General features: G+C 66.0%; 42 protein-coding genes (1 of these 42 running past the window's edge). 16 read left to right on the top strand and 26 right to left on the bottom strand.

Going from position 1 to position 57,671, the window contains the following annotated elements; all coding sequences use genetic code 11:
- Positions 1 to 268 carry the 5' portion of a hypothetical protein gene (locus tag BV453_RS07430; RefSeq protein ID WP_249521261.1) on the bottom strand. It extends 203 nt beyond the left edge of the window, so the window shows 268 of its 471 coding nt (coding positions 1-268); it begins with the start codon at positions 266 to 268; its stop codon lies off the left edge, out of view.
- A 328-nt stretch (positions 269 to 596) separates the two neighbouring features.
- Here BV453_RS07430 and BV453_RS07425 point away from each other — a divergent pair, with 328 nt between their 5' ends.
- Positions 597 to 1,835 carry a type IIL restriction-modification enzyme MmeI gene (locus tag BV453_RS07425; protein ID WP_249521260.1) on the top strand — a complete coding sequence of 413 codons (1,239 nt, stop codon included), beginning with the start codon at positions 597 to 599 and terminating at the stop codon, positions 1,833 to 1,835.
- Positions 1,836 to 2,545: 710 nt separating this feature from the next.
- On the opposite strand, the gene BV453_RS07420 is transcribed toward BV453_RS07425, so the two are convergent.
- The 7 genes from BV453_RS07420 to BV453_RS07390 form a co-directional block, all read right to left on the bottom strand.
- Positions 2,546 to 3,724 (bottom strand): AAA family ATPase, encoded by a 1,179-nt coding sequence (locus tag BV453_RS07420; protein ID WP_249521259.1) that lies wholly within the window; start codon positions 3,722 to 3,724, stop codon positions 2,546 to 2,548.
- A gap of 109 nt (positions 3,725 to 3,833) precedes the next feature.
- Complete coding sequence (locus tag BV453_RS07415; protein WP_249521258.1) at positions 3,834 to 7,229, bottom strand: DUF499 domain-containing protein; 3,396 nt, start codon at positions 7,227 to 7,229, stop codon at positions 3,834 to 3,836.
- A 5-nt stretch (positions 7,230 to 7,234) separates the two neighbouring features.
- Positions 7,235 to 10,024: a DUF1156 domain-containing protein gene (locus BV453_RS07410; RefSeq protein ID WP_249521257.1), complete on the bottom strand. Its 2,790-nt coding sequence runs from the start codon at positions 10,022 to 10,024 to the stop codon at positions 7,235 to 7,237.
- Positions 10,025 to 10,068: 44 nt separating this feature from the next.
- Positions 10,069 to 13,668 carry a helicase-related protein gene (locus tag BV453_RS07405; RefSeq protein ID WP_249521256.1) on the bottom strand — a complete coding sequence of 1,200 codons (3,600 nt, stop codon included), beginning with the start codon at positions 13,666 to 13,668 and terminating at the stop codon, positions 10,069 to 10,071.
- A 73-nt stretch (positions 13,669 to 13,741) separates the two neighbouring features.
- Positions 13,742 to 13,924 carry a helix-turn-helix domain-containing protein gene (locus tag BV453_RS07400; RefSeq protein WP_249521255.1) on the bottom strand — a complete coding sequence of 61 codons (183 nt, stop codon included), beginning with the start codon at positions 13,922 to 13,924 and terminating at the stop codon, positions 13,742 to 13,744.
- A 94-nt stretch (positions 13,925 to 14,018) separates the two neighbouring features.
- On the bottom strand, positions 14,019 to 14,381 hold the full coding sequence (locus tag BV453_RS07395) for a hypothetical protein (protein WP_249521254.1): 363 nt from the start codon (positions 14,379 to 14,381) through the stop codon (positions 14,019 to 14,021).
- A gap of 35 nt (positions 14,382 to 14,416) precedes the next feature.
- Positions 14,417 to 14,983, bottom strand: coding sequence for a hypothetical protein (locus BV453_RS07390; protein WP_249521253.1), 567 nt, complete (start codon positions 14,981 to 14,983; stop codon positions 14,417 to 14,419).
- 128 nt (positions 14,984 to 15,111) lie between these two features.
- Here BV453_RS07390 and BV453_RS07385 point away from each other — a divergent pair, with 128 nt between their 5' ends.
- The 3 genes from BV453_RS07385 (at position 15,112) to BV453_RS07375 (ending at position 18,027) form a co-directional block, all read left to right on the top strand.
- Entirely contained in the window at positions 15,112 to 15,396 is a 285-nt protein-coding gene (locus BV453_RS07385; RefSeq protein ID WP_249521252.1) for a helix-turn-helix transcriptional regulator, read from the top strand.
- 79 nt (positions 15,397 to 15,475) lie between these two features.
- Complete coding sequence (locus BV453_RS07380; protein ID WP_249521251.1) at positions 15,476 to 16,675, top strand: SAVED domain-containing protein; 1,200 nt, start codon at positions 15,476 to 15,478, stop codon at positions 16,673 to 16,675.
- A 2-nt stretch (positions 16,676 to 16,677) separates the two neighbouring features.
- The gene (locus tag BV453_RS07375; RefSeq protein ID WP_249521250.1) at positions 16,678 to 18,027 is read left to right on the top strand and encodes a cyclic GMP-AMP synthase DncV-like nucleotidyltransferase; all 1,350 of its coding nucleotides are present in this window, start codon (positions 16,678 to 16,680) and stop codon (positions 18,025 to 18,027) included.
- 15 nt (positions 18,028 to 18,042) lie between these two features.
- Here the strand turns inward: BV453_RS07375 and BV453_RS07370 are convergent, their stop codons facing one another.
- From BV453_RS07370 to BV453_RS07355, 4 genes are read right to left on the bottom strand one after another with little or no spacing between them, the layout of a single operon-like run.
- Positions 18,043 to 18,453 carry a hypothetical protein gene (locus BV453_RS07370; RefSeq protein ID WP_249521249.1) on the bottom strand — a complete coding sequence of 137 codons (411 nt, stop codon included), beginning with the start codon at positions 18,451 to 18,453 and terminating at the stop codon, positions 18,043 to 18,045.
- Positions 18,446 to 20,545: a site-specific integrase gene (locus tag BV453_RS07365; protein ID WP_249521248.1), complete on the bottom strand. Its 2,100-nt coding sequence runs from the start codon at positions 20,543 to 20,545 to the stop codon at positions 18,446 to 18,448. The genes BV453_RS07370 and BV453_RS07365 overlap by 8 nt, the downstream gene beginning before the upstream one ends.
- The gene (locus BV453_RS07360; protein WP_249521247.1) at positions 20,542 to 22,359 is read right to left on the bottom strand and encodes a hypothetical protein; all 1,818 of its coding nucleotides are present in this window, start codon (positions 22,357 to 22,359) and stop codon (positions 20,542 to 20,544) included. Before BV453_RS07360 ends, BV453_RS07365 begins: the two co-directional genes overlap by 4 nt.
- Positions 22,356 to 23,768, bottom strand: coding sequence for a tyrosine-type recombinase/integrase (locus tag BV453_RS07355; RefSeq protein ID WP_249521246.1), 1,413 nt, complete (start codon positions 23,766 to 23,768; stop codon positions 22,356 to 22,358). Before BV453_RS07355 ends, BV453_RS07360 begins: the two co-directional genes overlap by 4 nt.
- A gap of 29 nt (positions 23,769 to 23,797) precedes the next feature.
- On the opposite strand from BV453_RS07355, the gene BV453_RS07350 reads away from it, so the two are divergent.
- Genes BV453_RS07350 through BV453_RS16735 form a run of 3 tightly spaced genes read left to right on the top strand, consistent with a single transcriptional unit; the run spans position 23,798 to position 28,655 of the window.
- A complete protein-coding gene (locus BV453_RS07350) occupies positions 23,798 to 25,489 on the top strand; it encodes a DNA methyltransferase (protein WP_249521245.1) in 1,692 nt (563 codons plus the stop codon).
- Positions 25,486 to 27,471: a DEAD/DEAH box helicase gene (locus BV453_RS07345; protein WP_249521244.1), complete on the top strand. Its 1,986-nt coding sequence runs from the start codon at positions 25,486 to 25,488 to the stop codon at positions 27,469 to 27,471. Before BV453_RS07350 ends, BV453_RS07345 begins: the two co-directional genes overlap by 4 nt.
- Positions 27,468 to 28,655, top strand: coding sequence for a GIY-YIG nuclease family protein (locus tag BV453_RS16735; protein ID WP_249521243.1), 1,188 nt, complete (start codon positions 27,468 to 27,470; stop codon positions 28,653 to 28,655). Before BV453_RS07345 ends, BV453_RS16735 begins: the two co-directional genes overlap by 4 nt.
- Before the next feature lie 47 nt (positions 28,656 to 28,702).
- Here BV453_RS16735 and BV453_RS07335 read toward each other — a convergent pair whose 3' ends face one another.
- The 6 genes from BV453_RS07335 to BV453_RS07310 form a co-directional block, all read right to left on the bottom strand.
- The gene (locus tag BV453_RS07335; RefSeq protein ID WP_249521242.1) at positions 28,703 to 31,756 is read right to left on the bottom strand and encodes a helicase-related protein; all 3,054 of its coding nucleotides are present in this window, start codon (positions 31,754 to 31,756) and stop codon (positions 28,703 to 28,705) included.
- Positions 31,753 to 33,528, bottom strand: a complete 1,776-nt coding sequence (locus BV453_RS07330) for a phospholipase D family protein (protein ID WP_249521241.1) — start codon at positions 33,526 to 33,528, stop codon at positions 31,753 to 31,755. Before BV453_RS07330 ends, BV453_RS07335 begins: the two co-directional genes overlap by 4 nt.
- Positions 33,521 to 34,696 (bottom strand): DUF6361 family protein, encoded by a 1,176-nt coding sequence (locus tag BV453_RS07325; protein WP_249521240.1) that lies wholly within the window; start codon positions 34,694 to 34,696, stop codon positions 33,521 to 33,523. The genes BV453_RS07330 and BV453_RS07325 overlap by 8 nt, the downstream gene beginning before the upstream one ends.
- Complete coding sequence (locus BV453_RS07320) at positions 34,696 to 35,202, bottom strand: HNH endonuclease (RefSeq protein ID WP_249521239.1); 507 nt, start codon at positions 35,200 to 35,202, stop codon at positions 34,696 to 34,698. The genes BV453_RS07325 and BV453_RS07320 overlap by 1 nt, the downstream gene beginning before the upstream one ends.
- 116 nt (positions 35,203 to 35,318) lie before the next feature.
- A complete protein-coding gene (locus tag BV453_RS07315) occupies positions 35,319 to 36,611 on the bottom strand; it encodes a hypothetical protein (protein ID WP_249521238.1) in 1,293 nt (430 codons plus the stop codon).
- A gap of 114 nt (positions 36,612 to 36,725) precedes the next feature.
- Positions 36,726 to 38,228 carry a SulP family inorganic anion transporter gene (locus BV453_RS07310; RefSeq protein WP_249521237.1) on the bottom strand — a complete coding sequence of 501 codons (1,503 nt, stop codon included), beginning with the start codon at positions 38,226 to 38,228 and terminating at the stop codon, positions 36,726 to 36,728.
- 140 nt (positions 38,229 to 38,368) lie between these two features.
- On the opposite strand from BV453_RS07310, the gene BV453_RS07305 reads away from it, so the two are divergent.
- Positions 38,369 to 38,881: a hypothetical protein gene (locus BV453_RS07305; RefSeq protein ID WP_249521236.1), complete on the top strand. Its 513-nt coding sequence runs from the start codon at positions 38,369 to 38,371 to the stop codon at positions 38,879 to 38,881.
- A gap of 4 nt (positions 38,882 to 38,885) precedes the next feature.
- Here BV453_RS07305 and BV453_RS07300 read toward each other — a convergent pair whose 3' ends face one another.
- From BV453_RS07300 to BV453_RS07280, 5 genes are read right to left on the bottom strand one after another with little or no spacing between them, the layout of a single operon-like run.
- Positions 38,886 to 39,764 (bottom strand): metallophosphoesterase, encoded by an 879-nt coding sequence (locus tag BV453_RS07300; protein WP_249521235.1) that lies wholly within the window; start codon positions 39,762 to 39,764, stop codon positions 38,886 to 38,888.
- A 42-nt stretch (positions 39,765 to 39,806) separates the two neighbouring features.
- Positions 39,807 to 40,829 (bottom strand): LacI family DNA-binding transcriptional regulator, encoded by a 1,023-nt coding sequence (locus BV453_RS07295; protein WP_249521234.1) that lies wholly within the window; start codon positions 40,827 to 40,829, stop codon positions 39,807 to 39,809.
- A complete protein-coding gene (locus BV453_RS07290; RefSeq protein ID WP_308195702.1) occupies positions 40,826 to 42,685 on the bottom strand; it encodes an iron ABC transporter permease in 1,860 nt (619 codons plus the stop codon). The genes BV453_RS07295 and BV453_RS07290 overlap by 4 nt, the downstream gene beginning before the upstream one ends.
- A 1-nt stretch (position 42,686) precedes the next feature.
- Positions 42,687 to 43,706, bottom strand: a complete 1,020-nt coding sequence (locus BV453_RS07285) for an ABC transporter ATP-binding protein (RefSeq protein WP_126893704.1) — start codon at positions 43,704 to 43,706, stop codon at positions 42,687 to 42,689.
- A gap of 35 nt (positions 43,707 to 43,741) precedes the next feature.
- Complete coding sequence (locus BV453_RS07280) at positions 43,742 to 44,815, bottom strand: extracellular solute-binding protein (RefSeq protein WP_249521233.1); 1,074 nt, start codon at positions 44,813 to 44,815, stop codon at positions 43,742 to 43,744.
- A 274-nt stretch (positions 44,816 to 45,089) separates the two neighbouring features.
- On the opposite strand from BV453_RS07280, the gene BV453_RS07275 reads away from it, so the two are divergent.
- Entirely contained in the window at positions 45,090 to 46,424 is a 1,335-nt protein-coding gene (locus BV453_RS07275; protein ID WP_249521232.1) for an HNH endonuclease signature motif containing protein, read from the top strand.
- Between the two features lie 48 nt (positions 46,425 to 46,472).
- Here the strand turns inward: BV453_RS07275 and BV453_RS07270 are convergent, their stop codons facing one another.
- From BV453_RS07270 to BV453_RS07260, 3 genes are all read right to left on the bottom strand, one after another.
- Positions 46,473 to 48,074, bottom strand: a complete 1,602-nt coding sequence (locus tag BV453_RS07270; protein WP_249521231.1) for a glycosyltransferase family A protein — start codon at positions 48,072 to 48,074, stop codon at positions 46,473 to 46,475.
- A gap of 127 nt (positions 48,075 to 48,201) precedes the next feature.
- Entirely contained in the window at positions 48,202 to 49,704 is a 1,503-nt protein-coding gene (locus BV453_RS07265) for a DUF4127 family protein (RefSeq protein WP_249521230.1), read from the bottom strand.
- A gap of 40 nt (positions 49,705 to 49,744) precedes the next feature.
- Positions 49,745 to 50,461: a GntR family transcriptional regulator gene (locus BV453_RS07260; RefSeq protein ID WP_144881505.1), complete on the bottom strand. Its 717-nt coding sequence runs from the start codon at positions 50,459 to 50,461 to the stop codon at positions 49,745 to 49,747.
- 127 nt (positions 50,462 to 50,588) lie between these two features.
- Here BV453_RS07260 and BV453_RS07255 point away from each other — a divergent pair, with 127 nt between their 5' ends.
- From BV453_RS07255 to BV453_RS07225, 7 genes are all read left to right on the top strand, one after another.
- A complete protein-coding gene (locus BV453_RS07255; protein WP_025104070.1) occupies positions 50,589 to 51,878 on the top strand; it encodes an ABC transporter substrate-binding protein in 1,290 nt (429 codons plus the stop codon).
- A 10-nt stretch (positions 51,879 to 51,888) separates the two neighbouring features.
- Entirely contained in the window at positions 51,889 to 52,857 is a 969-nt protein-coding gene (locus BV453_RS07250; protein WP_249521229.1) for a carbohydrate ABC transporter permease, read from the top strand.
- Positions 52,844 to 53,710, top strand: coding sequence for a carbohydrate ABC transporter permease (locus tag BV453_RS07245; RefSeq protein WP_025104068.1), 867 nt, complete (start codon positions 52,844 to 52,846; stop codon positions 53,708 to 53,710). Before BV453_RS07250 ends, BV453_RS07245 begins: the two co-directional genes overlap by 14 nt.
- Positions 53,707 to 54,390 carry a putative N-acetylmannosamine-6-phosphate 2-epimerase gene (locus tag BV453_RS07240; protein WP_249521228.1) on the top strand — a complete coding sequence of 228 codons (684 nt, stop codon included), beginning with the start codon at positions 53,707 to 53,709 and terminating at the stop codon, positions 54,388 to 54,390. The genes BV453_RS07245 and BV453_RS07240 overlap by 4 nt, the downstream gene beginning before the upstream one ends.
- Positions 54,387 to 55,298, top strand: coding sequence for an ROK family protein (locus tag BV453_RS07235; RefSeq protein ID WP_249521227.1), 912 nt, complete (start codon positions 54,387 to 54,389; stop codon positions 55,296 to 55,298). Before BV453_RS07240 ends, BV453_RS07235 begins: the two co-directional genes overlap by 4 nt.
- A gap of 71 nt (positions 55,299 to 55,369) precedes the next feature.
- Positions 55,370 to 55,993, top strand: a complete 624-nt coding sequence (locus tag BV453_RS07230; protein WP_249521226.1) for a PadR family transcriptional regulator — start codon at positions 55,370 to 55,372, stop codon at positions 55,991 to 55,993.
- A gap of 45 nt (positions 55,994 to 56,038) precedes the next feature.
- Positions 56,039 to 57,671: AarF/ABC1/UbiB kinase family protein (locus BV453_RS07225; protein ID WP_249521225.1), on the top strand; the 1,633-nt coding region annotated here is incomplete at its 3' end.

The following is a 57,671-nucleotide window of genomic DNA, read 5'->3' as shown; positions in this document are numbered from 1 at the left end:
CGCGGTCGCGAGTCGCACGAATCTCCGTGCGCATCGACGCTACGCTCGCGTTGGCCCTGGCGAAGTCTGGCGACTGCTCGGCGCCAGGTATCACCGGCTCGGGTCCCTCGGCTATTGCTCGTCGACGGTGAAGCTCGCCGATGAGGGACTGAATTGCGCGCTTCTCATCGACCCGAATCTTCATCACATAGGTGATGAGTGCGATCATCACTGTGAACACAGCCCCGATGAGTGCAACGACGACGTCCGGGATGAGGGATTCCCACATGACCACACCTTGGCAGACCTTCCCGCAGATCGCACCATCGGCGGGCCAGTACACGTGGCGGACCGCATCTGGTTTGCGGAGGCGCCCGGTCACCGTAGGCCGGCTGCGCCTCTCGCTTGAACGCCCGACCTGATTGTTGCTCCGATCCGCGCCGGGCGAGGGCAACCGGCTGCTCGCAGCGAGCGCCTAACGAATCGAGTATCTCGGGTTCCGACGATCACCAATCGGTAGGATTGACGAAGGCGGGCCCCGCATCATCGGAGCGGCGGGTGGGAGCCGTGCTGTGCCGGCTACCCCAATGAGCCATGCGTGAGAGTAGGACACCCATATGGCGAGACTCAGCCTCAAGGCCGTCGAAGAGCGCGTCGTTCCCCTGGCGGGCCGCGAGACCTATGACCGAGAGTTCATTTTCGATCTGCTGCTTGCCTACGGAAAGCCCCAGGGCAACGTCACGAGGTTGCGCAACGGTTCGCTGAACGTCGCGGTCGACCCCTCGACTGAGGTCGCTCAGAAGAACGTCGTCTACTTCAAGGAGACGACCGGCGATCCGCTTGAAGTCATCGAGGATCTCAAGTCGACCCCCGCGGTGGTCCGCTTCAGCACGCGGTTCGTCATCGTCACGGATTACGTCGAGCTTGTCGCCCACGACATCAAGACGAATGAAACAATCGGTTTCCCGATCCGCGAGATCGACCAGCACTTCACCTTTTTCCTGCCGTGGGCCGGCATGGAGAAGGCACAGTACGTCGCTGAGTCTCATGCCGACGTCAAGGCCGCCGAGCGTATGGGCAAGCTCTTCGACGAACTCCTGCAGGGCAACCCCGGCATCTTCGACGACGAGCGCGGTCGTCATTCGCTCAACATCTTCTTCACCCGTCTGTTGTTCTGTTTCTTCGCCGAGGACACGGGCATCTTCGGCGACAACCAGTTCACGAACGCGATCGGATCCCAAACCCAGTCCGACGGCTCTGACCTCGCTGAGTTCCTGACCGACCTGTTCAAGGCACTCGATACAGAGAACGCGGCTGACAAGCCCAAGCACCTCGCCGAGTTCCCCTACGTGAACGGCCGGTTGTTCACCGTCAAGGACGATCAGGTCGTGCCGCGCTTCACGAAGCAGGCGCGAGACGAGCTCATCGCCTCAGGCACGCTCATCTGGCGCGACATCAATCCCGACATCTTCGGCTCGATGTTCCAGGCGATCGTGACGCCGGGCAAGCGCAGCGACCTCGGGCAGCACTACACCTCGGTGCCTAACATCCTGAAGACGATCGAACCGCTCTTTCTTGATGACCTGAAGACCGAGCTCAACGAAGCTCAAGACAGCGAGCGGCGGCTGATGCGTCTGCTGGACCGCGTCTCGGATATCAAGGTGTTCGACCCGGCGTTTATGCGCAAGTCGGGTGTCTCACGAGACATCGGAACGCACGGCATGGGTCGGCGCGGTCGCGCGGCGCGATCAGTCCGCTACCCATTCCTCAAGTGCGCGGAACAAAGGTTCATTCCTGTAGGAACCGACTATCTGCATCGCCATGAGAAGGGCGCCTTCGACTGCCTCTCGCGTTGACAGACCCGCTTGAGTTCGGAGCGCATTTCCGTATGCGCACAGCAGCAGCTCCCCAACATCGTGTCCGTACGCGAATGATCGCGGGTCGTCGCCTTGCGGCCGCGGATAGTCGGCCGCTTCCCCTCGGATACTGGCCGCGACCGTGGCGGTGACATCAAAGTCCTCAAGTAGCCGTGGAGACCGACGGAAACCTGAGGTATATCGGGGCTTGGGTAGGTGTTCGTTTTGGAGACGTACAGCGAAGAGCTCCCGGAGCGCGTAGGTCAAACTTGGGAGCAGCTCAGAGGCTTCGGGTAACCGACCTCCGAAGCTAAGGAGGTTAGCCCGGTTCAGAGTCGCTTCCTGAACCGCATAACTCTCAATAGCTGGGAAATCAGTCCACAGAAGCGTCGCGTAGTTGTGCTCGTCGACTTGATGGCCGCAGTCGCGGTCAGCGACGGATCGCATATCGACCTGGCTTTCCGCAGCTCGAAGGGCTACGTAGATTGCACGTGATCGTTGACCATCGTTGAGGCGCAGTGCCTCGAGTTCGTCGAAACCAATCTCGATATTGTCTACGTGCGTTACAACCACCCTCTCTCCATGCGCGATGTCGAGAGCCCAAGCTCTGAAGAAGCGCGCATCGCTTGCTCCTTCAACTACGAGGTGGCGTTTCGACGTCAACGAGATCTCGAGGAGAAGCTCCGCCAGGTTGAGGCGAGGCGTGTGGGTCACGGCTCTTCGCTCGGTTGGACAATGTCTTCCCGTGCCACCGCGCCCATGATCTGGACGGAATGCGAAGCAATTAGGAACTGAACGCCGCCGGAGTGGCTGCACCGCAATAACTCCGACAACAAGTCGCGCTGCCACTCGAGTCCGAGGGAAAGCTCTGGCTCATCGACGATGACGAGCTGGTTTTCACTTGTCGCGAGCACAGCCTGCGAGAGAAGTAATAGAAGGTGCCGCTCGCCACTTGAGAGACTTTCCGGGTGGAGGTTCTTGCTGTCTCTGCCGAGAAGTCGGATGCCGCGCGTCGCAGTGAATTCAAGCTCCTTCCGATCCAGGAATCTATTCACGCCCTTCACGTACGTGTCAATCAGCTGGTAAGCGGGCTCCAGTGAGCTGATCTGGTCGGACAGGCTGTCCAAGTATGGTTTGAGTATCAGGTGGACGGTCGGTAGTTGGCGATTGTTGGCTCGCACGCCTGCCACTTGCGAGTTGATGTCTCGAAGCTGGCGCATTGAGAGCAACTGGTACTGCTCTAGCGGTGTGCCTTTTTCAAGCAATGAAGTGATTTGCTCTTCGAGGGCGAGACGGGCCTCACTCGCGGTTAGTTCACTAGATCCCTGCAGAGTGGTGCGGGTGATCTCACCGTACGTCCCGGTCTGCTCGCTCTCACGCGACAAGCCAACAAGGGCGGATTGCGTGAGCATTCGTTCGACGGTTTCTAGTAGACGGCTTACCGAGCCGATACGGCGCCTGTGTCCACTAAGACCTCCTACATCTGCTCGCGCGGTCTCACGCCCCTCATCAACCGGCGCGGCGAGTCGGTCATCACCGATGAAGACTGCGCCGGTCGACAACTGCGAAACCACATCGGAGTATCCGGAGTAGTCTTCGCGTTCGTCGAGTACACGACGGTATAGCCGTCCTGCGAAATCGGCAGGATCCATCTTGATGGTGATCGGTGCTTCATCGGCGCGAAGGCGGGCGGAGGCTGCAAACGAACCTACAAGATGTTGTGCGCGTTCGATGAGAATCGATCCTCCGCCAACGAACGTGATCTCGAGCCTTCTGAGCGGAATCTCGATCAGAGCCTGGAGAGCATCCGGCGAAGCGGTGAGGGCAGCGTGCACGGCACGAAGGAAATTCGTCTTGCCGCGACCATTGGGCGCGTAGATCAAGCGCATGCGCTCATCATCAGACGATCCCGGGAACTCGACCTCGTACGCGAACTCCCCGAGGACTCGGTCAGCTCGGATCGAGCGCACTAGCGTCTGTGACTCAGTCATCGGACTCCTACCTTTCAAACCCAGAGCTCGGGTCGAACTTGAGCACGCGCGCGTTCTCGGAGATCGTGCGCACCTCGCCCTCCTCGAAGCCCTCGCTCTTGCTCGCCTGGATGTCGATCGTGATCTCGAGCTTCGCACCGGCGCCGGCAAGGCGGTCGATGATCTCACGAGTCACGTTTCCAATGTCGCGCGAGTAACGGTCTGGGTCGACGGTGACGGTGCCGAAGTAGCGGCTGGGCCGGCGCTCGGAAGCGACGTGATCACTCGGGTCCTGAGACGTGTCCTCAATAGGTTCATCAGCGATGACAAAGTCCACGGGCCCGAGGTTTGTGCCGCCTTCCTCGGCTGCACGCCTGGCGGCCTCTCGTACCGCGGAGACGCGATCGGCAGATGCCTGCTCATCCGCCTTGTTCCAGTCCACCAGGAGAGTGCTGTCGGTCACCTGGATGGCGGTGTTGTGTGCTGGCGGAACGATCAGCCCGCGGTAGCGGCCCGCTTCGGTGTCCTTTGCCGTCGCGATTGCGAACTTCTCGCCGTCGACGAGCACCGCGTTGAGTGCGCGTTCGAGCGCGGAGTCGAGAGTCGCCCGTTTCGCGAGGCGCGGCAGGTAGACGTATCGGGTGAAGTAGCCCCACAGTTCGCCGACGCTGATCTCGCCTTTGTCGCGCCACAACTGTCCAAGCTCTTGGTGCAGCGTGGCGCCGAGGATCGGCGCACCGAGTTCCGTCACGAGTTGATCGTCGCGGGAGAGCTTCGCGGAGACACGTTCAGCGAGCGAGCGGCCGCCCGAGTCGGGCACTTTGTCTGTGATCAGCTCGAAAGGTTTAGTTGCGTCGAACTGCTCGGGGTAGACCGCCCAGACGAAAGCGTCGCGGATCCGATCTGACACGGTTCGATCGAGGCGCGTGACCCAGTCATCAGTCTGCTTGCGCTGCTGCGTCGACAAGTTGAGGCTATCGCTGGTTGCCTGGACACGCTTCCACGCAAGGAAGCTGCGGGCAGCGGCCTCGAGGCTCTCCAGTTCGCTCTTGTCAGCGACGAGGAACACGAGCGTGTTGCGATGAACACGTTGGCTGGCGCCCTTGGTCTCGACAGCGTCCCGCACCCACTGGTGGGTCGACGAGTCGACGCCGTCGGACTTCCGTCGCGAGTGGCGAGGGTGGACGATGACCAACCGCGCGTCTTCGAGATCAGGGATGTCGGCGCTCGATGCTGGCGCGACGTGCACACGATCGAACACACCGCGCGCGCGTTCCTCGCTGTGGAGTCGTACAGTTATCTCGTTCCACACCGTCTCGACGTCCTCACGGAGTCGCTCCGCATAGTCGTTTGCAGTCTTCGTCACCGACGGCTGAGTGTCGAACCAATAGTGGCCTTGTTCTTCGTAGAAATACGTCGAGCGCTGCGCAAGCAGCTCGATCGCGCTGCCGAAGTTGCCGAGCGTGTCCCCGGGCATGGCAGTGCCCAGCCAGACGTACTGCTTGTCGAGGCCCTTTCGTGACGCCTTGATCCGCGGAGCGGCTCCCATAAAGATCGTTCGCGCGATCCGCTGAGTCACGAACCGCTGACCGAGGTTGGGGCGATCCAGGTCGATCTGCTGCGCCATCGACCCTGGGCCGTCGATATCGGAGTCGATGATCGGCTTCCACTGGTCCTCGAGGTACTGGGTGAGATCAGTGTTGACCGTCGTCGCCTCCAGCGGAACGTTCCCGGGGAGGATCAGAGGGGAGGTGTCATTGGATGCCCAGAGCTCGTGCACGATCGACGACACGAGCTTCAGCACGCCGCGGGTGCGCTGGAAGCGCTCCAAAGTGGACCAGTCCTCGTACAAGCGATCCAGCAGCTCGGGGTGCAGCGGATACGACGCACGGATGCGCTGCTCGTAGTCGTCACTCGGCGCCACGGCATCCCGCGGAAACAGGGCAGTGTTGCTCCGGTACAGCGTGACGAAGCTGCGCGCCACGGCGGAGATCGTAGTGAGGCCCTCCGCGTTCGGCGCCTGGAAGAGACGGCGGCGGACGATCTCGAAGGACTCGTCCTTACTCGACGGCCGCCACTGGTCCGCGACGCGACGGATCACGTTCTGCAGGCGCTCCAGGGCGAGCTGCCCGTTGGCACCGCCGATCTCAATGTCGCTGCCGCTACCTGCATCGCCAGTGTCTGATGCCGGGATCGAAACGACGAGCATCGCTCCTGGCACAGACCTGACGACCTCGGTCAATGACTGCGCGAACGTGAATTGCGTTTCGAACGAACCCGAAGGAAGCTCTTTGTCGGTGACCAGCTGCCGCGCGTACGCGACCCACTCGTCGATGAGGATCAGCGCCGGCGAGTACTTCGCGATCAGCGTCCGCAGGGCTTCGCCCGGGTTTGTTCCGGCTTGGTCGTCCTCCGCGATGAGGTCGTACGCTTCGCGGCCGCCGAGTTGCCAGGCGAGTTCACCCCAGAGCGTTCGGACCTCGGTTCCGTCGTCCTTGATGAGCGGTGATCCTGCCTTCAAGTACGTTCCGACCAGCGCGACGCGCTTCACTCCCAGTGCTGCAAGATCTGGGTTCCCAGTGGCAGCGATGAGTTCCTGCAACTCCTGCGGGAAGTCCTTCGCGGGCGTGCCACTGAACAGATGGTACAGCGCGAGCATCGAGTGGGTCTTGCCGCCACCGAAGTTGGTCTGCAGGTTGACGACCGGACTCGCGTTCCCGTCCCCGCCACCCACGCGCCGGAGCGCGCGCGACAGCAGATCCCGCAGACCTTCCGTGAGGTACGTGCGGGTGAAGAACTCGACTGGGTCGCCGTACTCGGGGCTCGTCGCCTGGCCTGTTCGCACGAGATGCAGGTCTGCCGCGAACTCGGATGCCGTGAACTCGCCCCGTGCCACATCATCGTGCGGGCGGATTACCTCGCGCCAAGGCCGCAGACCCGAACCCGGGTCGAGGGCCACCGTCGTCCGCTTGACCTGCTTGCGCGTCTGATCCTCGAACACCGTGCGCTGCAGGTCGACCCGGAGCTTGCGAACGTCCTCGGCTGAGTCCACCGCGCCGACGGCATGGAGCAGACGCTCGATCGTGTCGAGCGCGCGCGCCGCGTCATCAGAACTGAACGGCTCGTTGTGCGCCCACAGGTTGCGCGTCTCGCGCAGTTCGGAGCCGAACCCCTGCTGCGCCCGCGACAGCACATCCTTGAACCGGTAGCCCTGCTCGGTGATTGCGCGAAGCTGGACCTGGACATCGTGCTTCGTCAGCGTTCGGACCGGTCCTCCCCGACGCTGTGCGTCTTCTTGCGCCCACGCGGCAGGCCATTTCGACGTGCCGTAGGCGGCACTCATCACCTCGTCGACCGAATCGAGCAGACCCTCCGACAACAGGTCGAAGGCCTTGCCTACTCGGTCACGGTTGTTCATCGCCATCGCACTCAGTCCCCATCCTCATCGAAATCGAACGTCTGTTGAACCGAGCGCGGCGAACCAAAGTGCTTCCGTGCCTGCTCATTCACGTCACCCCACGCACTCACCAATCCGTTGAAGAGAATCGCGTCCTTGGTGTCGCGCTTCTTCTCCGCCTCATGGAAGAGCAGAAAACCCAGCTCCTTCACTGCGTCGAGATTCACCCGTGTCTGCACCGACGGGAGCAGGTCGGCAACCTGGTCGGCACCGTGCTTGGCCATGACCGCGGCGAGACGCACAGTCGCCTCCCAGACGCTGACGCGCTCATCTGCGCCCACATCCCATTCGTCCTCGAGTTGAGTGGGAGAGAGGAGGCGTGCTCGCCCGCCCCTTGCCTCCAAAATTCCACCGCGCTCTAGCGCTCCGATCGACGTGTCCGACGACCTGGCGAGCTGGTCGGCGATGCCGGAGTTCTCCTGCCCCCAGCCGTACTGGCGATACCACTTGATCGCGAAACGGGTGTCGGCGTCGAAGTCGGATTCCTGGTCGCCGATGACCTCGTCGAGTGTCGAGTTCACTAATACGAGCGCGTCCCGGACACTCATGTCCGAGCCGTCGGCCTCACGCACGCGGACATAGCGTGAGAATACGGCGATACCCGGACCGATCGCCGCCTGGGCAAGGTCAACGGGAGCGATAGCTCCCTGCATGAGGGTGCGCAGCGCTTCGGGCAGTTCAGATCTCAGCGCCGCGACAAATGCGCGACGGGTGGTAGTCGGCGCGGCTTCCGGTCGCGGTCGGCAAGCGAGAACGATCGATGACGCAAGCGCGTTCGTGCCTCTCGCGATCATGCGGTTGCTAAGTTCGCTACGCATGGGCCAGGTAGCGGTGATCTCCCAGCCGGCCTCGATTAGGCCGTCGAGCAACGTATGCCAACCCGTTGAAGAGATCTCGGAGTCGCGGGTGTCCTGTTGTTTATACGCGTAGTACACCGTCAGCGGTACGGAAAGGTTCGCCTCAGCGCGGATCGCGCCGAATACGGAGTTGAACCCATCAATGAAGAACTTCGCCGCACCCGCCCGCCCGTCGTGACGATAAGGGTTTGCGACCAGCTCCTCGGCCTTTGGCGTGAGCATCGTGCTCACGGTCGTGCTGTGGATGCCCCGTAGTGTGCGTCTGAGCCAGACATAGAAGAAATCAGAAAGATCCGAGTACCCGATGTTGTCGTAGTACGGAGGATCTGTTGATACGACCACGCCAGCATAACCACGCGTCGAGGCATCCGCCTGGGTCGCGAGGCCCGTAGCCCCGAACGCCGGGAGATTTTCGATAGCCTTCGGTAGGAACTTGATCGTCCCGTCCCATCCGCCAGCGGAGTGGGAGAAGACGTTCGACTCTGCGAAATCCCAAACCATTGGAATTGCCTGTCGAGCGAACAGATGGCCCACCTGCTCTTTCCCCGCGTCCGGACGCCACTGGCAAAACGCGTTGTTGAAGTTCGCCATCTTGCTGACGACAAATCCGAGATACGTCGCAACGGCGTCGGCGTATGCTTCGGCGCCTGTGCCGTCGGCTTCTAGGGGAATGCCGTGCGGTAGCCCCGCGGCAAGGCCGTCAGCGAGCACCTTCGAGCGAACGTCTGATACCAGATCGCTCAGCGTTGTAAGCGCCGTAAGCTGCCGACGGGTGAATAGGTCGGCCCAAGTCGTCCGACCATAGTTCGGCGTCTTGAAGTCACGAGGGTTCTTTGGTAGATCCCCTTCCGGAACGTCCAGAGGAAGCGGAACGTCGGCGGCGCTGCGATGCTGCTCGTTGGGGGTGACGTAGACGCGACCCCGCACGCCTTCACCGACGACAGCGATCAAGTGGACGCCCATGCGGCCGGCTCGGCCTTCCTGTCGGATGTAGTCCAGCGACATCGGCGTGCCGTCGCTGATCGCGATAGCGCCCTTGCGCCCGATCGTACCGTCTTCATCGCCCCGCGGGCCGTTCGCATCATGGCGGACTTCGTATTGAATCTTCCCGCCAACTACTGAAGCGTGGACCCAGGCTTCTTTGCCCTTCTTCTTCCCAAGCCACCAGGAGCGAACCAACGGGACCTCGATCGGGTTTGCGGGATTCGGGCTTCGAACGGTGCGAGCCCAGATCCATGCGACCACGGTGTGTTCCGTGCCGCCGTCCGCCCTGACTTTCGGGTACAGATGGCCGATACGCGCGGCTGCTTCATTTCGCATCCATTCTCCGTACCGCCGCACATCTTCGGCGAGGCCCTCAGCACGACTCCAGCTTGTTCGTGTACCCGACGCCCCAAGGAACACCGGTGGGCGCCCGGCGAATTTTGGAGGGATCTCGATCTGGGCCTTATTGATGAGCACAGCCAGCGGATTCAAGTCGCTCGCGTGGGCTTCAAGCCCAAGGCGCTGAGCCTCCAGAGGGATCGCGCCGCCGCCAGCAAACGGGTCAAGTACGGCAGGCAACTCACCGCCGTTGGACTTGCGAATCTCGTTGCGTGCTTGTTCGAGGAGCGTTTCGTCATTGCTGTTTTCCCAGACGACGAGCTTCTCGATGAGCGCGTGGAGTCGGGTTCGCTCAGCGTCCTGAGCCTCGACCGTCGGGAACTCCTCAGGCCGCGATGCCGGGTCGTCGACGAGCTGCGCAAATAGCACGGCGCGTGCGGCAGCGAGCGGTCGCCTCGCCCAGTACAGGTGCAGCGTCGAGGGGTGGCCGTGCCGGATTGACTTTTCGCGAGACGCTTCTGCATTAATGGTCTCAAGCGGAAGCGATGTTTCGATGAGTTTCTTCTTGTACGGTGCGGTCATTGCGCGTCTTTCGGGCGTTGGGCTGGAGTCGTTGGTGGGCGGGATCATCGCGGTGGGCCTCCGCGATCCCAGTAGTCACGCCACTCTTCGTTATACGAACGAGTGGTCGCTGAAGGCTCGATGTGGGTGAACGCGTCGAGCACGTAGCGAAGTTGGTCTCGTGTCGCGCCCTCCGGTGATACCAGCGCCAGTGCAAGCCGGTGGCGATCGCCCTGAGTCTGGGCGAAGGTGACCTCGTTTGTTGTGATGGTGAAGGTATCGGATCCTTCGATGCGTCCCTTCACCTCGATGTAGTGGATGCGTCCGTCCGCATCGAACGACTGGATGTCGTAACCGGGGTTGTTCCGGTGCATCTCGTGGGGCTCGCGGCCGAGCGCACGTTCGGCCGCGAGGACTGCATCGACTGCGCGGCGTTCGACGAGCTCGGTATTGCGCGCGAAAGTTTGGGGTTCGGCATCCTCGTCGTGAGCGGACAGGCGCTGGCTTGGGATGACGAGCGCCGACCCGCGGACGACCGCAGGAAGTGCGACGAGCTGGGTGCTTTCGTCGAGCGTGCGGAGCCGCTTTTCGAGTCGTTCGTCGAGCTGGCGTGCCCGCTGGAGCGCGACGTCCGCGCGGATACGGCCGATTGTGCCGGCGCGCTCGAGCGCTTCGAGGCGATTGTGCTCACGGTCCCAGTGGTTGATCTCGGCGAGGAGTCGCTCCTTGACCTGCACGCGGGTGCGGTCGGCATCCACCGCGATCCGCGCCGTGAGCTCGTCCATCCGAGGTGCGAGTCCATCTCGATAGGCCCACGTCCGGATAGAACGTTCATGGTCGCTCCTCGCCCACGTGTCCGCGAGCACCTCGACGATTGCCGCCGCCTCGCCGGCATGCGGTGCATCGAAATCGAGGTAGGGCGGGGCCACGGCGAGGGTGACTGTGCCCGCGGTGTCGAGGACGGGGTAGTCGAAGTGGTGCGACACTGTGTCGGCGTCGCGGGTGGCGTTTTGGATGCGCTGCTCGACAGCGTACAGCAGCGCCGTGCGTTCGGATTGCTGTTCGCGACGGTCGATGAACACTGTTCCGCGCTTGAGCACAGGCCCCAGGTCTTCGATGGTCAGCTCGATGACCGCTTGCAACAGCGGGTGGCCGGGGGCGAGGAGTGCCGCCTGCGTCTGATTCTCGGGGCGAACGAGTGCGGTCTCGAACGTGGCTCGTTCGTACCTTTCCGGCACGGGCGCCCACCGGTTGAGTCTGCGTGCTGCGTCGATGACGCGCTGAGGTACCCGCGTGATCTCGTAGCGGCCCTTCTCGCGCCGACGGATGCGCCCACCGAGGCGTTCGAACGCGGGTAGGAAGAACGCCGCGATGTATCCGGGCTGCAGGCGCCGCTCACGGGCCTTCTCCATCCGCTCGCGGATCTCTTCGAGGTTGAGCGACGAGTACATCTCGGGGTGCAGCGCACGCTCGGCGACCATGGTGTCGAGCCCGTGGGCGACGCTCGCGTCGATGACGCGGTCGAGCTCAGCCTTGCGCTCGGGCTCGTCGCCGTACCGGATCGCCTCGATCAGTAGTTCGCGGAGCGACTTCTCTTGGAAGGCATCCGCATCGCCAAGGACATTGAACAGGTTGCCGTTGTACGCGATCGACATCTGGTCGATCTTCGACAGCAGCCGCGTAAACACGTCCCCCTCGCGGGTGTCCTTCGCGACCATGTTCCACAGGTGGCACACCTCGCGTTGGCCGATGCGGTGTATGCGGCCGAAGCGCTGCTCGATCCGGTTCGGGTTCCACGGCAGGTCGTAGTTGACCATCAGGTGCGCGCGCTGCAGGTTGAGACCTTCACCCGCGGCATCCGTCGCCAGCAGCACGACAGTGTTGCGGTCGTAGGTGAACTGTTCGCGTGCAGCCTTGCGGTCTTCGCGGCGGGTGCCACCGTGAATCGTGATGACCGACTCGGGGCGACCCAGCTGTGTCGTGATCTTCTGCCGCAGGTAATCGAGGGTGTCTTTGTGCTCGGTGAAGATGATGATCTTGCGCGGTTCGCCCGAGTCGTCGTGTACGAGGAGCTGGTCGTCGAGGATGGTGCGGAGCTGAACCCACTTTTTGTCGTCGTCAAGGTGGCGGACGCGGCGTGCGACGCGGATGAGGTCTTCGAGGCTCTGGATCTCCGCGCGGAGTTCGCCGATCGTCTCAGCGGCTGTAGCGAGGTCGACGACCTCATCCACTCGCGACTCGAACTGGGCGCGTTCATCCTCGGTGATCTCTTCATCGAGGTCATCGAACAGGTCGGGGTCGAAGCTTGGTGTCGAGTTGGATCCGCCCTCGAAGTCGAGTGCGACGCGGCCGGTCGACCACTCGTCGATGGTCGCTGTCATTGCAGTGCTGTACCGTGCTGCGTCGGTCGCACGCTGCCACTCCCGCAGTCGTGTCTCGAGACGTGCCTGGCGTCGCTCAAGTGATCGGAGAATGGCTTCCGGGCTCGAAGCAAGACGGCGCTGAAGCACGGTGAGCGCGAATCCCACATTGTTTCCGCGCTTCTTGTCCCCGGCCTGCGCGAGGCGCTCCGCGCGGCCCATCTCAGTGCGGACGTAGCCGGTCACCATCTCGTAGAGCTCTCGCTCGGGAGCACTCAACTCATACTCGACTGTGTACGCGCGACGCTCTGGGAACAGAGGTTTGCCCTCGAAGGTGAGGAGCTCTTCCTTCACCATGCGCCGCATCAGGCCGCGGGTGTCGGTGCGGTGCACGCCGGCGCGGAACTGGCCCTCGAACCGGTCGCGGTCGAGCAGCGACATGAACAGCTGGAAGTCCTCCTCTTTGCCTGCGTGCGGGGTGGCGGTCATGAGGAGGAAGTTGTGGGCGGTCTCGGCGAGTAATCGGCCCAGGCGGAACCGCTTCGTCTCGTCAACCTGACCGGCCCACGACGAGTAGTGCGCTGACATGCGATGCGCCTCATCGACTACGACGGCATCCCAAGTGACGTCGGAGAGCTGCTCGATCAGGTCGTCGCTACGGGAGAGCTGGTCCATTCGTGCGATGAGGAACGGGTGCTCGGAGAAGACGTTGCGGCCCTGTGCGTCGTCGACCATCTGGCGGTTGAAGATCTCGAATGAGAGGTCGAATTTCTGTGACAGCTCCTCGCGCCATTGCTCGACGAGGCCGCCGGGGGCGACGATCAGCGCTCGTTCGCAGTCGGCGCGGAGGATGAGTTCCTTCAGGTAGAGGCCTGCCATGATCGTCTTGCCGGCGCCGGGGTCGTCGGCGAGCAGGAACCGTAGCGGGATTCGCGGAAGCAGTTCCTCGTACACTGCGCGGATCTGATGCGGCAAGGGATCGACATCCGAGCTGTTCACCGCGGCCATCGGGTCGTACAGCGCTGCGTACTTGATGCGCAGAGCCTCGGCCGCGAGTCGAAACTCATCGGGGTCGCCGTCGAACGCGGGCGCGTTGCCCATCTCCGCGACCAGCTCGAGGTTGCTGGCATCCGCATCAGTGATCATGCGTTCGCCGGTGCGGCCGGAGTCATCGCGGAAGAAGATCTCGACGAGTGCGTCGTCCAGCGGCGTCACGCCGACGAGCGTCACCGGCTGCCCGGGCAGGACACCGCGCAGGCGTTGACCAGCGCGCAGCGAGGCGAGTGTCACCGCAGGTGCGTCCATGTGGTTCCTCCCCTGGAAAATGGCAAGCCGATCAGGATACGTCGGGCCACAGACATAGCGGCCATGAGTTTGGCTACCCGGGTGACGCGGCGTCCCCGCGGCGCACCCAGTCGTCAACCTCGCTCGTCTGGAACTTCCAGAGTCGACCAACCTTGTGTGCGGGCATCCCTTTGTCGGAGATCCAGGCGTAGATCGTGTCCTTGGTCACACCCAGGTAGTCCGCGATGTCATCGGCAGAAAGCCATGGTTCGGGCACGCAGACTCCTCGAAGTAGAACGAGCCGGATCTTTCCGGATGTTTCAGAGACTAGCGGGTCTATCCATGTCCGGGGACAAGACGCTGTGCGAGGGCTATCGCGCGAATCCTCCGGCGGATCGAATCGTGGCGCGGTGGTGCTCGGGACACCGCACCGAAACCCACAGTTTGATGACGTACTGGGCGCCGGGCGCACCGCACACCTCGCAGGTCTCGACGCTCTCCCATTCGGCCGCGCGGATCGCCTCGTTGAATTCTTCGTTGTACTCGCTGACGTCATCCGACGGGGAGGCGTAGAACGACAGCGAACCGAACTTCGACTTGCATTGCTGCAGGACGTATCCCGGTGCGATCGCGCTCAGACGAGCGTTTAGTCGGGCCAGTAGCGGATACCAGCCGGGGGCGACGTCGAGGGTGGGTGGCCAGTCGGGTGCGATGCGGTCGATCAGGCGCTGCATGTCGGGTGGGTACTCGCTCTGCTCCATCGTTCCGATCACTCACCTTTCGATCGTGTGGATACCATCTGCCGCCCAACCTGCTTGTCTTCATTCGTAGCCATGGCATCCGACATCGCGCTTTCGGGCCTCGGCGTTCTCACTGAGTGATCGTGGTATCGGCGCCGCGAACGTTCGCGAAAGACTCGCCCAACACGCAAGCTTCGGGTGACGCCCTTGTCGAAGTTGATGAGCCCGCGACGGCGCCAATCGATGGTGATGTGACCTCGGAAACCTGTGACGGCGCGTCGTCGTTCGACGAACTCTAGCTCGCGAGGAAAAGGCGAGGGCAGGCCGTTGCCTTCTGGCATGAGATGCACGAACAGCTCGGCGAACGTCGGGCCGAGGCCAGTGCGCCGCCGTGTCTGAGCGATGAAGACCGCCGCGGCTAACGCCCATTCGTCTCCGGCGTCGTCGCTCGTGAACGCCTCAAACATGTAGGCCCACTCGGCGGGCGGTGGTACGTCTATGCCCCGCCACCAGATGGGGTACGAGTCGGATGCCATCGCCGCAATCACATTCGCGGTCGCTGCACGGGCCTCGCCCGCGACGCGACCGGCAGTCATCGGGCTGGGCAGCACACGTGCAAGGAAGCGGAGGAGTCCGATGGGGCGTTGATTGTTTCGTATGGCCTCCGAAATTATGCCATACGGAATAGGCCATACGAGAGTGCCAGTCTGGCGACGCTGGGTGGGTGGCCCACCGGATCGACAACTCAGACGAGGACTGGGCTGCCTACGTTCAGAGGCTGGCGACCATGCTTCGCCGAGCTCGGGAGGACGCCGGGCTCAGCCAGGAGCAGGTTGCCTATCGGGCAGGGCTCACGCGCTACACATATCAGAAGTACGAGAAGGGCGAGTCTCGGCCGGGCAGCCCGGCGAATCCCACGCTGCGCACGATGCTCGCGCTGTCACAGGTGCTGGGCGTGGCGGTCGCGAGTCTGATTCCGCCGGACGCACCTGACATCAGGAGCCGGTAGCGCTTTCAGCGTCGCCGTGCACGCCATCGTCGTTTGGTCGGGGCCGTCCGATGTCGGTACCCGTTCCTATGCTTGAACTATGGGGACGTCTGAGGAACGCGAGAACGCTTCGCAGCTGGTGGGCACCGAGGTGAAGCGGACGAGCGTACCGCAGGCCGTTCGTGAGCGGGTCTGGGGTCGTTCAGCCGCAAGATGCGTCCTCTGCGCGAAGTGGCTCATCGATGAACGTGAACACTGGCACGCGATACCGGTCGGACAGATCGCGCACAATGTTGCTGCTGAGAACGGCGCAAAGGCGCCGCGAGGCGACTCGCCGCTCGATTCGAAGGAGCGCGCAGCGGAGGACAACCTGCTGCTCCTCTGCAGCGATTGTCATCGACGCATCGACTCGCCCGAATACGTCGACAAGTACACCGTGCAGTTCCTCACGGAGAAGAAGACTGAGCACGAACGCTGGGTGCGCGACGTCACAGACTTCGCACGTCTTCGCCCTGCCGTCGTCGTGCGGATGACATCCCAAGTGCGGGGGACGTTCAGTCCGGCGTCCAAAGAGCACGTCGGCGAAGCGCTAAGACAGGCGGGGCTGACGGGCATGCATGCCGATTCTCGCACCGGGCTCTTCGATATCTCAGCGCGGCATGACGAGACCGACGGCTGGGCGTGGGACGCCGCCGAGAAGGACATCACGATTCAACTCGACCGTGTCCACGAGGCAATCGCTGCAGGAGACGCGAGCGTCGTCGCCGTCTTCGCGCTCGCTCCGATTCCCATGCTCGTGTCGCTGGGCGCCAAGCTGGACGACAAAACTGAGACGGTTCTGTTCCCTCGCGCTCGGCGGGATGCGCCCGACGCGTGGTCCTGGGCCGCAGCGGATGGGCCGACGGCGGTGTTCGAACTTAGCGAAGCCGTTCCAAGCGTGATGGACAGCGGCGCGACGGAGGTGGTCGCGTTCGTTGACGTCAGCGCCAGAGTCGATCAGTCACGGACACCTCCCGAGCTCGCAGACGCGCCAACGATTCGTCTATCGGCGGCCGCCGGTCCCTCGACAGATGCAATCGCAAGCCGCGCCGATCTCGAAGCGTTTGGGCAAGCCTGGCGGGACCTTCTGTCGGCGGTGGAGTCGCGATGGCCGAACGCTCAGCGACTCCACATCCTTGCGGCAGTTCCCACCACTGCCGCTGTGACGATTGGACGCCACCGCATGCGAGCGGTTCACCCCACTTTCGTGTTGTATCAGCGTCAAGGCGACGGAACGGATGTTCCGGTATTGGAGGTGTGAGGATGACCGCTCGCGTTCGTGAGTTCAACACATTTCTTAGGGACTACGTCAACCTGAACCAGACCCGAGTCGACACGCTCCAGGCACGTGTTTCGAGTCTCGACTCTTACCTTGCAGACGACTCCGCGCTCTCTGATCTCGTCGCCGACGACGTGATCCCACAGGGCTCGTTCGCGCACAAGACGATTATCCGGCCGTACACAGGCAACGACTTCGACGCCGACGTCCTTCTCCCGATGGATGAGCAGACGGACTGGGCACCGAAGAAGTACACGATAGAGCTGCAGAAGGCCCTCGAAGCCTCCAGCCGCTACGTCGGCAAAACATCCCTGGGTAAGCGCTGCGTCACTATCGACTACGCCGATGACTTTCACATCGACGTCGTGCCCTTTGTTACGCGTGCCGATGGCCTCACGTACATCACACATCGAATCGATGATGAATGGATCAGACAGGATCCCATTGCGCTGACGAGTTGGATTGAGGACAGAGCGCGGATCACCAACGGACATCTCATCCGAGTGATCCGCCTCGTGAAGTATCTACGAGACCGCAGTTCGCTGAACGTGGCTTCGGTCGTCTTGACCGCTCTCCTGGCCGAGCGAGTCCATAGCTTCGCTGGCGTCGATGACTACACGAACGTCGCGACGACTTTGGTCTCACTGATCGAGGACTTGAGCGACTACATCGGGCCGATGACGACGGTGCCATGGGTCGATGACCGGATCGGTCAGAATCTCGCGAATCGACTCACGCAGACGGGGTTCACGAACCTGCAGAGTCAGGTAAAGACTTGGGCGCGCAAGATGAGGGCCGCACTCGATGCGCCCGCAGACGAGAGCGTCGATCTGTGGCGAGCGGTGTTCGGGGACAAGTTCGGCGTTACCAGCTCTTCGGCGCTGGTGTTTGCGGCCTCGGCCGCCCCGTTCGAGACATACGAGAAGCGGGAAGCGCCGGGCGAGCAATTCATGGAACGAGATCTTCGAATCCCTGTGCGTCTCGACCGTCGAGCTCAGTTCCGTTTGGTCGGGCGAATGTCGTCAACCCGACGAGCTAAAGGCCGTTTCCGCCCGTTGAGTGCGACTGGGAATCATGTCCCGATTGGACGCAGCCTGAGCTTCGCAGTTGAGGATTGCACAGTCGAGCCGCCCTATGACGTCTACTGGAAAGTGCGGAACGCCGGCATCGAGGCAGTTGAGCGCAACAACTTGCGCGGCCAGATTGTTACAGGTGGTGTTACCCGTACGGAGACGAGCAACTTCCCTGGCAATCACTGGGTTCAGGCGTGGGTGGTCAAGGACGGCGTCGCTGTTGCAACCGATACTCAGGACGTGACGATCACAAGGAAGTAGGGCCCATCTCGCGCATCAGCGGGGGCGCCGAGCGCCGGTGTGAATCGGGCTGACGTTGCGCCTCTGATCCTCACCGCGCAACAGCTCGTTTTCGACGTGCAGCTCTGCGACCGTGGTCGCAGCGATGGTGAGTTGCACTTCAAGTTCCTTGACGCGGGTACGTAGCAGCCGGATCTCTGCTCGCTGCGCTCTCAGCTGGCGCTTCAGATTCTCGATCTCCTTGTCACGCGGTTGCGTGCCGACGACTTGACGATTCCATTCCTCGAGGACAGCCGTTGCGCGGTTCATCGTGGCACGGCTCACCTCGGCCTCGCGGTACAGGTTCTCCTTGATCAGCCGTCCGTCTGTGCGCAGGGGAGCGCCGGCGAGCAGGCGATCCATCGCTTCGCGGAGTTTGCGTTCCGATGCGCTTACGGCGTCAGGCATCCGTGAACCTCTTTGTGATCTTGCGCACGTCTTGAAGCTCGGCCTCAAGTTGCTCGCGATTATGCGGAGCGATACGCCGATCTCGGAGTTTGGCCACGAGGTCACGCTCCTCGGCGATCCAGACCGGCGCGTGCTCGTCGGTGACGACAGAGTTGCCACAGGCGGTCGGTACGCACCGATTGGGCATCACGCCGCCAGCAGCGGCTTCCGCGGGCAAACCTTTGAGGCATGCGGCTTGCTCCGGATCGCCGAGACAGTGGTTGATCGTTCCCCACCGCAAGGTGCTGAATCGGTCTCGGAGGAGCGTACGCAGGATGCGCTCATCTCCGATTCTGACAGCGGCGCTGGCCTCTTCTTCGACATGCGTGAGCTCGCTTCGAAAGCGCTGGGCGCCTGCGCCGGCCAATCGAATGTCGTCCGCAGAGCCGGACGACCACATGCCGACGAGACGCGAGGCGACTGCTTCTTGAAGTTCGTGCTCGAACTCTGCAGCCCACTCGGGTGTCTCGCTCGCATAGCCGGACGTCGTTCCGTTCGCGACGGCCCTACGCGCGGCATGCTTCAGTTGGATGCCGAGCGCTATCTCCCCATCCGGCTGCTGAGCCGTGACGACTGCCATCGTGCGGCGAAACATGTGTGGTGCGAGGTGGAAGTCCGGAATCGGTTCAAGGCCAGCGTCCGGCCCCAGTGCGTTGAGCTGGACGATGAACTTCTTCAGTTCATCGTGCCGGTCGAACGTGACCAGCTGCCCTTCCTTCTGGTGGTTGAGTCGGCTCGAGCCGAAGACTGCGTCGCTAGCAGTCAGGCGCTCCGCGACGCTGATCGCCTGAGCAACCGGCTCGATGATCCACCAGTTCCGTTTACGGGTTCCTCGCCGGCCCTTGCGTAGTTGCGAGGTGACTGCGGGGGCACCGTAGAACGTGGTCAATGCGCCCTTCCTGATGCTCAGCAGCTCAGAGTCGCGCATCATCGTGAGGGCTGCGCAGAACACGTAGCATGCGTTTCGCAGGATTTTGAGTTGGGATCGGATCGTTGCTGGATCAAAGCCGTCGATCCATGGGCCGACGCTGCCGTCTGCTCGGGCGACCTCAGCGGCAGTGGTCAAGAGCCCTCCAGGCGTCGTCCGGAGCGCGCCTGTTGCGATCGCTTGCGTCACCTTGTTTCGGCGACGCATCACGGCAGGCGAAGTGACTTCCGCGAACATGTTCCTGCTGTGGCCGCCGGTGACGAGCAGCGCGAGCAACGTCCAGTGGATCTCGCCCCGTTGGAATCGTCCATACGTCAGACGGTGCAGGGGAACAGAACTGCTCGCCTCGTCCATCCACCTCGCGAGCGCCCCGTCGGGGTCATCCACCCGCGTGCGATCTTCCACAGGACGATCGAGTGCGGACCACTCGTCCGCAGCCGCGAAGATGTCGTGAGAGAAGACGTCGATGTACTGCCAGCATGCGCGGAGCAGTGGCCACCACACGACCGGTGGGATCACCGGGGTGCTCAGCTCGGCACCGACCTTCTTTCCGCTCAGCGCGGTGGTGGTTGCATCACCCCACGGCTGGAATGGAATCCCACCGCCGGTGATGACCCTTTCGTACCGGTGGAGATCTCGCACAGCTGCGAGGGCTGTGCTCAACGTCGATTTGGCCGCGACTGGCTTGGTTTCGCTGAGAAAGCGATCGAGGTGCGACTGTTGAAGCTGGTGCAGCGGAAGCTGCCCGAGACTCTCAGCGTGCCATGTCGCGTATTTCTTGAGGCCTTCGAGTCGGGACCGGATTGTCTTGACGTGCACGGGGGTCGCGCTCAGATACAGGCTCTGATCACGCAGCACCTGATGGCCTGGATTGAGCATGGCCATTGCGAGGTCGCGAGCGATGAGGTTCCAAGCGCCGGGGAGTGCATCGAACAGGAGTACCGCAGAGTGACGTCCGGAGGCGGGATTCCACCCGAGCGCGTGCAGGTCCCAGCGTGAGTCATTGCCGAATACAGGGATGGCGTAGGCCTCCTGCGTCCGGTGGTTGAGGAGGACTTGCTGACCGTCGCGCCAGTAATCGCTAACGAGGGGAGAGGAGTCGGGAAGCAGTTGTATCGGATTCACAGGTGGACACCTCGTTGACTGATCGGGATGTGCACGGCGGAATGAAGCTCATGATCACGTTGCGCCCGCTCCTGCTCCGCCGGGGTGAACTCATCGATGATGCGCTCGATGTTCCTGAGCTGCTGACCGTGCGTGGCAGCGAACTGCGCTGGGGGCATCTCATTCTGGTGGGAATGGAGGATGTCGCGGTAGGCGAGAATACGCGGTAGGTGATCCGTGAACACGATCGCGTTCGGGCATGCAAAGCACATTGACGGACGATGCTCACAAAGGCGCCCTGCTGCGCTGTAGGGCGATTTGTACGGCGAGGTGCAGTGCGCGACGTTCATGGAGCGATCCGTCGACGTGGACTCCAGCTCAGCTGTGGCCGCGGCCGACAGCTCGGCGTGATCTTCGCCTTGTACTGCTATAGCCGGAGCATTCACGAATATCGGGCCGCGCAGTCGGTCGAACACCTGGTGCTGCGCTGCGTTGACCGCCGCGCCGGCCAGCACGTGCACGGTGGTTGACTGTGCGTAATGGCGTTGATACACAGCGATGCTGTGGTCATCGCCTGCCGCGAGATCGGCGCTCTTGAGCACAGCGGCCCGCACGCTTTTTACGGTCTTTCGCAATCGGCGTGCGTCGTGTGGCGTGGAGACTGCCGGTTCAACCGACCTCAGCAACGAAGAGAATGACCGGAATGACTCGCGACGTACCTCGAGATCTCGTGTCAAACCCCGGTACACGCTCAAGAACGCAGCGTTCTCGATTGGCGACGCGTTGGTAACGGCCAGCGTCCGTGCCGTGGTCGTCGCAGCCAGGAGCCGCTGGACGAGATCACCCGACCGCCACCCGGTCGCGTCGTGAGACGTGGATACCGTGCAGCGTACGGTTCGAGTGCGGTGGGCACGCGATTTGAACAGGCGGATGTGCAGGACGCCTGGCTCCACGCGTTGGATGTCTCCCAGCGTGACTCCCGACCATTCCTCGGGGGCGGCGCCGGTTTCGAGTTGGAGAAGTGTTCGGAACGCTGTGAGATCCGCGCTGGAAGGATAGAGGTACGACATGAGGCGGTGGACTACGCGGCTCGTTCCGCCGGGTCGCAGTGGCCTGTCCGTTCTGAAATTCGCGTCCAGTTCGTCGAGATCACCGCGCTCACATGCATGCGTCGCTTCGTATGCGACGGTCTTGCCGTCCGTGCTGCTGAGATAGTGGATGCCCCAGATGACGTTCTCGGCTTTGCTCCAGCCGGCGTCACGGGGGTCTTGTCCGGCCTCGAGCATTCGCCTTCCGACTGTGAGGCGAGTTTCCAGTTCGCGGATGCGCGTGCGGCAGACTTCTCGAATCGCGAGGCGTTCGGCGTTCGAAAACTCGTCGAGTGGCGTGTATTCACCTGCTTGGTGCAGCATCGGTCCATTTGCCCAACGGGCAACCTCATCACCAATTTCGTGACCGCTCACGGCATGCATCCGGATCAGGCGCCGGATGCGTCCTCCGTGCGCGCGTGGTGCATTGCTCTCGGCGGGGTATGCAGCGGCGAGGCCTGACTCCCATTCATGGAACGCATTGACGATCCGACGGTCGTCGGAAGTGAGACTCACGGTTCGCGGGCAAGTTTTAGTCAGCGAACGGAGCAGATTGATGATCGTCACACGGTAGTGATAGGCGGTGCCGTCGGCCAGCGCGAACGTCCTTCGCATGTTGATCAACGCATCCGACAGCTCGGCTGCCAGGACGGGGTGATCGAAATGGACAGGGGAAAGCGTTCCGTCGATACTCGTTGACCTGACGGTGAAAGTCATGGAACGGGGCGAAAGATCGATGCTGGTCATACGGTGCTCCGTTCTGCGAGCACGGCGTCGGCGAAAGTCGTAGAAGCGTCGCTCCAGCTTTCGAACACGTCCTGGACGAGTGCGTCCGTGTCCTCGATATAGCGCAGGTAGACCATCGTCGTAGCCGGGTTCGAATGACCGAGCAGCCTCTGCACGGTCAATCGCGGATTGATGGCGATGTGCTCCGACAGCGTTGCGGGCCCGAGATTGCCCTTCCGCCGGTCAGCTTCCCGTGCGAGCGCGACGTCCGTCAGCGCCTTCAGAAGAACAACAGCGAACGTATGCCGCAAGTCGTGCGGGGTAATCCGAGCTCGACGATCACCCATCTCGTTCGAGGCGAGCTCCAGCGTGCGGCGGCTTGCCGCCGCAAAGGTCGCATGCCAGGCCCGCCGGCTGATCGGCAGCCCGCCCCGGCCGAGGAAAAGGCCCAGGGCTTCGAGCCCGTGGGCGCGCTCGATCACCGCAATCCGCCGCAAGTGGGGTGGGAGCAAATGCAGACGCCATCTCGAAGCGCGTCCGCCCAGTCGCCCGCGGACGATGCCCGCTGAAACGTCGAGCTCGTCGACCATGAACAACTCTTCCCTCCGCGACCAGAGCGAGTTAGCGGAAGCGCGAACGATTGATCGACGCTCGGTTTGGCGATAGAGATCGACTGCGCGCAGGGTTGCACTCGGAACATGCACGCGTCTCCGCTTCTGATACTTCGCGCATGCTTCGAGGAGGACGGAAGCGCCAGCGTTCGTTGGCGACGGCAGCTCGACATCCAGGAGCGTCGAGAACTCACCGATCCGCATCCCTGTGGTCACGGCGACCTGCGCGCCAGCCTGCGAACGCAGGCTGGTCCGGCCTCGCCAACTTGCGTCGAGTTCGCTGCTCGTGGTCCGCCCGCCGAGCCCGACGTCATGGAAGGCGGCCCATTGCGCGCGGGTCAACGGTCGAATGTCGGGCTCGCTCCGCCACGGGATGCGCAAAGCAGACGATCGCCCAATCGTGATCCACGGCTCGCGACGAATCTGCCCGGTCTGCATGAGTAGCTGGTAAATGCCCCGAATTACGACGACGTCCCGCTGCCACGTTGCGGCCGACACAGGACTTCCGTTGCCACCTTGCCGCCATTCGCGATACGCGACGATGTCCTGGTCGGACGCATGCACAACATCAGTGCCACGGGACTCGAGGAACGTGGCGAAGCGGAGTGCATCGTATGCGTAGTCGCGCACAGTCGATCTCCCTGTGGAGGACGCGACCACCCGGAAATAGGTGAGCCAGGGCTCAATCGGGCGCCATCGATCGTCGAGGAGCACAGGCATGCCGTCGGGAAGTGCGTGAGCTCTCGAGTAGGCGTCGCGGATTCGTTCGTCGAGGTCATTCGTAGTGGCGAGGTTGTGGTCGACGAAACGCAGCTGCATGGTTCTCCGGTAGGTGTCCGAGTGCTCGATTGAGACACCGTCCGAACCTACACATAACTGCGTGTGGGTCGGGCAACTTCCTCGTTATCGCATACAAGGAGCTTCGCAAGCTCGAGCACGCGATCCTCGAGCGGCTCGCCGAGCTGAGTTCCTCGCACCAGGTGCTCTGGGCGGACTCGAAGATCAGCATCGAGAACTTCTACGGCATCGAGATCGACGACTTTGCCGTCGAGGTGGCAATCCTCTCGCTGTGGATCGCGAAGCACCAGATGAACCGGGAGTTCCGCGAGAAGTTTCGTGTCGAGATCCCCCTGATCCCGCTGAAGGAAACGGGGCAGATCAAGGTGGGCAACGCAACGCGGGTGGACTGGAACGCGGTCTGTCCGAACGACGGAGAGTCGGAGATCTACCTGATCGGCAACCCGCCCTACGCCGGTGCAAAGACGCAGACGAAGGATCAGAAGGCGGACTACGACTTCGTTTTCAGAGGTCGCCCGTACTCGAAGAACCTCGATTACATCGCCCTCTGGTTCGTCAAAGGAAGCGACTACATCGAGGGTTCGTCGGCCGCTCTGGCGTTCGTCACGACGAACTCGGTCGCGCAGGGCGAACACGTCGGCCTGATGTTCCCGATGATCTTCGCGAAAGGTATTGAGATTGGGTTTGCCTACACGTCGTTCAAATGGGAGAACAACGCGAAGCGCAACGCGGGTGTGACGGTTGCGGTGATCGGCCTGCGGAGTACGTCGGCTGATCCGAAGTACATCTATACGGGTGATCGACAGATCGCGGCGCACACCATCAACGGCTATCTCACGGACGGTGCGATGATCGCCATCGAAAGGCGCAAGACGCCGCTCGGGCCGCTCCCCGAAATGGCGTTCGGGTCAATGCCTCGCGACGGCGGCGGGCTCATTCTGTCGGCCAGTGAGCGGGCAGAGATGCTGTCGAGCGATCCCACAGCTGAGCCGTTCATCAAGCGATACGTTGGCTCGTCTGAAGTGATCAACGGTGGCGAGCGGTACTGTCTCTGGATCACAGATCGTGAAGCCGCGACCGCGCGCGAGATTCCTTCTGTGGGGGGTCGACTTCGACGCGTGGCCGATGAGCGAGCCGACAGCAAGGCTGCAAGCACAGCGGCGTTCGCGGCACAGCCGCATAGATTTGTGCAGATCAGCTACAAGCCGACCGACGCGATTGTCGTCCCGAGCGTCTCGTCCGAGCGGCGACAGTACATCCCGGTTGGTTACGTCGGCCCCGAGACGGTCGTCTCGAACCTTGCCTATGCGGTGTACGACGCTCAGCCTTGGTTGTTTGCACTCTTGACCGCACGCATGCACATGGCATGGACCCGCGCAGTGGGCGGCCAGTTGGAGACTCGGCTTCGGTACTCGAACACGATTGTGTACAACAACTTCCCCGTGCCGCCGCTCTCCGAGAAGATCAAGGAGAAGCTCACGGTCGCGGCGCTGCGAGTCCTCGACGTGCGCGAGTACCACTGCGAACAGACGCTGGCCGAGCTCTACGACCCGGACAAGATGCCGCAGGATCTCCGCGATGCGCACGCGGCGATCGATGCGCTGGTCGACTCGATTTATTCGAAGACACGGTACGAGACCGACGAGCAGCGCCTGTCGGATCTATTCGCGCTGTACGAGCGCATGACCGCACAGGAGGCCTCGACGCCCCCAGCGAAGAAGACCCGGAGGACTGCGAAGTGAATGCGATCAACAAGCCCGTAAACATCGTCGATGTCACGTACGCGCAGACGAAGGCGTCGGTGAACACGGACGCGCTGGGGATGCGTGAGATGCAGCAGCGCGTCTTTGAGCAGCGTGACGCCCAGCACCTGCTGGTGAAGGCCCCGCCGGCGTCGGGTAAGTCGCGCGCGCTGATGTTCGTGGCGCTGGACAAGCTCTACAATCAGGGCCGCAAGAAGGTCATCGTTGCGGTGCCGGAGCGCTCGATCGGTGCGTCATTCGCGTCAACGGCGCTGACCAAGCATGGATTCTGGGCGGACTGGGAGATCAAGGACGATCACAACCTGTGCGACGCGGGCTCGTCGGCCGGCAAGGTCGACGCGTTCATCGAGTTCCTCGAGGGCCCTGACGCGGTGCTCGTGTGCACCCACGCGACGCTGCGCTTCGCATTCGAGAAGCTGGCCCCGGAGTCGTTCAACGGCACGGTGCTGGCGATCGACGAGTTCCATCACGTCTCTGCCGACACGGAGACGTCACGGCTGGGAGCTCTGCTGCGTGACGTGATGAACGGATCGGACGTCCACATCGTGGCGATGACGGGGTCGTACTTCCGTGGGGACTCGGTGCCGGTGCTGTCGCCTGAGGACGAGGCGAAGTTCACGCCCGTCACGTTCAACTACTACGACCAGCTCAACGGCTACGAGTATCTGCGGTCGCTCGGCATCGGGCACCACTTCTACCAGGGGCGGTACACCGACGCGATCCACGAGGTGCTCGACCTCGACAAGAAGACGATCGTGCACATCCCGAGCGTGAACTCCGGCGAGTCGACGAAGGACAAGATCGAGGAGGTCGGCCGGATCATCGACGCCATCGGGCACGTCGAATCGACGGACCCCGACACGGGAATCATCAGCGTGCGTCGCGAGGACACTGGCGAGATCGTGCGGGTCGCGGACCTTGTCGACGACACCGATCAGAAGAAGCGTGGCGACACGCTGCACTACTTGTCCCACACCGCGTCGAAGGAACGCGATGGGGTCGACATCATCATCGCGCTGGGTATGGCGAAGGAGGGCTTCGACTGGCCCTTTGCCGAGCACGCCCTGACGGTCGGCTACCGGGCTTCCCTCACCGAGGTGATCCAGATCATCGGACGAGTCACCCGTGACAGCCCGGGCAAGATGCATTCGCAATTCACGAACCTCATCGCCGAGCCCGATGCCTCGCAGGGCGAGGTCAAGGTGTCAGTGAACAACATGCTCAAGGCAATCACGGCGTCTCTTCTTATGGAGCAGGTGCTCGCGCCGAACTTCAACTTCAAAACGAAAAAGTTCGACGACGACGAGCCGGCGAAGAAGGGCGAGCTCAAAATCAAGGGCTTCAAGGAGCCCTCGAGCGACCGCGTGAAGCAGATCGTCGCGACGGACCTGAACGACCTGAAGGCAACGATCCTGCAGGACGACACCTTCGCCCGGGCAGCCGCGGGCTCCGTCGACGCAGAAACGACCAACAAGGTACTGATTCCGAAGATCATCCGGGAGAAATATCCCGACCTCACCGAGGAGCAGGTCGAGGAAGTTCGTCAGCAAGTCGTCGTTGACTCGGTGATCAAAAACGGCGAAGTCCGCGAAGTCGGTGACAAGCGGTTCATCAAGATGGCCGAGAAGTTCGTGAACATCGACGAGCTGAACATCAACCTCATCGACTCGGTGAACCCGTTCCAGCGGGCGTTCGAGGTGCTGTCGAAGTCGGTTACGCCGTCGGTGCTGCGCTTGATCCAAGACACGATCACCTCGACGAAAATCGAGTTCTCGGAGGAGGAGGCGCTGGCACTTTACCCGAAGATCAAGACCTGGGTGCAGGTCAACGGCAAGCGCCCCGATCTGCGCTCGGATGACCCTGCGGAGAAGCGCATGGCCGCGGCGCTGCTGTTCCTGCAGAAGCTGAAGCAGAATCGCGAGGCCGAGAAGGCAGCGACAGAGATGGGGGAGCCGTCGTGACTCCGATCGATTTCACGTTCAACGAGAACGCGGTCCTCACAATCGACGACATCCTCGACGACGAGCTGCTAAACGCCCCGGAGAAGCCGAAGAAGATCACGTCATCCGACCGCCTGGAGCGCGCCTTTCTCGAGATCGTCGAGTTCCGGCGTAGTAAGGGGCGGGTGCCCAGCTCACAGACGCGTGAGATCGCCGAGCGCAAGCTCGGTGCGCGGTTGGACGGCTTTCTCGCCAATGAGGCGAAAGCTGAAGCGGTGAAGCACCTCGACGAGTTCGGCCTGCTCGAAGCACCTGCAGCGCCAGCGTCGCTCGATGAGCTGCTCGAGAGCGACGATCTCGACGATTTGCTGGGCGATGACGCGGGGATCCTCGACGTGTCTGGCTTGCCGGTGATCAAGCGGCCAGAGTCCGCCGAGTCAGTCGCACAGCGCGTGAAGGCTAAGGACTTTGAACAGTTTGAGCCGCTGTTCAAAGCGAAGCACGCAGAGCTCGCCGATGGAACTTTCACGCTGAAGCCCTTCACCGGTATGGACCTGATCCGGGAGGGTGTGTTCTTCGTCCTCAACGGCGTGATGTGCTTCGTCGCCGAGGTCGGCGAGAAGGTCGACCTTGTCATCGGCGGCGAATCCCGCAAGAAGCAACGCCTGCGCTTGGTGTTCGAGAACGGCACCGAATCCGCGATGTACGACAAGAGCCTCCAAACCCGCATGTATGAGACACAGGGGCAGGTCCTGGCGCGCACCGGGCACGACGCCAGCGACATTCTTGATGCGGACGTCGAAGGCGGCCACATATACGTGCTGCAATCACTCAGTACCGATCCGCTCATCGCCAACATCAAGGACCTCCACAAGATCGGCTTCTCAACCACGAGTGTCGAACAACGGGTCAAGAGCGCGGCAACGTCGCCGACGTACCTGATGGCACCGGTGAAGATCGTTGCGGATTACCGGGTGTACAACCTCAAGGCATCAGCGCTTGAGAACCTGCTGCATCGGGTATTCGCCGATGTCCGCCTCGACCTGACGCAGACCGACCGGAAGGGACGCGACTACGACCCGTCCGAGTGGTTCGTCGTTCCGCGCGATGTTATAAACGAGGCCGTCGCGATGATCATGTCCGGTGAGATCGTCGACTACGGCTACGACAAGGTGCAGCAGAAGCTGGTGCGACTTCCTGAGTAAGCCCGGAGCCCCTTCCCCCGTGGTTCAAACGAAATCCTGCCTCGGGATCATCGTGTAACCCAAGCGTGCGTGGTCGGTGGCCGCAAATCGATCGCCCCCGCCGTAAGGTCGCGTTCCTCGCCACCCTGCGTCATCAACCGCAGCATGTCCTCCTGTCGGGGTTGCCCGAGGGTGAGGCGGTACAGGGTCAAGGCGTCCAGCAACCGCTCGTACTTCTCGTGATCCCTGCTCAACGTGAACGAGGCAACACGCCGGTGGATCCGGGCGTCCCCTTCGTAGACCCACCACGGCGCGAACTGTCCCAGCCGCTCGGTCTCGGGTGACGCGCGCGCGGCAGTGAACGCGGCGTCCCACGCCCCGTCCGTCGAGGACAGCACGTCCTCCCAGTGGGCGGCGGCGACGTTCTTGCGCACGGCATGGCCCATGAACCGGTGCACCCGGCCTTCGCGCTGCTCGAAGTCGACGGGGTTCGACGGCAGGTTCCAGTGCACGACGGCGTGGCTCCACCAGTGGAAGTCGATCCCCTCCTGGCCGATGCTCGTCGATGCCAGCACGAACGGGGCGAAGGGGCTGTTGAACGCGGCTCGCACTTCGCTCTGACGCGCCGCGACCTTCTCATCGGCGTCCGTGCCGGTGCCGCCGTAGCGCACGGCGAACCTCGTCGGGAACGGGATCTGCGCACGCTCGGCAGTCGCCTCGTGCCCGCGCAGCGTCGCCGCGTTGGTCCGCACCGCCGACGCCGCACTCGTCGCGACCTTCCACAGTCCGTCGTCGTCGAGCAGCCGGCCGCCGAGGTCGCTGCGCAACTGGTGCACGTACTCGTCGATGACCGCCTGCAGGTTCCCGTCCGCGCAGTAGTCCAGCACGGCGCTCCAGTAGTGCGCGCCCGGGTCGCCCACGGTGTCGAGAAGTGCCGCGGTGTCCGGCCGGGCGAAAAGCGAACGCAGACCGAGCGACAGCACCCACGCCGCATGCCACACACCCGCCTCCGTCGCATCCGCCGACGCGGCTCCGCGCAACGCCCGGTACGCGATCGACCCCGGAGCGTGCGCGCCGAATCGGGCCAGGTCACGGTGTGCACGAGGGCCCTGATCCATCGCTTCGACCGCCGCCCGCACATAGTCCGCGAAACGACCAGACCGCGCATCGAGCACCCGCAGGATCGACAGGGCGTTCACGCCGGTCGGCACGGCGCCGGGTGTCGCGAAGAAGGCATGCGACGGCTCGGCCGCATCATCGTCGCTGGCGGCGCTCGCCGTGAACGCCTCCGCATCGACGAGCCCGCCGGTCTCACGAGCCGCCCGCAGCGGATCCCACGACTCGGCCAGCGCCGGATGCGGCCAGAACAGCGCGAGCGAGTTCATCTGCGACGGCCGCCCCGCCTCGCTCGTCGCCCACGTCAGACGGGTGCTCGTCGAATCGGTCGACAGGTCCGAACCCGCATACGCGTGGCGAGCCGCCTCATGGCTGAGCAGACCAGCGACCGCGGTCGGCACCCCGTTCCACGCCGAGAACACGACGTGCTTCGTGACATCGCCCACACTCGAGAACACCGGGCCCGGCCGGAAGTACGGCATCGACGGCGGCATCCAGAGCAGCTTCCACCACCCGCGTCCGATCGTGTCGGCGGCCAGCGCGCGCAGCAGCCCGTTGCCGAGATCGAGCTCCTCCCGCGCACTCACGTCGTCCCTCGTCAGGCCCCTGGTCACAGCGAGCAGCTCGCGGACCGTGACATCGTCCCGGTCGAGTGCCTCCCGAACACTGCTCCCCGACTTGTACGTGTCCATGAACGAGGCGAAATACGGGATCGACTTCCACTGCTCCAGATCCACCCGCGCCCCGATGTAGGTGCCGAGCCGATGCAGTGCCGCCCAGTCGGTGATCTCCGCGGCCGTCGGCACCCCGCCGTCCAGCGGCCGGTCGATCACCATGTCCTGGTTGCGCGCGAGTGGGGGCCGCTCCGACCGCGACAGGTACGGAAGCAGCACCTCCCGCACCCGGCGAGCGGATGCTGCGGCATCGCCGTCGGTGATCATCGCGAGACGGTGCGCGTCGAGCGCATCCTTGACCGACCTGACACGGACGGCGTCCTCGTCGGTGAGGAACTCGATGAGCTTGAGGAAATCGGCGTGGTGGTCCTCCCCGACCTCAGCCTGCGTCGTGTACGGCTTGAAGGGCGTCGCCGAGAGAAGCAGGACCTTGGCGCCCTCGGCGTTGAAGAGGTCGTGGGCGAGCTCACCGCCCTCGGTCGTCGGATCGAGGAGCGGGCGGAAGCGCTGGAACTCATCGAGGATAACCAGATCGGGTTGCAGCGCATCCACCCCTGCACGTGCCAGATGCCGACGCAGCTTCGCGACAAGCTCCATCACCTCGTGCCACAGTCGACCGCGGGTCGGGCGTTCGCCTAGGACACGGACCTCTTCGCGGAGCTCGAGGAACCGCGCCCACAGGCCGCGCTTCAGAATCGCCTGCTGGTACCGACCGGCGATCTCGGGATCGGCGCCGTTCTCGCCCAGACGGTCCCGCGTCCACCGCACCCGCCACGCGAAGTTCCTCTCCGACTGCACCGCCCCCTGGAAGAGCCAGCGCGTCGGCGCGTCCTCGTCGACCCCGAGCGCATCCTCCGCCAGGACACACAGCAGCGCCCGCTCGTCGCCGTTGCCCGACCGCCAGCCGCCCTCCTTGAACGACGTGCCTGGCGTGAAGGAGACGAGGTTCACCTTCTTGCGGCTCGTGTCGTCGGGGGCAGCGAGCTTTCGGCTCTCCCGCGCCAACAGCGTGAGCCGCGTCGCCATCGCGAGGTGCTTGTCGCCGGTGACGTTCAGGCGCTGCAGGTTCTGATTGGCGAGGTCGGCGTTGCTGCAGATGTACACGATGTCGATGCGCTTCACCGCGTCGACCTCGTTCAACTCCTGGATGGCCCTGGCGATGATCCCCCGCGCGATCACGCTCTTGCCCAACCCGGTCTCGTCGGCGACGAGGAACCGCCCGCTGCCGTTCGCGCGCCCTGACCCGTAGAAACGGTCGATCACATGCTCTACCGCGTCCTGCTGGAAGCCCTTGAGCCCGCGCATCACCGCGTCGACGTCGAGACCCGTCATCGTTCCACACCCGCCGCTTCCGTGACTGCCGCCCACACCTCGGCGAAGCCCGGCGGCAGAGCGTTGCCGCGCGCATCCTCCGGCACGTGCCGAAGCACCCGCTCCACGTCCACGAGCCCCGACCGGTTCGTGGCCGACGCCCGCACGAGAAGCTCCAACAGTCCGGCACCGTTCTCCGCGACCCCCGCACCGAACGCCGAGGAGAACGCGCCCCCGCCCCCGCCGGTGCCGATCGACGTGAGGTTCCCGTCTTGCAGCATGAGCCGTATGAAACGCGCCACCGCCCCGGGCTCAGTGAGGTGAGCGGCGACGATCGCGTCGCCCCGGCCCGGCACGTCGTCGAGCAGGTCCGCGACCACCAGGGTTTCGCGTCGGCGGCCGTCGCCGTCCGTCAGTGCGATCACCACGAACGGAGTGATCTGCTCCAGGCGCAGGGCCGTGGACTCGTAGGGGGCGTCTGCGTTCGGCAGAGGCCCGGGGATCGGATCCGGCTGAGACAGCATCCGCCAGCTCAGCGTGAACCGGTCGTCCACCACCTGCGCACCCTCCGCCCACACCGTGACCGTGTATTCGCCCTCCGCGTTCACCTGAACTACGAGCCGGGCGCGGGCGAGCTCCCGCAGCGCACTCTCCAGCCGACGGTCGGCCTCCTCGTCCTGGCTGCTCTGGGCGCCGCCCGCCGTGGTGTACTCCTCGATCAGCGGAGCAAGCGATCCGAGCACTGCTTCGACCCCGAGGTGCGACTTCGGCCCCTCGGCCTCGACCATCACCTCGACGTTGTTCGACCAGGCTGGCCCAGTGGCGTTCGCCGACCCCACGAGCAGTGTCGACTGCTTGTGCGCGTGGTCGTGCACCACGATCTTCGCGTGCAGCCCCCGCAGCTCTCCGGCAGCGACCGCCGAGGTCTCGGCGTCGGCGAGCGCCTGATCCACCATCTCGTCGAGCACGCGCAGCGAGAGCCCCTGCAGCGTCTCGGGCTGCAACCGATCCAGCGCCTCCGGGCGGCTGAGCAGCGTCGTCTCGCCGCCCGGCCGGGACCGCAGAAGCCGGACGCCCTCATCGGTGACGAACGGGGAGACGACGGCGGTGCGGATGCCGCCGAGACGCGGTCCCGCGTCGCTCGACGGCAGCCCGATTCCGAGGGCGTGCACCCGGACCGCGCGCACGTGGTCCGGATGCTCCCAGCGGATGCCGGCCCACGCCTCCGCCAGGCGCGCGATCCGGTCGGCGCGATCGGGGGCGAGCGCTGGGGCTGTCCGACCGTCGTCCACCAGCCAGCGCAGCAGGCCGGCCATCACGTGGTTCGAGCGCACCGTCTCCTCATCGAGATCTTCGTCGGGCCCGCCGTCGAGGGAGATCACCGCATCCCACGTGCGGTCGTTCGTGAGGTTCCGGCTGCTGCAGACGAATCGGTAGCGGCGCTCCTCGTTCCGCTCGAACTCCAGGAACCACACCTTCGGGTGGAACAGGCGGCTCCCCGGCATCCGCACCGGGTGCACCATCGGCTCGAGCACCGTGACGAGCTCGCTCGCCGTGCCGAGACCCAGGCACCCGGCCTGGGCGAACAGGTCGATGCGCTGCGTGGCCCGGCGCACGGCCCCGAGGATGCCGACCTCGTCGTCGACCTCCACCGCACCAGCGAACGCGAGCGGGATCGACAGGGCCGCTTCGAGGGTCATCGTGAAGCTCGTGCCGACCGCATGTGACAGGTGGAATCCAGCCGGAGGCCGGAGCAGCTCGGACAGGAGCGAGCGCGAATCGGGTTCAAGCACGAGCCAGCCCCTCGTGGATGTCGCGGGCGAACTGCCGAACGGTCGCCCAACGGAACGTCAGCAGAGCGCTCCCCGACGCCCCCTTCCACGTCTCGAGCCGCCGCGGGTTGCCCAGACGCGTCTTCGCACCCTTGATCTTCTCCCGCTCTCGGATCATCGATCGAGCTTCCGGGAGATCGGCGATCGAGCCCGGATCGCTGCGCTGCAGGAGGGTGGTCCAGTTCTGCACGAACCGCTGCGCGGCGGGTGCGACCGGGAGCCTACTGCCCCGTTCCTCCCGGAGGACGGCGAGCAGGTCATCGAGACGCCACTCGTCGTAGCCCGCCGCGAGCTCCGCGGGCCACCGGGCGAGGCGATCACGGTAGTCGCCGCGGAGCTCTGCACGGTCCGCTTCCTCGGCGAGGAGCAGGTTGTAGAGCAGTTGCGCGCCGTGGAGGATCGTCGCGAAATGCTGCGCATGGCGCAGGACCCTTGCAGCCCGTTGCGGTGCTCGGGTCGCGACCGCGTCCTCCCACGGAGCCCGGCGGTCGTCCTCCGGCCGGTGCTGCACGAGATGCGCCAGAAGAGTGCCGGGTGCGTGCTCGAGCACGCGATCCCGCAGCCAGCTCGCCTCATCGGCGGTCAGCGCGAACCCGTCAGCCACCTCGTCGGGGAACCCTTTCGGGATCGGTGGGGCAGACCAGAGGGAGGTGGACGTCGTCAGGCCGTCGTCGTCGACGTGCACGTGGGGGTTCGACGCCTCGAACGCCTCCGCACGGCTCGCCGGCCGGGTGAGGATGCCGTACCGCTGCAGCATCGACCAATACACCGAGGACGGCAGGGTCTGCAGGTCCCGGCCGGCACGCTCGCCGAGCAGACCGTCCGCATCCGGCGAGAACCGCAGGGTCTCGATCAGCTCCAGCTCGGTCGCATCGGGCTGGCGCGTGCCACCCTTCACTCGTGACCTCGACTGTGCGGCGTACTGGAAGCACCACGGCACGAACAGCAGATAGCGGGCGCGGGTGTGCAGGGTGGACGTGCCAGGGAACAGGGCGTCGCTGATGCCGTCGCGGAGCTGCCCGATGCCCAGCTCATCTCGGCTGTCTCGTTGCGTGAACATCGCCGCGAGTTCCCGCATCCGTCGCTGCTCGTCTGCCGACACGTCGAGCCATGTGATCACGGACGCCATCAGGGCGCTGCCTGTCTCTTGGCCTCATGGGCCTCCCGCACGCGGGTTCTGATCTCCTGCGCGTCCTGATCGGCCACGCGCATCAGCTCCAGCAGGTGCTTGTGGTGCGCCCAGTGCCGCTGCCACAGCTCGGGGCCGACGGCCGCTTCAAAGTCGACACGAGTCGGGGATGCCCTGCGCTCGTACTCCTGTAGGCGAGCGATGCGATCTTCGATGTCAGCGACACCCCGAGATCTCGGAGAGAGCGGGGCCGAGCTGCGCATCCAGGTCAGCCAATCCTTGTTGCCCTTGCTCTGGTTGCACTTGCCGCAGGCGGGTACGAGATTGTGGATCTCGGAAATGTATCCCGTCGGCCGCTGGTTGCTCACCAGAGGACGAAGATGGTCCCATTCCGTGCTGGTGTCGCCGCAGTAGCTGCAGCTCACGCGATCGAGCATGCCGAGGGTCTCGAGGGCTGCGCGAACCTCTGCCTCGGTTGGCGGGACAACAGGGATGATGCCGTTCACGAATGAGTTTGTAATGCTCGAACTCCGACCCGTAATCCGCACGGGTTTCGGCATCGCGAACGTGCTGAGGAATGTCTTTGCGGTCAATTCGCCAGTCCTGTGCCCCGCCTCGTCACTCACTCGCCCGCCGTGTCTTTCGGTGGACGCCGACGAAAAGCGCGTCCAGCGAGGTCTGCGAAGGATCCAGCGATCTCCTTTGCCTTGTCCACGCTTTCGGCGCCGACCCGCCCGGCAACCTGGATGCCCTCCGCGCCGATGCGCCACGCGGCGTCCAATCCGTCCGCACCGGCCTTGAGTAGATCGTCGCGGGTATCCGTGGCCGCCGTCGACCAGCGTCTCGACTCCCGCACCTCCGCTGCCCCCTCGATCCCGAGTCGCTCGTGGAAGGTGCCGACAGAGTCGGTCACTTTGTTTCTGGAACGGACGATGGCCGGAGACTCGATCGGGTTGAACAGGACTTTCGAGTTCGCCAGAGTTGCGGCCTCGTCGACCTGGTCGAGGAGCTGTCGCGTGGTCCGAGTGATCAGTTCCGCGCGCTTTGCGCGAGCTGTTTGCAGGCCGACTCGGTGTTGCTCCAGTTCCTCGGGGGAGGTCTGCAGGACACGGTCGAGTTCGATCACCCCCGTCGCCTCCTGCAAATAGAAGCACTGTGCGAGGACGGCGAGCCATTCCTGTACCTCGCCATCGATCTTCTTGGACGAGTCAGCCAGTTCGTTGACAGACTTGCTTTGGAGCTTCCCCGCCAATGCCTCGATCTGCCTTAAGGCGTATGCCTGCGTGCGGGCGATCGTCATCGAGGACGCTTGCACTTTCGACCAGGTCACCTCGGAGACGCCGCCGACCTCCTTGCGGATCGTGAGTGCCTCTTCGAGCATCATGTCTACGCCGATGATGTCCGCGAGCACGGCGTCCTTCTGCGCGCGCAGTACGTCATCGACCTTCTGATCGATTGCGGCGAGGTAGTCAGTGATCTCGTCCATGGTCTGTTGCATCGCAACCTGTGCCATGATTCCGGCCACACCAGCGAGCATCGCAGGGTTTGTGAGGATCGACCTCGGTGTCTTGAGGAACTGCAGGTTCTTCGCGAACTGACCATTAGGTGCCCGAAGAGCTGCATGGAGGTTTCCGCTCGACGAGTTGGTTACCTTGGGTAGCTTTTGGGCGGCCGCCCACGACTCTTCGGTCAGCTTCATCCAGCGCCCCGAGTTCGCCGCTATCTCGGAGCCGGCCTTCGTGACAGCCGCCCCGGCTCCGAACGCGGTCTTGAGCTTGGACAGATCCAGCTCGCGAGACCGTAGTCCATTGGCCTCAAAAAACTCCTCGACTGGTTCGCGCCGGCCGATCAGGGAGATCCCATCCCCGTCGATGACCAACTCAATCTCGGACAGGTCCCCGTCGTCCATCCTCATGCCCCGTTCGTCGTCGGCCCGCTAGTGGGCCTCTCACGATGATGGCCTAAACCGGGGACGTACGTATGCAGCCACAGCTGCTTGGGGTTAGCAGCGCTCCGTCGCCCGGGGGGTCTACTCGAACCCGCCCGTCAACCGCCCGTGCATCGTCCCGCTCCAGTCATTCATCCCGACGATCTCCACCGTCTTCCCCGACGCCTGATACTTCGTCTCGATCGCATCCAACGCCTTAACCGTCGACGCATCCCACACGTGCGATCCCGACAGGTCGATCACCACGCGTGACGGATCCTCCGTATACGAGAACAACGTCGTCAGGTCATTGCTCGACGCGAAGAACAACTCCCCCTCGACGACGTACGTCACCACATCGCCCGCCGGCCCCAGCACTCGGCGAACCGAAACGAAGTGCGCCACCCGCCGCACGAACAGCACCGACGCGACGAGCACCCCACCAACAACCCCGACCGCCAGGTTGTGCGTGATCAGCACTAGCACCACCGTCGCGATCATCACGAACGTCTCGCTCTTCGGCATCCGCCTCAACGTCGACGGCCGCACACTGTGCCAGTCGAACGCCCCGATCGCGACCATGATCATCACGGCCACGAGCGCCGCCATCGGGATCGTCCCGACGAAGTCACCGAACACCACGACCAACACGAACAAAAACAGACCGGCGCAGAACGTCGAGATGCGGGTCCGCGCGCCTGACGCCTTCACGTTGATCATCGTCTGACCGATCACCGCGCACCCGCCCATGCCGCCGAAGATCCCCGACAGGACGTTGGCGACGCCCTGCCCCCACGACTCCCGGGTCTTGTTCGAGTGGGTGTCGGTGATCTCGTCGACGAGCTTCGCGGTGAGCAGCGACTCCATGAGCCCGACGAGCGCGACCCCGAGCGCGAACGGCGCGATGATCGTGAACGTCTCCCACGTCAGCGGAACGTTCGGGATGAACAGCGACGGCAGACTCCGCGGCAGCTCACCCTGATCGCCGACCGTCGGCACCGTGATCCCGAAGGCGAGCACGACGCCGGTCACGATGATCACCGACACCAGCGGCGCCGGCACGATCTTGGTGAGCTTCGGCATCACGAGCATCACCACGATCCCGAGAGCCACCAGCGGATACACGAGCCACGGCACGTCGATGAGCTGCGGGAACTGCGAGCTGAACACGAAGATGGCCAGCGCGTTCACGAACCCGACCATGACGCTGCGCGGGATGAAGCGCATCAGCTTCGCCACGCCGAGCACCCCGAGGACCACCTGGAAGATGCCAGCGAGGATGACCGTCGCGATGAAGTAGTCGAGGCCGTACGTCGGCGCGACCGGAGCGATCACGAGCGCCACGGCACCGGTCGCCGCGGTCACCATCGCGGGTCGCCCGCCGAGGAACGCGATCGACACCGCCATGATGAACGATGAGAACAGGCCGACCTTCGGGTCGACGCCCGCGATCACCGAGAACGCGATCGCCTCCGGGATGAGCGCGAGTCCGACGACGAGCCCGGCCAGCACCTCCCGCGTCAGCAGTCGCGGGTTCTTCAGCGCGTCGAGCACCGAGGGGTGGGCGCGATAGCGGGCGCGGTCGTCGACCGTCGTTGCAGACATGGAGCTCCAGGGGAAGGCGCCTCAGAGGAGAGGCAGACGTTCCAGCCTAGGACTGATGCGCGAGTCGCCCACCCCGTGCCCCTTCCACCCACCCTCCACATCCGCCAGGATGAACACGACCGCCCCGAGAGGAGTCCCGCATGTCGTCGCTCGCCCCGTCCACCTCCCTGGACACGGCATCCGCCGCGCTCCCCGGCGCCGTGGTCATCGCCGCGATCCGCCGCGTCCTCCTCTGGTCGCTGATCGCCGCGTTCCTCTACCCCGTGTTCATGACCGCCAGCAAGGGCATCTGCCCCGGCGGCGTCGACGCGAACGGCGGGTTCATCGATTCCGCGGGCCAGCCGGTGGACGAGGCTCCGCAGTGCATCCAGCTGACGCTCGCGCCGAGCCCCCTCGTCTACATCGCCATCGCCGTCATCGTGCTGCTCGCGCTCGGTCGCGTGATGAAGGCGACCGACGAGCGCGCGGCGCTGCGCACCCTGGAGTGGGCGCAGTACGGCGTCGGGCTGCTCGTTGTGGTCGCGATCGTCGTCTCGCACGTGTGGTTCGCGCTGATCCCGATCGAGCAGTTCACCGGCGACTCCTGGACCGTGTTCAGCCCGTTCCCGTTCGGCTCGATCGACGTCGAGGTGACGCCGATGACGACCTCGTGACGGCTTAGTCCCGCCAGTCGATCCCGACGCCGGCGATCCGTCGCCCGGCCTCGTCGGCGGCGACCGGCTCGCCGACATCCGCCCCGCGCTCGAGCGAGACGGCGGAGTGCACGATGGTGTCGGCGTACACGTGCACGAGGTTGTAGCCCTGCGCGGCGTCCTGTCCGCGGGTGGCACCCACGGGCTGCGCGAGGTCCTGACCGTACGCGCTCGACGAGGCGACGGCCACGGGGATCCCGGCGAAGGTGCCGAACGACGGATGGTGCACGTGCCCCGACAGGATGCCTCGCACGTCCGACCCCCGCAGCACCGCGGCCAGCGCGTCCTGATCCCGCAGCTCGACCGTCACGGCGAGGTCGAGCACCGTCGGCAGGGGCGGATGGTGGATGAGCAGCAGCGTGCCCTGCGGTGCCGCCGTCGACAGCTCTCCCTCCAGCCGATCCAGCTGCGACGACGGCACCTCCCCCCAATGCGCGCCGGGCACCGTCGAATCGACGACGATGACGCGCATCCCCCCGAACCACCGCACCTCGACGATCGGCTCGTCACCCGCCCCCGCGAGTCCGAGCTCCGATCGCATGGCACGGCGGTCGTCATGGTTGCCGGCCGCCCACACGACCTCGCAGCCGAGCGCATCGGCAGCGGGCGTCACGAGCTCGCGCAGTCGCTGGTAGGCGGCGGCATCGCCCCGGTCCGTCAGGTCTCCCGTGAACAGCAGCGCGTCGGGACGGAGCCCCGAGGCGACGAGCCGGTCGAGCATCTCCGCCAGGTTCGCGTCGGCGTCCGCCCCGCTGCCGTACAGCGGCGACCGTTCACCCGGCAGGTGCGTGTCGGAGATGTGCACGAAGGTGTGCGACGGGCGAGGGTGTTCGGTGAGGATCATGTCTCTTCCTGGTCGGCGGACGGAGGCAGGTCGGGGCAGATGTCAGACGGCGGCGGCCGTGGAGCCGGGGACGAGGGCTCCCGTGAACGAGCGGCGCACGAGTGTCTCCGGCTCGTCCGCGGTGAGCAGCTGCTGCATGGTCTCGACGGCGGCCGCGGCCACCGCCTCCACGGGGATCCGCAGTGTGGTGAGCCCGAGCAGATCGGCGCCGGGCAGGATGCCGTCGCAGCCTGTCACGCTCACGTCCTCCGGCACGCGGAGCCCGGCCGCGCGGGCGGCGCGCATGACGGCGAGCTGCCGGTAGTCCGAGGCGCACATGACGGCGGTCGCCCCGGCGCGCACGGCGGCGAGGGCTTCGTCGACGCCGTCCTCGGGACGCGCGCCGGCCGAGATCATCGTCACGGCGACGCCCGCCGCGGTCAGAACCTCCTGCATCGCGAGCGCGCGGAGGTGCTCGGGGTAGGAGGCCTCGGGGCTTCCGGCGAGCACGACGACGGTCCGGTGACCGAGCGCGACGATGTGCTCCGCGAGCAGACGTCCGTGCCCCCCGTCGTCGTAGTGGGCGGTGTGAATACGGCCCGCCGACTCCACGCGCCCGGCACGGAGGATCGGCACCTGGTCGGCGAACGGCTCGAGCTGCGCCGCGGAAATGCCGCCGGTGGCGACGATGAGTCCCGCGACCCGCATGCCGAGCAGCCGGTGCAGCGCATTCACCTGCTTGGCGCCCTGCTCGTCGGCGCCGATCGTCACGGTCACGAGGTCGAGGCCGCGCTGATGCGCCTCCTCCTGCAACCGGGAGAAGAGGAGACCGTACGCGGGGTTGCTCGCGTCGCGCAGCATGAGGCCGACGGTGCCGGTGCGTCCCGCGGCGAGCTCCGCGGCCATCGTGTTGCGCACGTACCCGAGTCGCTCGGCCGCTTCCAGGATGCGCTCCTGCGTCTCCGGTGCGAAACGGCCCTCGCCCTTCAGCGCCCTGGTCGCCGTCGCGCGGGACACCCCGGCCGCCGCGGCGACGTCGCTGATCGTGACCCGCAGGGCGGGCGTCCCGGCATCCGCCCCGCTCATGCGCGCTGCTTCCGTCGGCGGCGCGCTCCGGCGCGCGAACCTCGTCCATACACGAGATACATGGTGACACCCATGATGATCATGAGCAGCACGGTGTAGACGAACGTGATGGGCATCGCGTCGAGGTTGTTCTCCCCGCGCGTGCTCTCCTGGATCGCGACGCCGAGCGGTTTGTACAGCGGGTGGTAGAGGAAGATCGCGGCGTCGTAGTCGTCGAGCAGGCTGTTGAAGTTCAGCGCCGTGATCGCGGCCGCTGTCGGCAGCACGAGGGGGATGAGCACGCGCCGGAAGGTGGTCAGCGAGCGGGCGCCGAGGATGCGCGAGGCGTCTTCCAGGGAGTCCGGCACGGACGCGAACCCGGCTTTGAGCAGCCGCAGCGTGAAGGGGATCTTCACGCAGATGTATGCGACGAGCAGCAGCACCGGCGTCCCCGTGAGCACGATGTTGCCCACGAGCGGCTGCGGCGCGTCGAACGCCATCACGAAGGCCAGCGCGATCAGCACGATCGGCAGGATCCAGGGGATGTGCAGCACGTACTCGATGGCCGTGGTGAGCAGGTTGCGGTGCTTCTGCATCATCCGCGCCACGAACAGCAGCCCGCCCACCACGATGACCGCGGCGAGGGCGCTGTAGACGACGCTCACGATGAACGGTCGGAGGGCCGCCGCGCTGGAGAAGACGGTGATGTAGTTGTCGAGCGTGAAGCTGTCGAGCGTGATCGATCCGGCGAGGATGCTCCGCGCGTCCACGAAGGAGAAGGTCACGATGAGCACGACCGGGATGAGGTAGATCACCCAGAGCAGGTAGGCGACCACGTGCACGACGGTGTTCGCGAACGGGTTGCGGATCCGCTGCTTCTGGATCGGCGTCGCCACCTTCGCCACCGAGAAGTACACGCCGGACTTCTCGGCGCGGTTCATGATCGCCAGCAGGATGATGGTCGCGACACCGAGCACGATCGCCAGCAGCGCCGCGATGTCGCGGGTGATCGGGCTGCGCGACAGGTCGATGATGAGAGGCGCGACGGTCTGGAAGTCCGGCCCGCCGAGCACGAGGGGCGCGGTGAGGGCCCCGAGACCGATGAGGAACGTCAGCACCGTGACCGCGAAGAGCATCGGCTTCATGACCGGCAGCACGATGCGGCGCAGGATCGTCCAGGTCGAGGCGCCCATGAGCTTCGCGGCCTCGATCGACGCGTAGTCCACCTTGCCGAGCGACGAGGACAGGAACAGCATGTGGTTCGTCGTCGTCGCGAACGTCATCACGAACACGACCGCGAAGTAGCCGGAGAACCAGTCCCGGTTCATGTCCGGCCAGATGTTCACCATCAGATTCGTGATGAAGCCGAATTTCCCGTAGATGAAGTTGTAGCCGGCGGCGAGCACGATGCCGCCGTAGATCAGGGTCGTGGCGTAGCCGAGCCAGAGGAGCTTGGCGCCGCGCACCTGGAAGTACTGCGTCACCAGCACGATGAACACCCCGACGACGTTGACCGTGACGGACAGCGTGATCGCGAGGAGGAAGCTGTTGCCGAGCGTCTTCAGCGCGCGCTCGCTGCCGAGCAGCTTCTCGACGGCGCGGATGCTGAACTGGCCGTCCGGGAAGAAGGTCGCGGCGAGCAGCTCGGCGTTCGGCAGCACGAGGAAGGCGGCGGCGAACCAGACCACGACGATGCCGGTCACCCAGGCGAGCGGCGAGCGGAGCATCGCGCGCACGCTGCCGGGCCGTCCGCGGCGCAGGCGGGGCTTCGTCGCGGTGCCCGCCTCGGCGGCCTCGGTGGTCAGGGCGCCGGGGGCGTCGGTCATGGCCGCGGACGGCGGCGGCACCGGGCGGGAGTCGTTCTGCGGAGCGCTCATGTCACGCCGCCGGGTACTGCAGAATCCACCGCGGGTCGACGTCGATGCGCACGGCGTCGCCGACGTCCCACCGGTGCGCGCTCGCTGCGGCCGGCACGCTCACCCGGAGCGTCCCGTCGGCCGCCGACACCGTGTAGACGCTGTGGCTGCCGTGGTACGTGCGCTCCGCGACGGTGCCGTCGAGCGACGCCGTGCCTCCGGCGGCGGCCGCGGACGGCGACGCGAGGTGCAGCTTCTCCGGCCGCACGTAGCTCTCGGCCGTGGCGTCGAGGCCGGCACCGATCGCGATGAGCTGCGCGGGGCTGAGCCGGTTGTTCTCGCCGATGAACCGGCAGACGAAGGGTGTCGCGCTGCGGTCGTAGATCTCCTCCGGCGTGCCCACCTGCTGCAGCGTCCCGGCGTCGAGCACCGCGATGCGGTCGCTGAGGGTGAGCGCCTCCTCCTGATCGTGGGTGACGTACACGGTGGTCACGCCGACCTCGTGCTGCAGCTCCTTGAGCTGTTCGCGCAGCTGCACGCGAAGCTTGGCGTCGAGGTTCGACAGCGGCTCGTCCAGGAGCAGGATGCTGGGGGTGAGCGCGAGCGCCCGGGCGATGGCGACGCGCTGCTGCTGGCCGCCGGACAGCTCCGCCACGTTCTTCTCGAGCTGCGACGCGGCGAGCCCGGTGCGGTCGGCGACCTCGTCCACGCGCCGCCGCTGCTCGGCCTTCGACACCTTCTGCACCGAGAGGCCGAACGCGATGTTCTCCCGCACGTTCATGCTCGGGAACAGCGCGTAGTTCTGGAACACCATGCCCACGCCGCGCTTCTCGCTCGGCACGCGGGTCACGTCGCGACCCGCGATGTGGATGCGGCCGCCGGTCGGCTCGATGAACCCCGCGAGCGTGCGCAGGGCGGTGGTCTTGCCGCATCCGGACGGACCCAGGAGGGTGAAGAACTCACCCTCCTGGATCTCCAGATCGAGGTGCGAGACCGCACGGTGGTCGCCGAACACGACCTCGACGTCGTCGAAACGGATCATCGTCTTCTCTCTCTGCCGGTGCGGGACTGCGCGGGTCAGCCGATGTACTCGAGCGTGACCTTCTCGACCCAGGCGCCGAGGTTCTCGCTCACGAAACCGAAGTCGATGTCCTGACGGTCGAGCGTGCCCATGAGCTCGACGACCTCGGGGTTGGCCTTCTCGACCGCGCCCTCGTTCACCGGCATGGCGTTGAACTCCGCGGCGAACTCGCCCTGCACTTCGGCGCTGCCGAACCAGTCGATGAACTCCTGTGCCTTGTCCTCGTTGTCCGTGCCGTTGATCTGTGCGATCTGCTCGGTCACGTAGGGGACGCCGTACTCGGGCACGATCATCCCGGTGCTGGTGCCGTACTCCTCGTCGCGGGCGGAGATGCCGCTCGACGGCAGCACGCCGTAGTCCACCTCGTCGCGGGTGATGCGGGCGTAGAGGTCGGTGCCCTCCACGGCGGGGGAGCCGTTGGCGTAGTACGACTTCACCAGGTCCCAGCCCTCGTCGCTCACGCCGAGGTCGCCGTCCTCGTCGAGGTGACGGGTGAGCATGCTGGCGAGCACGAGCTGCGGGGTCGCCTGGCCGAGCGCGGGGTTGACCTCGTAGCGGCCGGCGAACGCCTCGTCGGTGTACAGGTCGTCGGGGTCGGTGGGCGCGTCGCTGATGCGGTTCTCGTCGTAGACCGTGACGATCGCCTGCTCCACGAGCGGCCAGAACGCGCCGTCCTTCGGGTCGCCGGCGTCCGCGGGCACCTCACCGCTCCAGCTCGGCTCGTAGGCCGTGATGGCCTCTTCGGTCTTGAGCTGCTCGAAGAACATGTTGTTCAGGCCGAAGACCACGTCGCCGACGGGGTTGTTCTTCTCCGCGATGATGCGGTTCGTCAGGTCGGCGCCGCCGAGACCCACGATCTCGATGTCGATGCCCGCGTCCGCCGCCTTCTCGGTGATCCACTCACCGCGGCCGTCGCTGTTGGAGTTCGTGTAGACGATGAGGGTGTCCCCGGAGCCGCCGTCGCTGCCGCCCGCGTCTCCGTCGCCGCCCGCCGTGCATCCGGTGAGCGCGATCGCCGCCGCGGCCGTCAATCCGATGAGCGCCCAGCGCCTCTGCTGCCTGTCGGCCATGTTCGTCCCTTTCTCGCCTTCGAGGTGTGTCGATGCGACACTACCGGTTCTTGTGGTGAAGGCACAAAGATTGTCTGGTTTCGTGAGCGCGGTCGCGCGTCCGCACTCAAGATAGGCGCGCGGCGTGAACGTGAGGATGCGATGAGGTGAACGGGTGGGGGCCTGCGTCGGACCTGGGACGAGGTGCCCTGTCGGCCGGGGCGAAATGCCGGCATCCATTAGAACAAAGCTTCGAAATTCGGGCGCTTCGGAGATAAAATGAAGCATGTCGAAAATGTCTGGGTTGCGCGAGGCGATGGAGCGTCTCGACCAGGCGTGGGACTCTGCGGGTGATGCGCCTGAGCTCTCCCGCACGCAGCTCGTCGACGTCGCCGACGCGATCGGACTCCTGCGGCGCCGACTCGATGCACTGCACGTCGACGTGGCGGCCGGCATCGCCCGGGAGTCGCGCGCCGAGCTCGGTGCCGACAGCCTGGCGAAGCAACGCGGGTACCGTACGGCGGCGAATCTCATCGCCGCGATGACAGGCATCTCGACGGGCGAGGCGCAGCGTCTGGTGAAGGTGGGAGAGGCGACCGCCCCGCGAAGCGATCTGCTCGGCGCGCCGCTGCCCGCGCGGTACCCGCTCCTCCGGGAAGCGCTCGCGTCGGGTGCCCTCGGAGCGCCGGCGGCTGCACTCCTCGTCGCCCTGCTGGACCGGTGTCGCGTGGCTGCGGGAGCGGAACGCATCGCGGAGGCGGAGCGCGTGCTGGCCGCCACAGCCGAGGGGCTCGAGCTCGATGCGGTGCGCAAACTCGTCCTCCGCGCCGAAGCGTGGCTCGACCCCGACGGCGTGGCGCCGCGGGCGGAGGAGCAGCGCGCTCGGCGCGGACTGCGCATCTTCGAACGGGACGGCATGGTGCACCTGCACGCGCAGCTCGATGCCGAGACCGCGGCGCCGGTCGTCACCGCGATCCGCGGGCACGTGTCCGCCGTGTTCGCCGCGCGCCTCGATGCCCCTGACGCCGAGTCGCCGGACGCCGACCGGCGCTCGGTCGCGATGATCCAGGCCGATGCGCTGGCCCTCTTCTGCGGGCATGTGCTCGGGTGCGACGGTGATCGGGTGCCGCTCGCGGGGGCGACGGTGGTCGTGCGCGTGTCCCTCGACGATCTCCAGGCCGGCACCGGGTCGGCGACGATCGACGGGCTCGACCAGGTGATCGACATCGGCGCCGCGCGGCGGATGGCGGCCAGCGGCGGCGTCATCCCCTGCGTCCTCGGCGGGGCGAGCGAAGTGCTCGACTGGGGTCGCGAGAAGCGCCTCTTCACACGAGCCCAACGCCTGGCGCTCGCCGAGCGGGATGGCGGGTGCGCCATGTGCGGGCTCCCGCCGGGGATGACGAAGGCTCATCACCTCCGCTGGTGGCAGCGCGACCGAGGTCCGACCGATCTCTCGAACGGGATCCTGCTCTGCGAGACCTGTCACCACCGTATCCATGACAACGGGTGGGAGATCGTCATCGAGGGTTCCGGTGTGAGCGGCCGGCCGTGGTTTCTTCCGCCGCGGTGGGTCGACCCGGAGCGCACGCCGCGGCTGGGCGGACGGGCACGCTTCGATGTCGCGGCCTGAGTGCGGTGCGCAGGCACGCGAGTTCGGGCGCGGGGCGTTGTGGGGCTGTCAGCGGCGGAGGCGGGAGCGCACGCGTCGCGCGGTGCGTGCCAGGGCGTCACGCCAGGCGCCTCCGGGCCATTCCCGGTGCAGGCGCAGGCTGCCGTCGTCGTTCCGCACGAGTTCGACCCGCCGGCCCGCGAGAAGGGGCGAGCGGCCGAGGTGTGCGACCACGTCCGGGGCGGCCGTCAGTGGCGCCGTGAACACCCAGCCGGCCACGCGGACCGCGACCGACAGATCGGCGTCGCGCGCACCGTCCTCGCGGAACACCTTCATGGGGTCCACGGCGACGGGAACCGCGTCGAGGCGCTTCGGTCGGCGCCCGCCGACCTTGCGCTCCGAACCCGCGGTGGACTCCGCGGCCTGGCCCGGCTCCGGGGTGTCCTGCGCGACCACGTCGACCCGGTCGGCACGGCGCTCCTTGCGGGCGTTCAGCAGGCCCGAGGGAAGGTCCTCCGTCGTCGACAGCGGGAGGGACAGCAGATGATCCGCCGAGCCGACCGTCTCGAACACGAAGGCCTCTTCGCCGTTCCGACGCACGCGGACGCGCACGGTCAGCTGCAGCCCTCCCCGCGACCAGCGCGCCGAGGTCACGGCGGCGGTGCAGGTCGTCTCGGCCTCGAAGGCGGCGAGTGCGAGCAGGTCGTCGCGGCGATCGGCGCGCAGCAGAGCGGCCCGGATGCGCTGCGGGAACGACAGCCCGGCATCCACGCCGGGTCCGAAACGACGCTGCGTGAGCGGCACGACCACGTCCAGCAGACGGTCGCGGTACTCCGCCGGGTACTTCACCATCCGTCGCCCGGCGATCCTGTTGAGGATCTTGCCGCGGAACCAGTGGCGCAGCAGCCGATCCCGCACCTTCCCCGGTTCGGTGTTCGCCTCGACCACGTCGAGCACGGTCTCCAGATGCGGGAAGTACGACTCCGGCTCGATGCGAGCCGAGCTCGCGCTCCCCGGCTCCTTCACCCACGCATAGCAGGGCTCGCTCGCGAGCACCGAGATCGTGTCAGCGGCGAAGTACGCCTGCATCACGAAGAGATGGTCTTCGAGCCGCACCTTCCCGTCGGGGAAGCGGATGCCGTTCTCCCGCAGGAAGGCCGTCCGGAACATCTTGTGCGGCGTCAGCATCTCCAGGATCGGGTCCTCCCCGAGGGCGGCATGCGGGATGTCGCGCTGGAAGATCTTCGCGGGCAGCTTCCGTCCGACGCCCACCTCCTTGCCGACCACGACATCGGAGCCGTTCTCGTCCGCGTAGTCGCACAGCCGCTCCAGCGCCCGCGGGTAGAGCCGGTCGTCCTGATCGACGAACTGCACGTACGTCCCTCTGGCCTCTTCGACACCCCGGTTGCGCGGAGTGCCCGGCCACCCGGAGTGCGGCAGCGACAGCACACGCACGTGCGGACGGTCCTTCGCGATGCTCTCGAGCCGCGCGGCCGTCTCCTCGCCGGAGCCGTCGTCGCAGAGCAGGACCTCGAAGGACCCCGCGGGCAGCGTCTGCGCGTCGAGCGAGGCGATGAGGTCGTCGAACGACGCCTTCGGCCGGAACACCGGCACCACCACGCTCACCCGCACGCGGCCCCCGGCCGCCTCGTCCCCGGTCGCACTGCTCATGGACGTCATCCCCCTGTGATCGTGACCGGCCCGAATCTCCCCCGCCGGAGATTCCAGCCAACCATCCCTTCCTGTGGAGCGCGCCAGGCTCGCGGCGGTCCTGGGTGTATGCCGCCGCCGTGGAGGATCAGTGCAGGGTGAGACCGATCTCGAACGAGCGCCGCCAGGGGAGGGTCAGCTCCGCGATCCGCACGTCGTCGGCGGGCAGCATCGACTCCAGGAGGGCCGAAAGCTCCGCACGGATGACGCGCTCGGCCGTCGCGACCTGCGCATCCTCGGCCATCGGGTAGATGTCGGGGAAGAGGGAGGGACCCGCATCGGTGCGCACCACGGCCTGGTAGGCGAAATCGTCGAGCAGCCGCGTGAGCAGGGCGATCCGCGCGGCGCGCTCGTCGAAGGAGCCGGTGGCCCGGCCCACCACTCCGGCGGCGGCCACCGCGACGACGCTGCCGAGCGTGTTCCCGGCGGTGTTCCACCCGCCGAAGGCCTCCAGGCGCCCGAGCAGTCCGGCCTCCGCCAGCGCGCGTACGAGCGCCTCGTCCGCGCCGTTCGGGTAGCGCACGTCGGCCAGGGCCACATGCTCCCCCGCCTCCAGACGCTCCCGCACGAGTGCGACCGTCCCCGCGACGGCCTCGACGTCGACGACCTCCGGCCGCCCGCGGAACATGTCGTGCCGGTCGGGGTCCGGGGCGTGCAGCACGAGGGTGACGTCGCCTCCCGCGGCGACCTCCTCGGCACCGGCTGCGCGGATCTGCCGGCTCGCCGAGGCCGCGAGCGACATGTTCTCGTACGGCGGGACGCGCTCCATGCCGGCGGCGTCCGCGCAGGCCACCGAGAACGAGGCGGTCACCCCGGCGTTCGCCGCGAGGGCCCGGGCGACGAGCGCGGCCCCGACCTCGTCGGCCCCCGGGTACATCAGCACGCGCCGGCCCGACGGCAGCATCCGCATCCAGTGCCGGAGCCAGACCTGCTCCGCGCTTCCCGCCGCGAAGGGGGCGGTGTCGTCGGCGGTGATCGCCAGGAAGTCGAGGGTCTCGTCCTCCACGAGGCCGAGCGTGGAGAGGTTCACGATGTGATTGCGCAGCCGCCGAGACGAGTAATCGGAGACGACCGCGGCGGGCACCGGAGTCAGCTCGTCGAGCGGCAGCACCTCGGTCTCGCCGAGCAGCCGGTGCGCGTCGCCGCCGAGCGCGTGGATCTCCTTGCCGTGCTCCGTCCAGTAGGTCGGCTCCTCGGCCGCGGAGTAGGAGTTGCTCGCCCTGGTCACCAGCGACACCGCCGAGATCGGCAGGTCGGGCCGCATCCGCCGCACCTCGCGCAGCACGTCCAGGCGCGCCAGCACGTCGCGAGTGGTGTCATGACTCGTGCGACTCGCGATGAGGCCCCCGTAGAGCAGCATGTCCACCGACACCACCAGGTGCACGGTGGCCGGATCCGCGGCACGCTCGCGCAGCCAGGCGCCCAGCCCGTCGGCGTCGCCCGCGGTCCGGTAGGAGGGGAGGATCTCGGCGGGCGGAACGTCGAGGGTCACGCCCGCGACGGCCGCGACGTCTCCCGGGAGCTTGACGTTCACCGGGCGGTCGTCGAGGGGCAGCAGCGCGATGCGCGGGCGGAGGATCGGGTCGGACACGAGGAGCCTTTCGTCGGTGAAGGGGGTCGCAGATCGGGGATCAGGGGCGGGCGATGGAGACGAGATACGAGTAGCGGTCGCCGCGGTACACCGACTCGGCGTACTCGATCGGGCGGCTGCGGGCGTCGTAGGTCGTGCGCTTCACGAGGAAGGCGGGCGAGAACGGCGGCGTCTGCAGCGCGGCCGCCTGCTCCTCGTCGAGGACGACCGCGTGGATCTCCTGGTCGGCGCGCACGGCGGTGATGCCGAAACGGGTGCGCAGGTCGTCGTAGAGCGAGTCGCCCTCGATGCCGTCCTCCAGGCCCGGCACCGCGTCGGCCGCGATCGAGCACACCTCCAGGCAGATCGGGATGTCGTCGGCGGTGCGCACCCGGCGGATCCGGACGACGGGCGACTGCGGGCTGAGGTTCAAGGCGTACCCTGCGGTCTGCCCGGCTGCCGCGGTGCCCACGTCGACGGAGAGGGAGCCGGGTCGCATGTTGCGGGCGAGCATGTCCTCCGAGAACGAGGTCAGCTCGAACGCCTTGCTGATCCGCGAGGCGCTCACGAAGGTGCCCGCTCCCTGCAGCCGGTACACGAGGCCGTCCCGTTCGAGCTCGTCGAGGGCGCGACGCACCGTCTGCCGGTTCACCTCGAGCGACTCCGCGAGTTCGCGCTCCGTCGGCAGCTTCTCGTGGGGTGCGAGCCCCTGGTCGATGACCTTCTCCAGATGCCGCCGCACGCGTTCGTGCTTCGTGACGCCCTCGATCGCCGCCATGGTTCCCCCTCGTTTGGACTAACCCAATCTTGACGATCACCCGGGATTGTGTCAATGTCTCCTCTCAGCGGTTCTTAATTGGTCTATTCCAATCCTTTGCACGGTCAACGATGAGCGGAGAATCCCCATGCACGTGAAGCACAACATGCGCCGACGCGTCCTGGTCGCCGGGGCGCTGGGCACGGCGACGATCGTCGCCCTGAGCGGCTGCGCCGGCGGCGGCGGTGACGCGGACGGCCCCACCGAGATCACGTTCTCGTACCTGTGGGGAGGCGAGGAGGCGAAGGCGCTGGAGGCGATCATCGCCGACTTCAACGCCAGTCAGGACGACATCGTCGTCACGGGCGTCTCCAGCCCCGACACCCAGAAGCAGCTCACGTCGATGTCGTCGTCGAACGGCTCCTTCGACATCTCCGACAACTTCGGCAACACCGTCGGCGCCTGGGCCTCGAAGGGCATCCTCGCGCCGCTCGACGAGGCGATCGCCGCCGAGGACATCGATGTCGACGACTTCGTCCCCAGCGCCATGGAGCAGATGACCTACGACGGCAAGATCTACTCGCTGCCGATCGCCATCCACAGCTTCCAGCTGCTCTACAACCCGCAGCTCCTGGAGGAGGCCGGGGTCACCCCGCCGACCACGATGGACGAGCTCGCCGCCGCCATCCCGAAGCTCACCAAGAAGGATGCGTCGGGCAAGATCACGCAGCTCGGACTCGGCTCGGCGAACGACAGCACCACCCTCACGACCCTCGGCTACGCCTTCGGCGGGAGCTGGGACGGCGAGGACGGCCCGACCCCCGCGGAAGACGGCAACCTCGAGGCCCTGCAGTGGTATCAGGACAACGTGATCGAGCCGGTCGGCGCCGACGCCATGGCCACGTTCGTCTCCGGACAGGGCGAGTACCTCTCTGCGCAGGACCCGTTCTTCAGCGGCCAGGTCGCCATGATCATCGACGGCGAGTGGCGGTCGGCCAGCGCCGCCAAGATCGCCCCCGACTTCGAGTGGGGCGTGACCGCGATCCCCGCCGCCTCTCCGGACCTGGAGAACAGCACGCAGGTCACCGCGAGCACCCTCTTCATCCCCGCGAACTCGAAGCACAAGGAGGAGGCGGCCACCTTCCTCGCCTACCTCGTGAGCGACGAGCCCATGGAGAAGTTCGCCGTCGCCCTCGGCAACCTCCCCGGCCGCTCCTCCCTCGCCGGCAGCGCCGCGTTCGACGAGCTGCAGGACTTCGGCGTCTGGGCGGAGGCCGCGTCGTCCCCGAACGCGAAGTCCCTGGCGAGCCGTCCGTACAGCGCCGAGTACGCGACCGACCTCGCGACCGCGTTCGACGAGGTCGTGCGACTGACCGCCACCCCGGAGGAGGCGATCGCGACCGTCGAGGAGCGCATGGCCTCCTACGCCTCGAAGTGAGCCGGTCCTCGTGACCACGGCAACAGCACCCCGGGTCCGGCAGGAGAACGCTCCTGCCGGACCCGGCGCTCCCGTCCGGCGGCGCCGCAGCCGCCGGACCACGCTGATCGGCCTGGCTTTCGCGTCGCCGTTCATCGTCGGCTTCCTGTTCCTGTTCGCCTATCCGATCGCGGCGTCGGCGTACTACAGCTTCACCGACTTCAATCTGTTCCAGGCGCCGGAGTGGGTGGGGCTGGACAACTACACCCAGATGTTCGCCGACGGGGTGTTCTGGAAGTCGCTCGCCAACACGGCCGTGCTCACCGTGTTCGGCGTGCCGCTCGCGATCGGCATCGCGCTCGCCGGCGCGCACCTGCTGAACACACCCGTGCGGGGCCAGCCGCTCTACCGCGCGCTCGTCTACCTGCCCTCGATCGTGCCGGTCGTCGTCGGCGGCTACCTGTGGCGCTGGCTGCTGAACGCCCAGTACGGCTTCATCAACCACTTCCTGTCGTGGTTCGGCATCGAGGGGCCGGCCTGGCTGCAGCAGCCGGAGTGGACGAAGCCCGCCATCATCCTCATGTCGCTGTGGACCGTCGGCGGCACCATGATCATCTACCTCGCCGCCCTGCAGGAGGTGCCGAAGGAGTTGTACGAGGCGGCCGAGCTCGACGGTGCGGGGGCGTGGCGCCGCTTCACGAACGTCACCTGGCCCACGGTCTCCCCGGTCACCCTGTTCCAGGTGATCGTGAGCATCATCGGGTTCCTGCAGATCTTCACGCAGCCCTACATCCTGTCCCAGGAGCGCCTCAACCAGGCGGGCTCGGGGCCGGGGCAGTCGATGCTCTCCTACGCGATGTACCTGTACCAGAACGCGTTCGTGTTCCTGAAGATGGGCTACGCCTCCGCCATGGCGTGGACGCTGTTCATCATCACGCTCGCCGTGAGCCTCGTCGTGCTCGCGACCTCGAGGAAGTGGGTCCACGATGGTGCACGCTGACATCTCCGCACCGGTGCGCCGGCCCCGGCGCACCCGGCGCACGCTCCGCCGCGTCCGGCAGCAGATCGCGGTGACGCTGCTCGCGCTGCTGTTCCTGTTCCCGCTGCTGGTGATGCTGTCGACCGCGTTCAAGACACCAGGCGACGTCTTCTCCTCCCCGCCCACCCTGCTGCCCGCCGAGTGGACGACGGCCAACTTCGCCGAGGCGTTCGCGCAGATCCCGGTGTGGCGTTACCTCGCCAACACGCTCTTCGTCTCGGGCATGAGCATCCTCGGCACGGTCATCTCGTGCCCCCTCGTCGCCTACGCGCTGGCGAAGGTGAAGTGGCGCGGTGCCCGGCCGCTCCTGATCCTCGTGCTCGCCACGATGATGCTGCCGCCGCAGGTCACGCTGATCCCGCTGTTCCTCGTGTGGAACGGGCTGGAGGCGACGAACACCTATCTCCCGCTCATCGTCCCCGCGTTCCTGGGCACGCCGTTCTTCATCTTCATGATCCGGCAGTTCCTCCTCGCGGTGCCGGACGAGCTCATCGAGGCCGCCCGTCTGGACGGTGCCTCCGAGTTCCGCACCTACGCGACGATCGTCCTGCCCCTGGCGCGTCCGGCCATCGTGACCGCCGCGATCTTCCAGTTCGTCTGGGCGTGGACCGACTTCCTCAATCCCCTCATCTACCTCAACGACCAGTCGACGTACACGCTGTCCATCGGTCTGTACGCCTTCTTCGGGGAGAACGACGTGGCCTGGGGGCCGCTCATGGCCGCGTGCGTGATGTTCACGCTCCCGGCCGTGGCGATCTTCCTCCTCGGCCAGAAGTTCTTCATCGGCGGTGCCAGTGCAGGAGCCCTCAAGTGACCCATGAATCCCTCGCCCTCCTCCGCGGCCGGCTCGTCGCCTCGGTCCAGGCCTCCGCAGGAGCCCCCGCGAGAGACACCCACGTCATCGGCGCGCTCGCCGAGTCGGCGCTTCTCGGCGGCGCGAGTGGCCTGCGGCTCAACGGGCCGGAGGACATCCGTCGGGTGCGACCGGTGACCGATGCGCCGATCATCGGGCTCCACAAGGTCTGGAACGGCGTCCGCAACGTCATCACCCCGAAACGCGCGCTCGCCGCGGGGCTGGCGGAGGCCGGTGCCGACATCATCGCGGTGGACGCCACGACGGAGCAGCTCGGCACGGACTTCCGGCTCATCGGGGAGATCGCCGCGGCGACGGGGCGGCCCGTGATGGCCGACGTGTCGACGGTCGCGGAGGGCGAGCGCGCGTGGGCGGCGGGGGCGGCGGTCGTCGGCACGACCCTGTCCGGCTACACCCCGCACTCTCCGCGACAGGACGACCCGGACCTCGACCTCGTGGCCGCGCTCGTCGCTGCGGGGATCCCGACCATCGCCGAGGGGCGCTACCAGACCCCTGCGCAGGTGCGCGCGGCCTTCGACGCCGGGGCCTTCGCGGTCGTCGTCGGCGGAGCGATCACCGATCCGATCGCCCTCACGCGTCGATTCGTCGCGGTGACGCCGGCCGCCCGGGAGCGGGTGTGATCGTCGGGGTCGACATCGGCGGCACGAAGATCGCCGTCGCGGGGTTCCGTGCGGAGCCGGGCGGGGCGCGCCGTCGCGCCACGGCCGTGCACACCCTGTCGACGCCGGCCCGGGAGGGCGGCGAGGCCATCGTGCGGGCGGTCGTCGATGCGATCGATGTGATCCGCGGCGGGGAGCCGCTCGCGGCGGTCGGCGTGGGCACCGCGGGCGTGGTCGATCAGGACGGCGGCATCACCTCCGCGACCGATGCGATCAGCGGCTGGGCGGGCTTCCCGCTGCGTGCGGCGCTCGTCCGAGCCCTCGATGCCCCGGTGGCGGTCGTCAATGACGTGCACGCGGCGGCGGTCGCGGAGGCCACGGCAGGGGCGGGTCGGGGAGCGCGTGGTCTGCTGATGGTCACGGTCGGCACCGGCATCGGGGGAGCCGTCGTCCTCCCGGACGGTCTTCGCGCGGGCGCGACAGGCACGGCGGGATCGGTCGGGCACACCGAGCTCGCCCTCCCGCCAGGACTGGCCGGTCGTCGATGCGGCTGCGGAAGGGTCGGGCACGTCGAGGCCGTGGCCTCCGGTCCGGCGCTGGAGCAGACGTACCGCGAGCGCACCGGCATGGCGCGCACATTGCGGGAGGTGGACGCGGCCGCTCGTGCCGGGGATGCGGTCGCCGAGGAGGTGATCGCGGAGGGGGCGGCGTTCCTCGGTCGCGCGCTCGCCGGGGCGCAGGCGCTCCTGGACGTCGAGGTCGTCGCCGTCGGCGGCGGCGTGGCGGCCATCGGGGAGCGGTATCTCGCCGAGGTCGCCCGCGCCTACCGCGCGGCGGCGATGCCGGGGCCGTCGACAGCCCGGGTGCGATCGGCGGAGCTCGGGGTCGATGCGACCGTCACCGGGGCCGCGGTGCTGGCGCCGGCCTGAGTCCGGATTCCCACCCCGCATTCAGCGTTAACGATATATCGTTGAGTATCGTTCACGACTGGGAGGTCATCATGAACAACGCATTCCCCTCCACCCCGTTCGGCGGCAGCGGCAACGGCAGTAACGGCGGCGACTTCGCCGGCGGCCTCGGCAACCTCTTCGGGGGCTCGCAGGGTCCGGCCGGAGCGCTGTTCGAGGCGATGGACCAGCTCCGCAAGTCGTTCGAGTCGCGTCCCTCCGGCGGGTCGCGCATGGCCCGCGGGGATGTGCGCGCCGCCGTCCTCTCGCTCCTCACCGAGCGACCGATGCATGGCTACCAGATCATCAACGAGATCGCCGAGCGCAGCGGCGGCACCTGGAAGCCGAGCGCAGGTTCCGTCTACCCGACGCTCCAGCTCCTCGCCGACGAGGGTCTGATCGAGGCCGAGGAGCAGAACGGTCGCAAGACCTACGCCCTCACGGAGGCCGGCCGGGCCGTCGCCGCGGAGAGCACCGAGACCCCGCCGTGGGTGCCGTCCTCCGACAAGGACCACAGCCGTGACGCCCGGTACAGCGCTCTGCCCAAGGCCGGGGTCGACCTCGCCGCCGCGGCCGCACAGGTCGGGCGCAGCGGCTCCGCGGAGCAGGTGCAGCAGGCCATCGAGGTGCTCGACGAGGCCCGCCGTAGGCTGTACACGATCCTCGCCCAGGACTGACCGCGTCGTGCGGCGTCCGGTGCGGAACGGCGGAAGGATGACGCGATGACGGCAGCGGCGGCACAGGGTCCTCACCGAGCCCGGTACCGCCGCATCCTGTCGTTCGCGAGCCGTGAGTTCCTGAAGATCTGGTGGTTCGAGCTCGTCCTTCCGCGGTTCGGGCTGTCTTCCGTCGCGGAGCGCACGCGCGCCCGCCGCATGCAGCGGTTCGCGCGGCGGTTCCACACGCTCGCGGTCGAACTCGGCGGCCTCATGATCAAGGTCGGGCAGTTCATGTCCTCGCGCCTCGATGTGCTCCCGCCCGAGATCACGGCCGAGCTGGAGGGGCTGCAGGACGAGGTCCCCGCCGTGCCCACTCCGCAGATCCGGGCGCTCGCGGAGGCCGAGCTGGGCATGCCGCTCGAGCGGGTGTACACCTGGTTCGACGACACCCCCGTCGCGGCCGCGTCCCTCGGCCAGGTGCACCGTGCCCGCCTCTCGGCGCTCGACGCGGAGGACACCGGGCTCGACGAGGTGGTGGTCAAGGTGCAGCGCCCGGGCATCGACGAGATCGTCGCCGTCGACCTCGCCGCCCTCCGCCGGGTCGCGCGGTGGCTCACCCGGGTCCGGATCGTCGCCGACCGCGTGGACGCCCCCGCCCTCGTGGAGGAGTTCGCCGTCACGAGCATGGAGGAGATCGACTACCTCCACGAGGCCCGCAGCGCCGAGCGGTTCCGCGAGAACTTCGCCGACGACCCGCGCGTCGCCGCTCCGGAGATCGTCTGGGAGCGCACGACCCGCCGGGTGCTCACGCTGTCCGACGTGACGGCGATCAAGATCAACGACACCGCGGCGCTCCGGGCGGCAGGCATCGACCCCTCCGCTGTCGCCGACGCTTTCGCCGAGGTCATGTTCGACCAGGTGTTCACGCACCGGTTCGTGCACGCCGACCCCCACCCCGGCAACATCTTCGTCACGCCGGTCCCTTCGACGGGCTCAGGGACCCAGGGGGGCTCAGGGACTCAAGGGGGCTTCCGGCTGACGTTCATCGACTTCGGCATGATGGCCGAGGTCTCCGACAATCTCCGGCAGGGACTGCGGACCCTCCTCATCGCGGTGACAGCGCGGGACAGTCGCGGCCTCGTCCGCGCCGCGAAGGAGATCGGCGTGCTGCTCCCCACGGCCGACACGGGCGAGCTGGAGCGGGCGCTGACCGCCCTCTTCGCGCGCTTCGGCGGGATGGGGTTCGCGGAGCTGAGCCGGGTGGACCCGCGGGAGTTCACCGACTTCGCCGAGGAGTTCGGCGACATGGTGCGGCGGCTTCCGCTGCAGCTCCCCGAGGACATGCTGCTCCTCATCCGGGCCGTGTCCCTCACGTCCGGCATGTGCAGCGGCCTCGATCCCGCGTTCAACGTGTGGGACGCGGCCGAGCCGTATGCCGCGCGGCTGCTCCGCGACGAGTCCGGCACCCTCATGCAGGACATGGCGCAGCAGGCGATGGCGAACGCGGCCACGACCTGGCGGCTCCCGAAGCGCATCGACGACATCATCACCCGCGTCGACGACGGCAACGTCTCCTTCGACACCTCGCGTCTGGAGCGCCGCCTCGACCGGCTGGAGGGTATCGCGCGGCGGATCGCCTCCGGGGTCCTGTTCGCGGCGATGCTCATCGGCGGGGCGCTGCTCGTCGGTCCGCTCC

Origin of the sequence: Microbacterium sp. ER1 (assembly GCF_023383675.1) — a bacterium.
In the GTDB taxonomy this organism is placed as follows: Bacteria; Actinomycetota; Actinomycetes; order Actinomycetales; family Microbacteriaceae; genus Microbacterium.
The sequence above is the reverse complement of the archived record's forward strand: the minus strand, read 5'-3'. Positions and strand labels throughout refer to the sequence as shown.

Excerpts from the sequence above, each read along its gene's own strand:
- BV453_RS07425 (WP_249521260.1), top strand. The coding sequence starts at position 597 with ATGGCGAGACTCAGCCTCAAGGCCGTCGAAGAGCGCGTCGTTCCCCTG.
- BV453_RS07285 (WP_126893704.1), bottom strand. The coding sequence starts at position 43,706 with ATGATCCGTTTCGACGACGTCGAGGTCGTGTTCGGCGACCACCGTGCG.
- BV453_RS07420 (WP_249521259.1), bottom strand. The coding sequence starts at position 3,724 with ATGCGCTTGATCTACGCGCCCAATGGTCGCGGCAAGACGAATTTCCTT.
- BV453_RS07360 (WP_249521247.1), bottom strand. The coding sequence starts at position 22,359 with ATGACCAGCATCGATCTTTCGCCCCGTTCCATGACTTTCACCGTCAGG.
- BV453_RS07290 (WP_308195702.1), bottom strand. The coding sequence starts at position 42,685 with ATGAGCGCTCCGCAGAACGACTCCCGCCCGGTGCCGCCGCCGTCCGCG.
- BV453_RS07390 (WP_249521253.1), bottom strand. The coding sequence starts at position 14,983 with ATGACTGCCGGTCGCGTCGCGGGCGAGGCCCGTGCAGCGACCGCGAAT.
- BV453_RS07300 (WP_249521235.1), bottom strand. The coding sequence starts at position 39,764 with ATGATCCTCACCGAACACCCTCGCCCGTCGCACACCTTCGTGCACATC.
- BV453_RS07395 (WP_249521254.1), bottom strand. The coding sequence starts at position 14,381 with ATGCAGCGCCTGATCGACCGCATCGCACCCGACTGGCCACCCACCCTC.
- BV453_RS07355 (WP_249521246.1), bottom strand. The coding sequence starts at position 23,768 with ATGCAGCTGCGTTTCGTCGACCACAACCTCGCCACTACGAATGACCTC.
- BV453_RS07270 (WP_249521231.1), bottom strand. The coding sequence starts at position 48,074 with ATGAGCAGTGCGACCGGGGACGAGGCGGCCGGGGGCCGCGTGCGGGTG.
- BV453_RS07255 (WP_025104070.1), top strand. The coding sequence starts at position 50,589 with ATGCACGTGAAGCACAACATGCGCCGACGCGTCCTGGTCGCCGGGGCG.
- BV453_RS07230 (WP_249521226.1), top strand. The coding sequence starts at position 55,370 with ATGAACAACGCATTCCCCTCCACCCCGTTCGGCGGCAGCGGCAACGGC.
- BV453_RS07295 (WP_249521234.1), bottom strand. The coding sequence starts at position 40,829 with ATGAGCGGGGCGGATGCCGGGACGCCCGCCCTGCGGGTCACGATCAGC.
- BV453_RS07380 (WP_249521251.1), top strand. The coding sequence starts at position 15,476 with ATGGGGACGTCTGAGGAACGCGAGAACGCTTCGCAGCTGGTGGGCACC.
- BV453_RS07410 (WP_249521257.1), bottom strand. The coding sequence starts at position 10,024 with ATGACCGCACCGTACAAGAAGAAACTCATCGAAACATCGCTTCCGCTT.
- BV453_RS07375 (WP_249521250.1), top strand. The coding sequence starts at position 16,678 with ATGACCGCTCGCGTTCGTGAGTTCAACACATTTCTTAGGGACTACGTC.
- BV453_RS07245 (WP_025104068.1), top strand. The coding sequence starts at position 52,844 with ATGGTGCACGCTGACATCTCCGCACCGGTGCGCCGGCCCCGGCGCACC.
- BV453_RS07335 (WP_249521242.1), bottom strand. The coding sequence starts at position 31,756 with ATGACGGGTCTCGACGTCGACGCGGTGATGCGCGGGCTCAAGGGCTTC.
- BV453_RS07325 (WP_249521240.1), bottom strand. The coding sequence starts at position 34,696 with ATGGCGTCCGTGATCACATGGCTCGACGTGTCGGCAGACGAGCAGCGA.
- BV453_RS07275 (WP_249521232.1), top strand. The coding sequence starts at position 45,090 with ATGTCTGGGTTGCGCGAGGCGATGGAGCGTCTCGACCAGGCGTGGGAC.
- BV453_RS07405 (WP_249521256.1), bottom strand. The coding sequence starts at position 13,668 with ATGGACGCACCTGCGGTGACACTCGCCTCGCTGCGCGCTGGTCAACGC.
- BV453_RS07310 (WP_249521237.1), bottom strand. The coding sequence starts at position 38,228 with ATGTCTGCAACGACGGTCGACGACCGCGCCCGCTATCGCGCCCACCCC.
- BV453_RS07415 (WP_249521258.1), bottom strand. The coding sequence starts at position 7,229 with ATGGCGATGAACAACCGTGACCGAGTAGGCAAGGCCTTCGACCTGTTG.
- BV453_RS07305 (WP_249521236.1), top strand. The coding sequence starts at position 38,369 with ATGTCGTCGCTCGCCCCGTCCACCTCCCTGGACACGGCATCCGCCGCG.
- BV453_RS07370 (WP_249521249.1), bottom strand. The coding sequence starts at position 18,453 with ATGCCTGACGCCGTAAGCGCATCGGAACGCAAACTCCGCGAAGCGATG.
- BV453_RS07315 (WP_249521238.1), bottom strand. The coding sequence starts at position 36,611 with ATGAGGATGGACGACGGGGACCTGTCCGAGATTGAGTTGGTCATCGAC.
- BV453_RS07260 (WP_144881505.1), bottom strand. The coding sequence starts at position 50,461 with ATGGCGGCGATCGAGGGCGTCACGAAGCACGAACGCGTGCGGCGGCAT.
- BV453_RS07280 (WP_249521233.1), bottom strand. The coding sequence starts at position 44,815 with ATGGCCGACAGGCAGCAGAGGCGCTGGGCGCTCATCGGATTGACGGCC.